The following is a 42,008-nucleotide window of genomic DNA, read 5'->3' on the forward strand; positions in this document are numbered from 1 at the left end:
CACCGACGCCACGTCGCGCAAGACCGTCTCCCGCGAATGATCTGAATCATGGCTTTCCTTGGCTTCGAGTTGAAACGCCACCGTGCCCGATCGTCGAAGTGACGTCAACCGACGGCCGGCACGAGGGATGAGGCAGCCATGTTTCCGCGGGCGGGAGCGGACGTGGGGGCTTGGATCAGAAGATCCCCGCGGGACGAGGCCCTCGTCCGCGCGGACCTCGCCTTCATCCGCTGCAGTAGCAGTCCAGATGGTGCAGCGGTTTGCCTAGATTGTTGGGGTCGGTGGCCTTCGGCGTGGCGTTGCACTCGGCGCTGAACTCGTAGTCTTGGGGGGCATAGGCAGCCACTGCGTATTCGCATTCGAGGCCATGCGCGCTGCACACGCTGTCGCACGTGGCGAGCTCGGTCGTGGTGATGATGGATTCACACGAACCACCCGAGCAGTGGTAGTCGCCCCAGACGACGCCTGGGCACTGCCGCCCGCACGTGCCGCAGTTCGAGGGGTCCGAGCCGAGGGATTTGCAGACGCCGTCACAGGACGTTTGCCCCTGCTTGCACGTCCCCTGGCCATCGACGCACACCGGCTCGGGGTTGTTGCAGGTTCCGCAATGATTGGGGCTCGTCAGGAGATCCACGCACGTCTTGCCGTCGCACCTCTCGGCGTTGGCCTGGCAAATCGCCCTGCCTTCGACACACGTCCCGGCCCCGGCGGGCACGTTGCAGGCGCCGCAGTGGTCCGGATCGGTCAGGAGATCATGGCATTGGCCATCGCAGATGCCGCACGTGCCGGTCTTCAGCGGTGCCTGGTATCGGTCTCCGCTCCCCTCGGCCGTGTAGGCGACGAGCGAGGTCGTTTCATTGGCGGGCGCGGTGAAGACGATCGTGCAGCGCGTGTTTCCCCCGGGGGCGAGGGACGCGGTCGATTTGCACCCCTGGGGATGGGCCTCGGTGACCGCGTCTCCCATGAATTCGAGACCATTGGGCGTCTGCACCGAGAAAAGCGGGGCCAGGATCCTGTGGCTCACGCTGGAGTTGTTCCGGAGCACGAGGTCGACGACGACGAACGCGTCGCCGGACGGGGCCGAGACCCCTCCGACCTCCGTGGTACGAACGGAGCCCACGGGCTCGAGAACGAAGTCGCTCCCGCTGCAAGCAAAGAGGTTCAACAGCGACAGGCATGCGAGTCCCGCCCAAAAATGATTTTTCCTTACCATCGATTGATTCCTTGCCGTATTCGATAGGGGGTTCGTGATCGGCGGATCATCGGACATCCTGTCCGATGGTCGAGCGCCGTCACATGGGTCCGTCAGGGACGCCACCCTCGTACATCAGTATTCTACCTTGCCCCACGTTCATCGGGGAAGGACAAGAACGCGCCGCAGACGGGAAGCCAGCCCGTGAGGAGCTTGCTCCACATCACCCAGCCGGCCGCGAAGGACCAGAGCGGGTGCTCTTCCAAGGTGACCTCCGCGCGTGGGGACCTGTCGTTGCGCCCCTTCCACGTTGACACGAATACACGACCGGACGAGACTCCCCGCCGCATGGGAAGCCAATTCCTCGACCTTCTCCTCGTGGACCCTGCGCTCCTCCAGGCGCGTCTTCGCGGCGATGCCCCCGATCTCGTCGATGCCGTCTACCGTGCGGCCGACGCGCCCGACGAGAGGTTGCGCCCTGCATTCGAGGTGATGGCGCGGGGCACGTTCGTCTTTTTGTCGAAGGGCGTGGAGCATCCCGAGGGGGCGATGTATGGGCGCGCGGTGGAGCATCTTCTCTCCACGCTCGCGCATCGGAAGTGGTGCCTCGAATATTATCCCGACGAGAGCGAGCACCCGCTCTGGGAGCTCTCGTATCGGAGATGCGACGCGGAATGGCTGGACTTGCCCGCGTCCGAATCTGGCATTCCGGCGATCGCTTGGCGTAGCCCCGAGACGTGCCGGAGCCTCTCCGGCTCGATTGCGCACGCGCTCTCCTCTCGGACGTTCAACGAGCGGTATAGCCCCGAGGCGACGCTCCGCGAGGCGAAGGACGCGCTCGCGGAGGCGTCCTCGTCGGGCCATGGGCTGTTCACGATTTTTCAGGGATAGAGGGGGACGCCATGACCTGGCTCGGCTCGTTGACGGTCGATCGCGTGCAAGCGCTGGCGTCGGACGCCCGTGCATTTTCGGATGGCAAGAAGCTCGCGAAGGCCTCGGCCTGGCGCAGGCTGGGCCGCGAGGGAGATGCCGTGTGGGGCGTGGCGCTCGGCTCGAAGGGCGACGCCTATGCGGTCTTCGCGCGCTCGGCGGACGATGCGCGGTGTAGCTGCCCGAGCCGCAAAAGGCCCTGCAAGCACGCGCTCGGGCTATTGCTCCTCGCGGCGAATGGGCATACGTTCGTGGAGGAGGCCTTGCCGGCGGGGCATCGGTATACTTGATGGCCCTCGCGTCCTTCTTGTCGACGACGACCTTTCCTCCACCAGGGCCACTTCCGCCGCACGACGACGCGGACCTGCCTCTCCTCGTGCGTACGGCCCAGGGGGCGCCGGGTGAGCCTGTCTGGCCCGGGCTCTTCCCGCGATCTCCCGCGAAGCTCGCTCGGCTCTTGTTATCGTCTCGCGGGTATTTCCCGGCGACCTCGGTGCTCGCCGCCGCGCAGCGCGCATATCCGACGGATCCGCATGGGGCTCCACGAGAGAAGCGCGTGTATGACGCGCACGACGCATTTGCTTGTGCGCTCGTCCATCCCGGCCTGGCACCGAACGTGCGCGCAAAGCTCGTGGAGGCGACGATAGGAGCAGAGGCCGCCGGACGAGGATGGCGCTCGCGGCGCAAGAGCTTCGCCATCTTCCGCTGGGCAGCCGAGCATGGTCATGTCGACCGCTCGCTCCTGTCGGCTCCTCTCGCGGAGCGTGTGGACATTCGACCGCCGCGCGGGCCGAAGAAGCCCGCGCTCGATCCTCATCCCCAGGGCGGCCGAGGCGCGCTCGCCTGCTTCGCGGCCGTCTGGCCACGCTTTCGCCAGAGGCTCGAATCGGAGCGCGAACACGAATCCTGGCTCGATTATCCAGGCATCGCCGACATGGGACGGAGGCACGCGCGCGCATTCACGAGCGGCTGCAAAGCGCCGTGGGTGCAAGACGTGTTCGAGGCGATGGAGCACGTGCTCGTCCACGGGGACGGTGAAGCGAAAAACCTCGTCGTCGTGGGCCTGATGGAGGCCGTCCAGGCATGGGCCTACCCGGCAGGGCGAGCGGGCGACCGATACGAAGCGATGCTCCCCCCGAATGCCGCGAAAGCATGGGCAGATCTCATCGAAGGGTGGACGGGGGAGGGGATTCGCACGCTCGATGCATGGCGGAAAAAGGGGACGACGGGCGCATAGCGTCGCCGTCGACGGTCGACGCCCCTTTTCGCTCGGCCGACCGCCTCCCGAAAACCCTCACCCTCGCATTCCAGGCGCCCGCTCCGGCACCTGCACCCGCACGCCCACCCGCAAGCGCACCCGCAAGCGCACGCGCGCGCGCGCCTCCGCCTTCGCGTTGCCCCCGCCCACCCGCAAACCTTCGCCGCCCCCCATCGCCAGGCCGATCACCCGCCGCGTGCTCTCGACGAAACGAAGTCGCATCCTCTCGACCCCCCGCCGACCCTCGACGGAAGCCAGTCCGGCTCCGACCGCCTCCCGTCGCCCCTCGACGGCAGCCAGTCCGGCGCCCATCGCCCCCGTCGCCCCTCGACGAGCGCCCGTCGGCCGCCCGGATCCACCTCGCGTCGCGCGCCTCGGCCCGACAGCCACCTGGAACCTCACGTCGAGGATCGACGCGGAGATCCATGTGGTTTGAGCACTGGTCTCATCGGGAGCCGTCGCGCCGGGGCTCTGCCCCGGACCCCGCGGGGGCTGTTCGCCCCTCGACCCGAACCAGGGCAAGCCCTGGACTCGGGGTGGAAGAACTGCGCTCCGCGCAGTTCTTCCAACGGGCCCGTGAGAGAGCCTTGCACGTCGAAAGGGCAGCGCGGCTGTCTTGATGGGCAGGGTCGTCGCCGGTCTTGACTCGGCCTGCTCGATGAACTGCGCATCGCGCAGTTCATCGACCCCGGGTCCAGCGCTTGCGCTGGTCCGGGTCCAGGGGCGGATAGCCCCGGTGGGGTCTGGGGCGAAGCCCCAGCGCAGCGTCCCCAGGCTCAGTTCACCCCGTTCGTGCCCGCCTGATAGTGCGTGTAGCCGGCCGTGGTTTCTTCCTCGGCGTGGCCCTGGCCGTTGCTGTTCGCCGCCATCACGCGTTCGACCTCGGCGTCCATCGTGCCCTCGAGCATCTTGCTCCACATCACCCAGTCGGCCGCGAAGGACCAGAGCGGGTACTTGAAGCTCGCGGGTTTGTTCTTCTCGATGAAGAAGTGCGAGACCCACGCGGGCCCGTAGCCGGCCACGAGCGCGACCGGGATCAGGGCCGGACGACGGAGCGCGATCGCCGCGAGGGCCGTGAGCCCCGCCGCGGTCGTCCCCACGAAGTGGAAGACGCGCGTCGCCTTCTTGCTGTGCTCGCGCACGTAAAACGGCCAGAATTCTTCGAAGCTCTGGATGTCCTTCGTCGACATGCGTGAAAGGCTACCACGCCGCGCCGAAGTTCACTTGCCCTGGAACGACGCCTTGCGTTTCTCCACGTAGGCCGCGATGCCCTCGCGGGCGTCGTCCGAGGCGAAGAGCTCGGCCTGGAGCTCTCGCTCGAAGGCGAGGCCCTGCTCGAGGCCCATCTCCAGGCCCGTCTGCACCGCGCGCTTGATGCGCCCGACGGCCAGGGACGCGCGGCCCGGGGTCGTGAAGCCCTGGGCATACGCGATCGCCCGATCGAGGAACGCGGCGTGGGTCTCGGTCTCCCAGACCTCGTCGACGAGGCCGTAGGCGAGGGCCGTGTCGAAGTCGAAGGTCGTGCCCTCGCACATGAGCTTGATGGCGCGGGGCTTGCCGACGAGGCGCGCGAGGCGCTGCGTGCCGCCCGTGCCGGGCAGGACGCCGAGCGCGACCTCGGGCAGGCCGACCTTCCCGGCGCCACGACGCGCGACGCGCAGATCGCAAGCGAGCGCGATCTCCAGGCCTCCGCCGACGGTGTGGCCGTTCAGCGCGGCGATGACGAGCTTCGGGGTGTGCTCGAGGCGCAGGAGGGTCTCGTTCGCGTGGAGGCAGAACTGGTACTTGAAGCTCGGCGACGCGGCCTCGAGCATGTTGATGTTGGCGCCGGCGCAGAAGAACTTCTCGCCGTGACCGGTCACGACGAGGGCCTGCACCGCGTCATCGAAGCGCGCCGCGAGGATCGCCGCGTCGAGCTCCTTCATCATCTCGTGCGTGTAGCCGTTCACCGGCGGGTCGTTCAGCGTGAGGACCGCGACGCGGGATTTTGTTTCGCACTCGACAAGAGCCATGGCGCGCCCCATTTACCGTGACGGCGCGACCGGATCCACCGTCGCCGCTACAGCGGGCCCGCTCGCGCGGCCCGCGTGTTTTCCTTGCTCGTCGCGACGCCGGCCTCGGGCGCGGCGGGCGATCCACCTTCAAACGGGGCACGGTTTCGTGCTACCTGGGACGCGTTGATACCCATGGATCCTGCGGACGTGCGGCAGAAGCTCAAGGAACTCATGGTCACCGAGCTCAACCTCGAGGGGAAGGAGCCGACGGACATCGACGACGCGGCGCCGCTCTTCGGCTCCGGGCTCGGGCTCGATTCGCTCGATGCGCTGCAGCTCGCCATGTCCGTGGAAGAGAAGTTCGGCGTGCGTATCCCGGAGGGAGACGACGCCAGGAGCATCTTCGCCTCGGTCAACGCGCTCGCCGACCACATCGTGAGCGCGAAGGCCGCGGCCTGACGAGGATCTTTGTCGCCCGGCCGAACGCGCCGGGGACTCCGTGACGAGGCCGAGGGGCGCATGCGCATCTGGGTGACCGGCATTGGCGTCGTCTCGCCGCTCGGGCGCGGGGCAGGCGTCACGATGGACAGGCTGCTCGCGGGCGATCGCGCCTTCGGCGAGCTTTCGCTCTTCAACCTGCCCGAGATGCGCACGCGGCTCGCCGCGGAGGTCCGGGGGCTCTCGGCGGCCGAGGTCGCGCCCGAGGGCGACGCCGAGGCGTGGTCGCGCACGGACGCGATGAGCGTGCTCGCGGTGCGCGAGGCGCTCGCGCAGGCCGGCGTCGCGCCAACGCGCGGGCCGATCGATCTGATCGTCGGCGGCACGACGGCCGGGATGTACGAGACCGAAGATCTGCTCGCGGAGCTGTCGCGGGACGCGGACGCGATCAAGCCGCTGCGGGCGATGCTCACGCATCCGCTCTCGTCGACGGCCGATCACGTGCGCGCGGCGGTGGGTCCGTTCCGCCGCGTGCGCAGCGTGTGCAGCGCGTGTTCGAGCGGAGCGAACGCGCTCCTGCTCGCGGCGGCCTGGATCCGCGCGGGCGTCTCGCGCTGCGTGGTCGCGGGCGGGGCCGACGGGCTCTGCCGGCTCACGTACACGGGGTTCGGCGCGCTCTCGGCGGTCGACCCGAACCCGTGTCGCCCCTTCGACAAGCGCCGCGCGGGCCTGAACCTCGGCGAGGGCGCGGCGTTCCTGGTGCTCGAACCCGAGGAGGCGAGCCGCGCGCGCGGCGTGACGCGGCCGATCGCGGAGCTCGTCGGCTGGGGCGTGGGCGCCGAGGCGCACCACATCACGAACCCCGAGCGCGAGGGGCGCACGGCGGCGCGCGTGATGCAGGCGGCGCTCGCGAAGGCGCGCCTGTCGCCCGCGGACATCGACCACGTGAACGCGCACGGGACGGCGACGCCGCTGAACGACTCGATGGAGGCGGCGGCGATCCGCGCTTGTTTCGGGCCGGAAGCGGAGCGCGTCCTGGTCTCGTCCGTGAAGGGCCAGATCGGGCACACGCTCGGAGCGGCGGGCGCGATCGAGGCGGCCGTGTCGGTCATGACGATCGCGCGCGGCGAGGTCCCGCCGACGATGGGGCTCGAAGAGGTCGATCCCGCCTGCCCGCTCGCGCACACGACGCGCGCGACGAAGGCGAACGTTCGTGCCGTGATGTCGAATTCGTTCGGCTTCGGAGGAACGGACACGTCGCTCGTGTTCGCCGCGCCGGACGTGTTCGCCGCGCCGGAGGTGCCGGCGCGACGATCGGTGGTGGTGGTCTCCGCGGCGACCATCGGTCCGCTCGGCGTGCTCGGCGCGCGGGAGAACGATGCGTATCTGGAGCCCGGTCCCGCGCCCGCGCCGGGTCCGATCCACTTCCAGGCGTCCGAGCACCTCGACGTGGGCCGCGCGCGAAGGCTCGATCGTGCGGGCCGTCTGTCGGCGGTGGCGATCCAGCGGGCGCTCGGGGATGCGAACCTGGATCCGCTCGATCCCTCGATCGGCGCGGAGGTGGGCGCGATCCTCGGCGCGGCGTTCGGCAGCGTGGACGGCTCGACCGCGTTCATGCGGCGCATCTACGAGAAGGGCGTGAAGTTCGCGAGCCCGGCGGATTTCCCGAACCTCGTGCCCTCGTCGCCCGTGGGGCACGCGTCGATCTACCTGGGGCTGCGCGGTCCGGTGTTCGCCGTGGCCGACCTCGGCGTGACGGCCGAGTGCGCGGTGGTGACGGCGGCGGATCTGATCGCGGTGGGCGAGGGGGAGGTGCTCGCGGCCGGCAGCGTGGAGGAGGCGAGCCCGATGATCGAGCGGTGCCTCGGGCCCGTCTGTTCGGGCGAGGCGCGCGGCGTCCGCAGCGAGGGCGCGAGCGCGATCCTGCTCGAAGCCGAGGAGCACGCGAAGGCGCGCGGGATCCGGCCGCTCGCGCATCTGCCCTGGTGGACGTCGTGGCGCGGCGCGGGCGAAGGTGCGCTCGACGGCGCGCCGGAGCCGCCCAAGCGCGCCGCGATTCTCACCGGACAGGAGGATCTCCCGCCTGGCCTGTGTTTGCCCGAGGCCTGGGCGGCTGTCCCGCACCGCGCCGTGGCGCCGCGGTCGGGCGTGCACGAGGGCGCGGGCGGGTTCGCCATGGCCGCGGCCCTCGCCGCGATCGCGCGGGGCGAGCTCGACGCGGCGCTCGTCGTGGGGCACGCGCCCGAGCGGGGGTACGCGCTGCTGCTCACGGCCGAGCGATCTCCGGACGAACCTGGTTCGTCGTGATGCGCCGCGCGGGCTTGCTCGGGGCCTGCGTGTTCTGCCTCGGCACGACCTCGTGCGCGGCGCCGGACGCGCTCGCCCCGCGCGCGGCGGAGGCGCCGACGCTCGCGAGCTGGCGTGAGGCGCGGCGGAAGCTCGCGGCGCTTTCGAAGGAAGCAGAAGGGCAGGGCGCGCGGACGCTGAAGCTCGCGCTCGCGCTGCGGGAGCCTTTGACGGGCCGCACGCTGGAGGCGCGCGGCGCCGTGGCGATCGCGCCGCCGGACTCGCTGCGCATGATCCTGCTCGGGCCGGGCGGCACCACGGCGCTCGACCTCTGGGTGCGCGGGGAGCGCTTTCGTTTCGCGGTCCCCGCGATCGATCTGCTGAAGCGCGGCGACGCCTCGACGCCCCGCGCCGCGATGCGCGGCCTGCCCGTGGATTTCCTCCGCTGGTGGCTGCTCCGGCCCGCGTCGGGGAGGCTGCTCTGGCACGAGGTCGAGCCCGCGGGGGATCGTTTCATGCTGCGCGACGGCGCGGCGGTGATCGACCTCTACGCGGCGGACTCGGGGGCGCTCTCGGCGCGGCGAACGACGTGGTCGGGTGAGGGGACAGGCGCGAAAAAACTCGACGAGGAGGTCGTGGAGGCCGATCGGATCGGGTGCGGCACGGTGCGGTATCGCCAGGCTTCGACGGGGCTCACGGTGACGGTGACGTGTGAGGGCGAGGAGACGGGGCGCGCGCCGAACCCGCGCGCCTTCGCGGATCCGGACGCGCCCGCGGAGGTCGATGCGGCGGGAGGAGGGGCGTCGTGAGTGATGCATGCGTGATCGCGGTGGGCGCGGTCTCGGGGCTCGGCGTGGGCCCGAGCGCCTATCACGCGGGCGAGGTCGGCGAGCCGGCGCGGGTGGTCCTCGCGCGCGACGAGGAGCTCGCCCGCGCCGGCCTCGCGCGTCCCTTCGCGGCACGCGCGGCGCTGCCCCGCGAGGATTCGCCCTTCGAGGATCACGCGGCAACGCTGCTCGCCTGCGCGCTCGGGCAGATCGTGCGTTCCCTCGACGAGGCGCGCCCCGGCTTTCGCGGCGAACGCCTCGGGATCGCCGTCGGCACGTCGAGCGGCGGCATGCTCGGGGCGACGCGGTTTTTCGCGGCCCGCGAAGCGTGGGCCCGCGGCGAGCAGGTGCGCGAGGACGAGCGCGCCGCGCTCGCGAGGCGCGCCACCTACTTCGCGCCGTTCGACGAGGCCTTCGCCGCGGCAGGTCTTTCGAGCTCGTACGTTCGCCGTCGGGTGCACCTCGTCGCCGCGTGCGCCGCCTCGACCCTGGCGATCGGCCTCGGCCTGCGGTGGCTCGAGCGAGGCGCCTGTGACCTCGTGATCGCGGGCGGCTACGACGCGGTGTCGGGCTTCGTCGCCACCGGCTTCGAGGCCCTGCGCGCGACGACGGCTTCGCGGCCTCGGCCTTTTCGCGTCGGCCGCGACGGCATGAGCCTCGGCGAGGGCGCCGGTCTCGTCGCGCTCGTGCGCGAGGAGAACACGCGCGGCGCCTCGGTGTTCGTCCGCGTCGCGGGCTTCGGCGCCTCGACGGACGCCGTGCACATCACGGCGCCCGATCGCACCGGCGACGGTCTCGCGCGCGCGGGCGCCGCGGCGATCGCCGACAGCGGACTCGCGCCCGCGGCGATCGGGCTCGTCAGCGCGCACGCGACGGCGACGCCCTTCAACGACGCGATGGAGTCCCGCGCGATCGCCCGGGTCTTCGAAGGCGTCGCCGCGCCGATCGTGCATCCCTTCAAGGCGCAGATCGGCCACACGCTCGGCGCGGCCGGCGTGCTCGAATCCCTCGCCGCGGGGGACGCGTTGCGACGCGGGGTCGCGCCCGCCGCGGCAGGGGAAGGGGAGCTCGATCCGGACGCCGCGGTCTCTCGGCTCGACCGCGCCGAAGCACGCCCGCTCGATGCCGCGCTCAAGCTCTCGGCGGCATTCGGCGGCGCGAACGCCGCACTCGTGCTCACGCGCGCGCCGAGCGGACGCACGCGAAGGCAAGCGCGCCCCGTGTACCTGCACGCGCACGCCGCGATCACGAGCGTCGATCTCGTCGAGCTCGCCGAGCTCACCGGTGTCCCGCGGGATCGTCTCGCGCGGCTCGATCCGCTCTGTCGCCTCGGCATGCGCGCCGTCGCCGAGCTCGCTCGCAACGTCGGTCGCGAGTCCCTCGCAGGCGCCGGCATCGTCGCGGGACACGCGCTCGCCACGCTCGACACGAACGATCGTTTCGACGCACGTCGCCGCGCGCGTGGCCCCGCCGCCGTGGATCCACGCCTCTTCCCGGCCACGTCGCCGAACGCGGTCGCAGGCGAGTGCGCGATCGTCTACCAGCTTCGCGGTCCGAGCTTCGCCGTGAACGCAGGCCTCGACGGCGGCACCGAGGCGCTCAGCGTGGGCGCCGAGCTCGTCGCGATGGGCGACGCGGATCGGATCGTCGTGCTCGCGGTCGACGACGCCGGCCCCGCGGGGCGTGATCTTCTGTCATGCACGTCCGCGTCGGGCCGCGCCTACGCCGAGGGCGCGGTGGCCGTTTTGCTCGGTGTTTCAGCCGAAAACGCGCTTGCTTCGATCGACCCTGACATCACGAGCGACCACCACGAAGGCCCGATCGGGCACCTTGCCTTGCAGGCAAAAGTGCTCGATTTCGTGACAAATTGGCGGTCGGCTTGCCGGAGGTAGGGGTCGTCTGGCAAGTTGCGCGTAGACCTCGACGCGCGCTCGCGCGCCCCCGTCGTCGACCCTCGATTCCCCGGAATCCCGCCCCCTCGAGGGGGGTTCGAGCCCAGCGATGCCTTCGACCCGAATCCTTGCCGCCTTCGCGCTCGCCCTCTCCACGCTCACGGGATGCGCCACGCGCTACATCCCCAACACGGACGTGGAGGACACCGACGAAAACCGCAAGATCATCGCATTTTGCGAGAAGTACCGGCACGCCGTCGAAGACAAGGACGTCGCCGTCCTCTACGGCTTCGCATCACCCGACTATTACGAGGACGGCGGGAACGTCGATCCCGGCGACGACATCGATTACGCCGGCCTGAAAGCCTACCTGACCGGCGCGTTCCAAGACGCACGCGCGATCCGCTACGAGATCCGCTACCGCCGCATCGTCCACGAAGACGACCTGATCTTCGTCGACTACACCTACAGCGCGAGCTACCGCATCCCCGGCACGAAGGGCGAGGAGTGGCGCCGCAAGGTCGAAGACAACCGCCTGGAGCTCGTGCCCTACAACGGCGACTTCCGCATCGTCGCCGGGATGTGACCGCCGCGCTGGGGCTTCGCCCCAGGCCCCACCAGGGGTTGTCCACCCCTGGACCCGGACCAGCGCAAGCGCTGGACCCGGGGTCGATGAACTGCGCGATGCGCAGTTCATCGAACAGGTCGAGGCAAGACCAGGAACGACGCCGCCAACCAAGACCGCCGCGACCGGCAACGCTGTCGCTGGTCTTGCCACGGGCCCGTCGGAAGAACTGCGCATCGCGCAGTTCTTCCGCCCCGAGTCCAGGGCTTGCCCTGGTCCGGGTCGAGGGGCGGATAGCCCCCGCGGGGTCCGGGGCAGCGCCCCGGCGCGGCGCCCCCAACGAGGCTCAGTTCAACGGACGCGCGAGCTTGCTCGACCGGTCGAACAGGCCCTTCTCCTTCGCATCGGCCAGTACGCGCAGCGCTTGCCGATATCCCCGCAGCACGAGGGAGCGCACTGCGAAGCGGTTCAGGTAGCTGAAGGGACCGAGCTCCGGCGCGATGTCGAGGAACGTGACGTGGGGGTGGAGTTTTCCGTAGAGCTCCACGCCTTGCCGCTCCTTTTCCGTGAGCAGCACGCTGAGGGACTGCCGCAGGACGGGGAAGGGGCCGCGCCGGGCCAGGCTGCGCCGCCCTTCGCGCACGCGCTCCGGCTTGTACACGTTCGAGATGATCACCACGTCTGCACCCGCCGCGATCGCGATGTCCGCCGAGAGCGTGCGTGCGACCTCGCCGTTCACGAAGTACCGCTCGCCGATGCGGAAGGGGCGGAAGAACCCGGGCACGCAGCAGCTCGCTGCGACGGCTCGACTGATGGGCGTCGTCTCGTCGTAGCCGGGCCCGAACACCACGCGCTCGCCCGTGTCGATGTCCACCGCGGTCACGAACACGGGGTTCGGGAGCTTGCGGAAATCATTGATGGGCAAGAACCTCGAGAGGTACGTCTCCAGCCGGTCGGCCGAGAAGATCCCCGAGACGAGATGGCCCGGGTCGAGCAGCTCCTGGGGCCTCGGCAGGCCGAGGAACGTCGACGGGAACAACCGAGGTCCGCGATGACGGCGGCGCCATGGGAGGCGGTACGCGTCGAGCAGGACATCGAGCGGGATGTCCTGGCCATAGGTCGCGGAGACGAGCGCGCCTGAGCTCGTGCCCACGTAGATCTCCGGCAAGACCCCGAGCTCCTCGCAGGCCTTGAGGACCCCGAGGTGGGCGAGACCTCGTACGGCCCCGCCCGACCCCACGAACGCGACCTTGAGGCGACTCATGGTCGGCATTGTGGCCACCCGAGCGAGGTCGGGCAAACCGGGTGCCAGGTTCTCAAGGCATCTGAAAATCTTCGACAATCCGGTAGATCCGGTATCGCTCACCCTCGCGGCGCAGCCAGAGCACGACCTCGTCGCCGAGCAGCCGATCCGAACCCACGCGCGACGTTGCGATCGGCACGCGCACCACGACGTCCCCCGCCGAGAGCGCCTCGACGCGGATCGCCGGGTGCGGCGAGGACGTGAGCGCATCCTCGGCGCGGTACACCTCGAGCTCGGCCTCGCGGAAGACGACTTCGCCCGCGAGCTTCGTGTAGTCGAGCCGGCGCATGCGCTGCGTCCAGAAGAGCGGCGCCGAGGGCGCGTTGCTCGGGCCGTAGGTCGTGCTGATCGACAGCGCGTCTCGCGTGAAGAGCGCTTCGAGCGCCTCCATGTCCTCGCTCACGATCCCCCGGAAAAACCCGTTCACCGTCGTAAGAACGGCCTCCGTCCCGAGCGGCGTGCGCAGCGTGACGAGCCCCGCTCCCGCGTTCGCGACGTCCCTGGCTCGCGGCGGCGCGCTCGCCGGATCCACGGCCACGCCGTCCGGCCTGCGAGATCCCTCGGGCAGCTCCGAGGTCGTGGCGAACTGGGGTGCCCCCGCGCCCCCACAGCCGAGGAGGCCCACGAGAAGGAGCGCGCATGCCGCCGCGGCGGCGCGCGTGTTTTTTGGCAAGTCAGATCGGCTCGACGAGAGGCTCATCCGTGCGGGTGAGCGTGACGATCGCACGGTCCTGGACGGCCGTCCATCCGGGCGGCGTCCGGTCGTCGTCGAAGTCGGAGGCGAGGATCGAGAGGCGGCACGAAGCGAAGTCGGGCAGGCGCATGCGCCCGAGGCCGCCGTCGCCGAGAATCCGCTCGAGGTCCGAGGCGCCCTGGAAAACGCGGCAAACCATGCGGCCGCCTCCATGCATGGCGATGACGTAGTCGGGGGCCGCGACGAGCAGGTTCATGCGGCTCGGGCCCTTGCCCTCCTCGGCCGAGAGCCCGTCGACGAGCGCGATGCTCGAACGAAGCGCGCTGCGCGCGGCCTCCGGCGGTACGTCCTGACGTTCGAGGACGCCGGCGTCGTGGAGGAACGAGAGGAACAGGTGAAAGAGCAGCTCGCTGTCCGTCTCGCCCCGAACGTCGCGCTGCAGGAACTGCGGCAGCGAGTCCGAGAGGCGGCCGCGCAGCGTGGAGAACGCCTCGATCGTGCCGGTGTGCGCGAAGAGCCACTGCCGGTAGCGGAACGGATGCGTGTTCTCCGTGCGCGAGCCGCCGACGGTCCCGAGCCGCACGTGCGCGATCAACGTGTCGGCGCGCAGGCCCTGGGTCATCTCGGCGATGTTGATCTGGGGACGATCGTCGATGGGGCGGCGTTTCAAGAGGATCTCGCCACCCTGGTAGAAGCCGACACCCCAGCCCGGGATGCGATCGGGCTGCTTGTGCACCACGAGGTGACGCGCTTCGAGCTCGAGGACTCGTGCCCCGAGGTCCGGACGGTTGCCGACGAAGCCGACGAGACGAGCCATGGTGTTCCCTTCCCTCTCCGAGGCGCGGTGAGAACGTGGGGATGGACGGAGCCTGCTCCCCTTTTTGTGATGAAACGGAGGCGTCCGGGCAAGTCACAGCTTCGCTTGCCGGCCGGCATTCGGGCCGCGAGCCCGAACGCCGTGGGGAGAGGCAGGGCACCGCCGTCGGGGGCTCCCGCAGCGCCCTTCGATCTCTGATAGACAGGAGCGTCGTCCTTGGCCAGGGTGCCTGGGACGCTTCCGCGACGCCGCCTCGAACTTCCTCTCCGCGATGAACACGAAAAGACTCGCCTCCGCGCTCGTGCTCGCGAGCGCCCTCGCCGCCGCGACGCTCCAGGCCGGATGCGTCGCGCTGTATCCCGAGATCGGGACCAACATCCGCAAGATCACCGCCGAGCAGGCGCTCGATCCGCCGCCGCCCGACGATCTGCGCTGGATCCGCCTCGTCTCCGGGACGATCAAGGACTCGATGCGCGACGGCAGGACGTGGAAGCAGGCCATCGGCAAGCTGCCGGATCCCTACGCCAAGCTCTACATCAACGATCAAGAGGTCCTGCGGACGAACCCGAAGAACGAGACGCTCGAGCCGAGCTGGGACGATTCGCCCCGCGGCAACTTCCAGGTCTCGTCCGCAGACAAGATGCGCGTGGAGATCTGGGACGCGAACACCGTCACGGACAAGCCGATCGGCGTGAAGGACTTCCGCCCGACCGAGGACCTCGTGCTCGGCGATCGCATCCGGCTCGACGTGCCAGGCGCCGGCGAGATCGTCCTCGCCTACGAGCGCGCGCACGCGATGTTCGGGCTCGGGCTCTGGTTCGAGCTGCGCACGGACACGTGCTTCCTCACGCGCCTGATCGGCGGCAGCCCGGCCGAGCGCGCGGGCGCGCAGCCGGGCGACGAGGTCGTGCAAATCAACGGCAAAGACGTGAAGACGATGAGCAGCAACGCGGTGCGGAGCGCGTTCAACTCGATCCCCTCGGACGGCCTGCCCGTGGTGCTGCGGCACCCGGACGGGGCGACGGCGAGCGTGACCTTGCGCGAGGGGCCCATCTACCCGACGTTCGCCGAGTTCGGGCAAGTCGACTGATCCGTGAAGGTCCCTGCATTCCACCTGTCGACCGAGGAGATCCGCGAGGAGCTCGCGCCGATCCGGCACCCGTTCTCGATCGCCGTCTGCCGCGCGAAAAACCCGTTCAACATCGGAGCGATCATCCGCACGGCGCACTCGTTCCTGGTCAGCGAGATCTTTCTCGTGGGCACGGAGCCCTGGTACGAGCGCGCCGCGATGGGGATGGCGAAGTACGAGACGATCGTCGAGTGCCCCGACGAGCAGGCCTTCCTCGAAGCCGTGCGTGGTCGCCCGCTGATCGGCGTCGAGCGAGATCACGCGCGCACGACGCTGTGGGAAGCGGAGATGCCGGACGGCCTCGTGTTCCTGTTCGGCAGCGAGAACGACGGGCTCTCGGACACGCTGCTCAGCGCGTGCAGCGAGGTCCTCGCGATTCCGATGTACGGGATCAACCACTCGTATCCCGTGGCGATCGCCGCAGGCATGGTGATGTGCGAGTGGGCGCGGCGGAAAGATCCGCGGGGAAAACGGTCTCCCTAGCTTGGGACGTCGCGCCGGGGCGCTGCCCCGGACCCCGCGGGGGCTATCCGCCCCTCGACCCGGACCAGTGCAAGCCCTGGACTCGGGGTGGAAGAACTGCGCTCCGCGCAGTTCTTCCAACGGGCCCGTTGGACCGCGTCGCCCATCGAAAGGGCAGCGCGGCTGTCTTGGTTGGCAGCGTCGCCTGCCGGTCTTGCTTCGGCCTGTTCGATGAACTGCGCATCGCGCAGTTCATCGACCCCGGGTCCAGCGCTTGCGCTGGTCCGGGTCCAGGGGTGGACAACCCCTGGTGGGGCCTGGGGCGAAGCCCCAGCGCGGCGGCCCCTACTTGGCCTCGGCGGCTTTCCCGCGGCGCTTCTCCAGCCGCTCCAGCACTGCGCGCACGATGAGCGGCCATGCGACTGTCGCGTCTGCGTAGACCTCGGCGTAGCGGCCGCCCTCGTTCGGCGGGACGAACTTGCCCCAGCTCACGCCCTCCGAGTAGGTGCAGCCCGAGAGCCCGCCCCAGTGCACGGGCTCGGGGCAGATGCGCACGCCGTACTGGAAGCGCGGGTGCTCGACTTCCACGCCGAGCCGGTGGCCCACGATGTCGTAGAACGGCCCGACTTGCTGCGCCCAGTTGCGCGGCACGCCGCCGCCGATCGTGAAGATGCCGAGCTTCTTCTTCGTCCCGATGAGCTTCGCGTAGCTCAGCAGATCGAGGAACGGGTTGTAGGCCGGCGGGGCCGCGTGCTTGAACGGATCGAAGTTCGGGTCGTTGCCGTGCTGGGCGTGGATCTGCCGGAGCTTCCACACCGCCACGTCGAGACCCATCTCGCTGTCCGTGAAGGCTGGGACGTAGACGGGCACGTTGTGCAGGTAGGCGCTGCGCAGGATGCCCGGCGAGTCGCCCATCTCCGCGAGCGCCTTGCCGAGCTGGCGGCAGATCATCTCGCTCGACCACGGCACGTTCGGGTCGAGCTTGTCGAGCTGTGCCCGGACGAACTCGTCGATCGTGTTGAGGTTCTTCTCCATCTCGAGCGTGTCGTAGACGCGGTTGTAGCCCTTCTGGAAGAGCGCCTCGTCCGGCACGTTCGGGTTCGCCTTGTAGTGCGTGAGCCCCACGGCCTCGCTGAGACCGTGCGCCATGAGCGCGCCCGTCGAGATGATCGCGTGGATCATCCCTGCCTCGATCATGCGGACGATGACGAGGCCCATCTTCGCGACCGTCATCGCGCCGGAGAACGTCGCGACGATCAGGCACTCCGGATCGAGCGTCATCTCCGTCAGCACGTCACATGCCTCGCCGAGCGAGCGGCCGCTGAAGGCCGTGCGACCCATGGCCGTGACGAGATCGTCGAAGCTATTGATCTGCAGGGGATCCAGCGCCGTGAGCGGCACGAGCTGGTCCTCGACGCCGTCGCTCAGGTCCCGGACGGCGCGCGGTGGCTCGTGGTGATGGTGAGGATGGCGATCGGACATGACGAACACCTCCTTTGGAGGACGGGCCTTCCGTACCACGGAGACCCGTGACCGGCCGGCCTTTCCTTACTTCCGCTCTTCGAGCGCGCAGGAGAGCTTGAAGACCTGGTCCTTCGCGGGCAGACCGCGATCGCCGCCCTCGGCCTTCTTGCCCAGGAAATCTGCCCGGACGAACGTGATCGGGCCCTTCTTCGCGGGCACCGCGCCCTTGCCGGTCGTCGGCGGCGGGGGCGTCGGGCGCGCCGACGCTCGATCCGGCGCGTAGAGCGTGGACACCTGCGCGATGCAGGCGTCGTTGCCCGAGAGACGCACGTCATAAAGCGCCGAGGCGAGCGAGCCGTTCGCTCCGTCCACGGCAGCCCGGGCATACCCGCGCGTCACGAAGAACCGCACGCCTGCCTTGGGCTTGGCCGCGCACGGCGCGAGCTTGCCGATCTGGTTGCGGATGTTCGGCACGGTCGACCAGCCCTCGAGCGTCGGGACGAGCGGCAGCGGCGCGGGCGCGCCCTTCTTCTCGGGCGGCGGGATCGGGAAGACCCGCATCGCGCTCCAGTCGTACGAGCTCAAAAGGATCGGCACGCCATCTTTCGTCGGCTCGCCGAGCGTGCGCGTGCTCCGCGCCGCCACGTGACCGATGATCCGCGGCGCCTCGCCCGAGATCCACACGACGAGCGCCGTGTCGCGCATCCACGCGATCGGCTCGCCCTTGTCCGCGCCGAACACGACCTCGTTCGACGGCAAGAGATCGTAGCCGACCTCGGCCGTCTCCACGCCGCCGCCGGCCTTCGTGCGGACGAGCACGTTCTTCGAGCTGCCCACGCGCAACGTGAAGAGCGCCCGCGCGCCCGAGCCCGCCGCCGCGCGGAGCTCCGTGCCCCAGCCCGTGCCCTTCGGCGGCGGGCCGCTCCACGAGCGCACCTTGCCGCCGAGCTCGCCCGCGTCGTGCCACGAGAGCGTCCACTTCGCCGGCTCCGATCCGGGTTTGTCCGGTCCCTCTTCTTCCAGGAGCGCGATCACATCCATGAGCCCGTTGCGCGCCGTGGGCGCCGTCCTCTGCGCCCTGCGCGTGCCTTTGGGGGCCGCGCCCTTCTTGCCGAGGAGCTGCACGATGAAGCTCGAGCTCGTGAGCGGCGCCGTGGCCTGGATCGGGCCCTCGGTGTTGCACGCGAGCACGCGCTCCGCGCCCGCGCCGTAGTTCGTCTCGGCGCGCGGGATCGTCACGTCGAACGGAGGCTCGGCGCGATCTTCGCGCGGCTCCTCGGCGCCCCAGCCGATGCGCACGTGCCGGTCGAGCATCATGCCGACCTCGGACGTGCTGAACACCGTGGGATCGTCGAGCAAGCCGGTCACGTCGGGGAGCGACGAGCGTACGCTCTCGGGCAACGGCACGCCCTGCCACGTCCTGCCGCCGTCGCTCGACGCGCTGATCCCGTCGTCGCCGACCGCGATGCCGCGCCCGCCGCGGATGCGCGCGCTCGACGCGCCCTGGATCCGATGCGGCTTGCGCGCCTCCTTGCCCGAGCCCGTCGGCTGCGACACCGCGTAGACCCCTTCGTCGTCCGCGATCACGAAGGAGAGCGTGTGCTCGTCGTCCTCCTCGATCGCGCTGATCACGCGGAGCTCGCCGATCGGCTGGAAATGGAGCGTGGCGATGCGCTCCTCCTTGCCGCCCTCGCCGAGCGCGGCGACGTAGACGCGCTTGTGCTCGGGGATGGGTTTGTCCTCGCGATCGACCTCGTCCTCGCGCGACCCCTCGCTCTCTTCCTCCTCCTCCTCGCGCGCCGCTTCTTCGTCGTCGCGGCGCTCGGACTCGGGCACGTCGCCCTCCCAGAGGTTGCGCACGAACGCGATGCGGCCGTCGGAGAGTGGGCCGGCGCCGCGCGGAAACAGGTCGATCTCGCCGCGCATCGTGAGCCAGCGGCCGTCCGGCTGGCGCGCGCAGACCTCGCCCTCGTCGTCCGCGCTGCAGGGGCCGAGCAAAAGGACGCCGCCGCTCGGCGAGGTGCGGAGCTCGGCCTCGCCGCTGCGGATGAGCGCGGGGCGCTCCGGCTTCAAGGAGCCGCCTTCGAGCGAGACGCGCATCACGCCGTACGGATCGTACCGATCGCCGCCCATCTCCTCGCTGAGCGAGCAGGCCATCCACGCGCTCTTGCCGGCGCGGCTCATGCCACACGCGCCGAGCCCGTCGCCGCGCGCGAACTCCGCGGCCGCCGTGACCATGCCCGTCTTCGTGTCGACGCGCGCGAGCATGCCGTGGCTCGCCACGATCGCCCCGCCGTCGGGCAACAGCACGCCCGACGCAGCCGCGGCGGCCAAAGGATCGCGGTGCGTCGCGCGGATCCACTTCACGAGCGCCGGATCGTCGTCCTTGGGCGTGTGATCCGCGAGCCGCCCGAGGCGCGCCTGCGCCACGTCGATCGGCGCGTCGCGACCCTCGTCGTACACGAACGCGCGGATCATGCCGTCCCGCACCGCGAGCTCGAACACGCGGAGCGCGTCGCCCTTCACGTCCTCGGTCACGCGCTTCCACGTCGCGCCCCCGTCGGCCGTGACCGCGACCCCCACGCCGTCGAAGAGGCCCGCGCCTTCCTTGGCGTCGCGGAACGCGACCGAGCGCAGAGGCAAGGGCGGCAGCGTGGTCACGGGCTTGAGGCGCCCCGTCTCCACGTCGACGAAGCGAGGCATGTCGGCGCCGAAGGTCCACACCGCGACGAGGCCCATGTACGCGCCGATCCCGCGGATGTCCTGCTCCGATTGGGCGAGGGGCTTCGGGGCGCCGAGCGGATCGTCGAGCCGGTAGATCCCGCGATGACCCCGGGCCACGAGGCGGCGACCGCCGTTCGGCATCGGGATCTCGACCACCTCTTCGAGCGGTTCGGGCGAGGGCGCGGTCTCGGCCTTCACGGAGCCGTCCTTGCCCACGATCGCGCGGCGCCCGCCGACGAGGACGAGCGTGCCCGCGTCGAGCTTCGGGCCCACCTCGGTCGCGCCGCCCGCGGACACCCAGCGCGACGGCGGCAGGGGCGCGGGCGCGGCCACCATCGGGGGCGGCGGCGTGGGCTTGGCGATGGGCTTGGGCGGCGGCGGCGTGGACGAGCAGGCGGCGGCCACGGCGGACGCGAGCGCGGCGAGCGCGACGAGCGAGGAACCGGCGCTCGTCCGGCGGAGCAGGGACCTCTTCATGAGGCGCGCACTCTATCGACTCGTGATCTCGAAATGAAGCGCTCTTTCGTTCGGCTCAAGCCCGCGCGATCCAGAGGACGAGCGCCCCGAGAACGATGCGGTAGAGGCCGAACGGCGCGAGGCCGAAGCGCGTGAGGTACCGCAGGAATGCAGCGATCACGAGCCACGCGACGACGAACGAGGCCGCGAGGCCCACGGCGAGCGAGAGCGGGCCGGAGGGGGACGCGAGGAGCGCCGCGCCGCCCTTGGCGAGGTCGTACACGGTCGCCGCGCCGAGCGTGGGGATGGCGAGCAGGAACGAGAAGTCGGCCGCGGCCTTGGTGCGGAGCCCGGCGAGCTGGCCGCCGACGATCGTGGTCATGGAGCGCGACGCGCCGGGCCAGAGCGCGAAGCACTGAAAGAGGCCGATCACCGCGGCGCGGCCGAGCGTGATGGATCCGAGCTCCGCGTCGTCGTCCGCGCTCGCGTCCGCGCCGCTCCTCTGCCGCCAGGTGTCGACGCCGGTCATCACGATGCCGCCGACGATGAGCGCGAGCCCCACGGGCCCGGGGCCGAAGAGGCGTTCCTTGATGAAGCCGTGCAGCAGAAAGCCCACGAGCGCGGCCGGGAGGAACGCGACGGCGAGCGCCGCGAGCAAGCGCAGGCTCGCGGGGTCTTTGCGCAGGCAGCCGCGGGCGAGCGTTGCGAGGCGGGCGCGGTAATACGCGACGACCGCGACCACGGCGCCGAGCTGGATCACCACGTCGAGCGTCTTCGCGACCTCGTCGTGCTTGCCGAGAAGGGCGCCGAGCAGGATGAGGTGTCCGGTCGACGAGACGGGCAGGAACTCGGTGAGGCCCTCGAGCGCGCCGAGGAGCAGGGCGTCGAGCCAGGTCATTCGTGGGTCAAGCCGCGGCGCCGCGTCGGGCTTCGAGGCTGGCCTGATCGGCGGCGGTCTGGGTGGACGCGTAGCGGGCGAAGCGCTTCGTGCCGCCCATGAAGATGCGCCCCTGATCCTTCAGCGCCTTCAGCGCGGAGCCGACGGCGGAGCGGGTGAAGCCGGATTGCCGCTCGATCTCGCCGACGCTGAGGCCGCTGCCGTTGCCCACGATGCGGGCGATGCGCTCGATGGCCGCGGCGCGCTCCTCGGTCGTCGGCCGGGAGGCGTGCCTGCGCTCGGAGACGGGGGCGCGGACCGTGGCGGGGGCGCGGCTCGGCGCGCGCTTCGTGCGGGAGGATGCGGGCGCGGCGGGCGCCGAGGCTGGCGCGGACCTCACCGACGTCGCCCGAGGGGCGGGGCGCGTCTGGGGCGCGCGCTCGATCCCCAGCCGACGGAGGATGAGCGCGCGGATCTGGTCGGCCAAATCGCGGGAGAACTTGCTGACGAGCTCTTCGAGCTCCGCGTCGAAGGGTTGCGCCATGGGACCCGACCGTAGCATGTTCGTGGTGATTTTCCGCGTGTTTCCCCGCGGGCGAGACGCGGCCTGGGTCGGTCAGGGCCGCGCGCGCTCCCGTCCGAGCCACGCGTACACGACGGGCAGCACGAGGAGCGTGAGCAACGTCGCCGTCAAGAGCCCGCCGATCACCACCGTCGCGAGGGGCCGCTGCACCTCGCTGCCGGGCGCCGTCGAGAGCGCCATCGGCACGAACCCGAGCGACGCGACGAGGGCCGTCATGAGCACGGGACGCAGGCGCATCTCCGCGGCCTTCTCGATGGCCTCCGCGTGATTCATGCCTCCCTCTTCCAGGTGCCGCGCGAACGACACGAGGACGAGGCCGTTCAGCACGGCCACGCCGAACAGCGCGATGAACCCCACGCCGGCCGAGATCGAGAACGGGATCCCGCGGAGCCACAGGGCGAAGACGCCGCCGACGATCGCGAACGGCACGCCGAGGAAGATCAAGAGCGCGGCCCGCGTGGAGCGGAACGCGAACCACAAGAGGAACAGGATGAGCGCGAGCGCGAGCGGCACGACGATCGAGAGCCGCGCCTTCGCCTCCTCGTAATGCTCAAACTGTCCGCCCCAGACGGCGCGATACCCTGTCGGCAGCCGCGCGCCTCGCTCCACCGCCGCCTGCGCTTCCGCGACGACGGAGAGCAGATCCCGACCTCGCACGTTGAACTCCACGGTCAGGCGCCGTGATTGGCTCTCGCGGCTCACCTGCGCCGGCCCCGTGAGGAATTTCAGCTCGGCGACGTCTCCGAGCGGCACGATCTGCCCGCTGACCGATCGCAATGGCAGCGCGCGCAGCGCGTCGAGCTCACCGGTGAAGCCGTGGCCCGTCTTCACCACGATCCCGAAGCGACGCTCTCCCTCCATCACTTCGCCCGTCGAGTGGCCGACGGCCATCGTCTCGACGATCTGGTTCACGTCGGCCACCGTCAGGCCATACCGCGCGAGTTTTCCGCGATCGGGAATGACACGCAGGTACGAGAGGCCTGCAACCTGCTCCACCCGCACGTCCTCCGCGCCCGGGATTTTACGGACGATCTCGGCCACGCGATCGCCCTGGGTGCGGAGCACTTCGAGATCGGGCCCATAAAGCAGGACCGCCACGTCCGATCGCACGCCTGCCACGAGCTCGTTCGTGCGCATTTGAATGGGCTGCGAGACGCCGCCCGCCACCTCGGGCACCTTGTGCTCGACGGCTTCCGCGATCTCCTTGGCGATGTCCTCCTTGGCAATGCCAGGCCTCCATGCGTCCCGCGGCTTGAGGCCGACATAGACGTCGGATTGTTCGACGCCCATCGGATCGACGGCGAGCTCCGGCGCCCCTGTGCGGCTGACGACGTAATCGACCTCCGGGACCTCTTTGACCGCCTTCTGCAAGCGAAGGTCCGTCGCGACGGACTCACTGAGCGCAATCCCGGGCAAACGCCTCGCCTCGACGAGGAGATCCCCCTCGTCGAGCTGCGGCACGAACTCGGCGCCGACCCGCGTGAACACCGCGGCCGCCGCCGCGAGCGCGAGCACGCCGGCCGTGAGCGGGATCCATCGCCGCCGCATCGCTCGCCGCAGCAGCGGGACATAAAGCGTGTGCGCTTTCCGCAAGAGCCACGTCTCGTGCTCGCCCTTCGTGGGGCGGATCAAGAAACTCGCGAGGACGGGGACGAACGTCAGCGAGAGGATGAACGCCCCGAGCAAGGCGAGCAGCACGGTAAGCGCCATGGGGTGGAAGAGTTTTCCCTCGATCCCCGTGAGCGCCAGGATCGGCAGGTACACGATGGCGATGATCGCTTCCCCGAAGACGCTGGCCGATCGCACTTCGAGCGTGGCCTCGCGGACGGTATCCACGCGCTCCTCGGCGGAGAGCACGCGCCCGATTTCCAGTTGCCGATCCGACAGGCGCCGGACGGCGTTTTCGACGATGATCACGGCGCCATCCACGATGAGCCCAAAATCGATCGCGCCGAGGCTCATCAGGTTCCCGGACAAACGTGCCGCGTTCATGACGGTGATCGCGAACAGCATCGACAAGGGGATGACGAGGGCGACGACGAGGCCCGCGCGGAGATCCCCGAGGAGGAGAAACAGGATCCCGATGACCAGGAGCGCGCCCTCGACGAGGTTCGTCGCGACGGTCTCGATCGTGCGACTCACGAGCACGGAGCGGTCGTAAAACGGCTCGATCCGCGTGCCTTCGGGGAGCGACGGCTGGATCGCCGCGATCCGCTCCTTGACGGCCTGCGTGACGGTGCGGGAGTTCTCCCCGAGCAGCATCATCGTCACGCCGACGACCACCTCGCCCTCGCCATTCTTCGACGCCGCGCCCCTGCGCAGGCGCGGGCCGAATTGCACGTCGGCCACGGTATCCATCGTGACGGGCACGCCGTCCGACGTCGCGCCGATGACGACGCGGCGAAGATCATCGAGGTTCTTCACGAGCCCATCCGAGCCGATGACGAACTGCTCGCGGTTGTGCTCGATGTATCCGCCGCCCGCGTTGGCGTTCGACTTTTCGAGCGCCTCGATCACCTGCGCGACCGAGATCCCGGCCGCCTGGAGCCGCTTCGGGTCGAGGACGATCTGGTATTGTTTGTCCTCGCCGCCGAAGCTGTTCACCTCGACGATCCCGGGCACCGTGCGGAGCGCGGGAGCGATCTGCCAGTCGAGCAGCTCTTCGAGTTGCATCAACGTGAGTTTGTCGTGGCGAACGGTGAACTGGTAGATCTCGCCGAGGCCGCTGCTGATGGGCCCCATTTCGGGCATGCCGTATTGCGCGGGGACGGCCTCCTGCGCCTCGCGCATGCGCTCGTTCACGAGCTGCCGCGCGAAGTAGATGTCCGTGCCGTCGCGGAAGACGACCGTCACCACGGACAAACCATACTTGGAGATCGAACGGATCTCGGTCGTGTTCGGGATGCCCGCCATGGCCCGCTCGACCGGGACCGAGACGTATTGCTCGACCTCGACCGGCGAGAGCGCAGGCGCCGTCGTGATCACCTGCACCTGCACGTTGGTGACGTCGGGAACGGCGTCGATCGGCAATTGCGTGGCCGAGCGAATGCCGAACAGGGCAAAGAGGAGCGTGGCGGCGACGACGACCGCGCGGTTCTCGAGCGACCACGCGACGATCGCAGAGAGGAAGGCCATCAATGGTGCCCCTCCTCGTCGATCGTGCCCTTGAGGACCGCGCTCTTCAGCGTGAACACGCCCTCGACGACGACCTCTTCGCCCTCGCCGAGGCCCGAGAGCACTTCGACCGTCCCGAGCGCGGAATCCCCGAGCACGACGTCGTGCATCTCGAACGCCCCTTCCTCGGGGAGTTTTACGAAGACCACGGCTTTCTGGCCGATCTCGGTGACGGCCGAGCGCGGCACGAGCAGGCGCGGCTCGCGGGCCTGGTCGCCGCCGGTCGCCACGTAGGCCATGCCGAAGAGCCCGATCCGCAGCATGTCGTCGCGGTTCTGGAGATGAATGCGCGCCGTCACGGTCCGGGCGACGGGATCGATCTGCTGGCCGATGTATTCGAGCGAGCCCGAAAAACGCGTGGTCGGGTAGGCATTGAGCTCCACCTCGGCCCCGGCCCCGACGCGCAGCCGCCCGAGGTCTTTTTCGAAGACGCGGCCCAGAAACCACACTTCGCGCAGATCCGCGATGCTGCCGAGGACGTGCTCGGCGGTCACCGGCTGGCCGACGACGGCGTCGCGCGTGAGGACCGTGCCGTCGATCGGCGCTCGAAGCGTGAGCAAAAACGGCGCGCCTCGTTGTGCACCCGCGCCCATGGCGACGAGCTGTTCGCCGAGCGCCGCGGCTTCGACCGAGAGCGCGCGGGCCTCGGCTTCCGCGTCGAGGACCGCTTGCTCCGAGGTGAGCCGTTTGTCCAGGAGCGCCTTCAGCCGCGCCGCGTTCTCGCGCGCCGCTTTGGCCTTGGCCTGGGCCGCCGCCTGCGCGCCGCGCACCTTGCCGAGCTCGGGGACCCGCACCACCGCGAGGACGTCGCCTTTTTTGACGGCCGCGCCCTCCTTGAAATGCACTTCCTCGAGTTTTCCCTCCGCCGGCGAGGAGATGCGCGCCGAGCGATCCGGATCCGCGGCAATCGCGCCGGGCAGCGCGATCGTGATGGCCAGGGTCCCCGTGCGGACGGGCGCCGTGCGAATGCGGGCGTCCGTGATCACCGCAGGCGACAACGTCACGCGTCGCGGGAGCTCCTCGTGCTCGCCGTGCTCGCCGTGCTCGCCTGCTTTCGCCGTGGGTGCCTCCTTCGCGTGCCCGTTCTTTTCGTGGTCCTCTTCCGCCCTGTGTTTTTCGCAGCCCGAAGCGCCGAGCAGCAGCGAGAGCCCCAGCAAACCAAGGATACCCTTTTTCATGGCGTCCCTCGCTCGAGCGGATAACCGGAGGCCAGCGCGAGGTCGACGGAGCCGAGCGCGAGGTTTTTCCGGGTCTCGAAGCCGGCGCGCAGTATCTCCAGGAGGGCTTGCTGCGAGGTCATCGCGTCGCGAGGCCCGAGTCGACCGGCCTCGATTTCCTGCGCGATCGCGCGGAGGCTCTGCTCGGCGCGGCCCAGCCGCTCGGCGGTGTAGAGCTCGTTTTGTGCGCGCAGGGCCGCGTAGGCCGAGAGTGCATTCGCGAGGTCGAGCCGGAGCGCGAGACGTGTTCGCTCGGCTTCGGTCTGGGCGCGTCGGGACAGCGCCTCGGATTCGGCGATCTCGCCGGCATACGTGCGGCCCACGGGCTGCGGCAGCGGGATTGGCACGGACAAACCCACGCCGAAGACGCGCTCGTTGAAGCCGTCGTTCTGCGCGAACACCGAGAGCGTCGGATTCGGGATCCGGGCGCGCCGATACATCGACGCCCGCGCCTCGTGGGCGCGCCCCGAGGCTTCGAGGGCCTTTACCTCGGGCCGCTCGTCGGCGGCGCGCGCGTCTTGCTTCGCCGCGAACGCCTCGACCCCGGCGATCGGCGCGAGCTCGCCCTCGATGGCCAGCTCGCCGCGCGGATCGAGGCCCATCGCATGGCGGAGCGTCGCTCTGGCCTGCTCGGCGTGCCGCGCCGCGCCGATTCGATCCTGAACGACACGCGCATGCGCCCCCTCGGCCACGTCCGCGTCGATGCCGGAGACGAGGCCCTTGTCCGCCGCGGCGCGCGTCGCCGTCGCGACCTTCGTCGTGAGAGATTCGAGCAGCGAAAAGAGGCGCACCTCGTCGCGGGCCGCGAGCGTCTCGAAATAAGCTCGCCACGCCGCGGCGGCGACCTCGCGATCCGTCACGGCGACGGCCTTCTCCTGCGCTTCCCTCTCGGCCTCGGCCGCGCGTCGTCTCGCCCCGCGCTGCCCTGCAATCTCGATCTCCTGCGAGATCGTGGCGTACCAGTTGAGGACGGGACCCTGGCCGGCGGCTTCTCGCCGCGCGCCCGACAGGGCCAGCACGGGATTCGAGGGAAAGACGGGGCTTGCGGCCTCTTGCCGGCCCTTCGTGGCTTCGAGGCCCTGGCGCTCCGCCTTCGCGGTGAGGCTCCCTTCGAGCGCGCACGGAATCAGGTTGGTGCGGGTGATCGTCGTCGCGCACGCAGGCGCCCCTGCGTGTGCTTCCATGGCATGACACAAATGAGCGGCCGCCACGGCGGCGACCGCGATGAAGCGCGTCCGTTTCACGAGCCAAACTCCTCCATCACGCGCGCAAAACGACGCGCGCGACGGTTTCCCAGGAGAGGGCGGACAGGCGGCGCGCCTCGAAAGGCGAACACAACGCCTCCGCCCCCGCGTTTACGGGTTCAGGGAATCAGGCGCGGGGCTGTCTGGGAGGTCGGTAGACGGCCGCGGGGTCGGGCCTCGGGGGCGCGAACGCTTCGTACGGCGCGAGTGCGATCTCCGCGCCGCTCGGGAGCTCGAGCAGGAAGGGTGACGGGAGCACCGGGAGCGCGCCCATCGGGTGCGTGCAGTGGCAGTCGGGGCAGCCTGGCGGGCACTCGCGCCCGTCTTTCTCGTTCGGGCAGTCGTCGTCCCGGTGGTCGCTCGCCTCGGCGCCCTGGATGGCGGCCACGGCGTCCACGGCGAAATGCGGCAGCCCCGTCATCTGGAAGGCGGTGAGGGCCACGAACAAACGGACGGCCACGAAGAGGATCCGCAGGGCGCGGGATCCTCGGGGGGACCGTCTACGTCGGAGGGTGGCCGTTTTCACTCGCCTGCCTGACACTACTCCCTCGCGGGCGCGGTTGCAACGGGGAGCACGCTCGGTCGCGTCCTCACTTCGGCCCGTCGGACGCGCAGAACCCGCCAATACATTTCGCGTCCGGGTCGCAGCAATTCGCGGCCGTCATGCAGGCCTCGCCGAGCTTCGAGCAGCCCTGCGCCTGGTCGGAGCAGACGAGCGCGCCGCTCTGCGCGTCGGGCTTGCAGAAGCCGTCGCAGCAATCGAATCCGGCGTTGCAACCCTCGCCGAGCTGCTTGCAGGGTGACTTCGCCCATTCGCCGCGCATGTTCTGGTTGTCGAGGCCCTGGCCGGGCAGCCAGAACGCCGGGTGGCTCGGATCCTGGCCGGCCACCGGGTTCGCGTCGATCGCCGTCACCCAGAGCTGCTTGCGCCGCGTGTTCGGGTTCGTGTCGGTGAGGGTGTTGCCGTACTTGCGCTCGGACACGATGACGAGCCAGAAATAACCGCCCAGCGAGAACGGATTGAACGTCGGCTCGTAGTTCGCCGTCGTCTGCTCGGCCTCGATGTGGCCCATGCCGTTCGTGTTGTCGAGCGGGATGACCACCGAGCCGTCCGTGTTCGTCAGCCAGATCTCGGCCAGCGCGCCGCGCGAGCGTGCCATCGTCGAGCGCTCGAATGCGATCCATTTCGAGTCGGGGCTGAAGGTCGGGAACGTGACCGTGGGCCTTCCGGCGTCGTTCGTCACGATCTGCTTCGTGTTCGAGAAGGACGGGACCGCGAGGTTCACGTCCGTCACCCAGAGCGTCGACTGGGTGAAATCGAGCCCATTGCCGTCCGTGCGCATGCTGAAGGCGATTTTCTGGCCGTCGCCCGACCAGGCCGGATGCGAGGGCGCGCCGCCGCCCGGATTGAGCTGGGCGAGCTCGACGTCGCTGTCGTACGTGCTGAGCGAGAGGAAGCCCGTCGAATTGAAGGCGCCGTCGTTCCAGTGCCGCCAGAGCACGTGCGAGCCGTTCGGCGAGATGGCCTGGAAGCCGGACGAGGCATTCGTGTTGAAGAGCGACGTGCCCGTGGCCGTATCGAACGTGCCCCAGGGGCTATAGCCGCCGTGGAACGAGGCCACGAGCCGCGTGCCGTCCTTCGAGACGCTGTGGCAGGCCACGCAGCCGACGCCCGGAGGCGGCGTGAGGAACGCCTCGGGCCCGAGATCGCCCGGCTTGATGCGCACGACGCTGCCCGTGTTGACCTCCCAGTAATAAATGGTGCCAGCGAGGTTCGCCGGGGCGATCTTCCAGCTCTGCGTCTTCGCGAGGTAGGCCTTCGTCCCGTCGAAGCGCGCGATGTCGACCTGCACGTCGCCGCTCGTGGAGTCGGTGAGCTTGCGCCAGATGTCGTCGGGCAGCTTGGGGAAATCGAAGCGCGAGGGCGGCGGCACCGCGCGCCAGGTCTCGTATTCGAAGGCGGGGCTCTTGACGTGAATGTGATAAACGTCGCCCGCGTTTCCGCCATTCCACTGGATCGTGGGCCCGAGCAGGCCGCGGGGGAAGACCGTCTTGTCGTACGGATAAAGGAGCGTGAGCGCCGGATCCGCCTCGACGGCCGTGGGGAACTGGGCCTTGACGTTCGGATCGATCATCTGCGAATCGTCGAGGTAGCGTAGTTTTACGGTGGCCGTGGTCGAGCCTTTCACGCCGTCCGCCTCGAACGTCACGTTGCCCGTGCCGCCGAGCAAGCCGCTCGCGGTGAACGCGCCGTTCGCCGGGACGATGCTGCCGATGTCGCCGCGATCGTACGTCCACGAACCAACCACGTCGACCACGCTGCCCGTGCTCGTGATGCCGGTCGCCTTGTAGGTGATGGGCGGCGGGATTTGCCCATTGACGACCTCGATCACGAGGTCCTTGGGCGTGATGTCGATCGATACGAGTTGACCCACGCCGCCGTCGCCGAAGATGTCGCCGCCGAGGCCCTCGCCGCCGCTGCCCGCGCCGCCGGTGCCGCCCGATCCGCCGCTGCTCGCGGCGCCGGCGCCCTGGGTGGTTTCGTTGCCCGATCCGCCGCCGCAGGCAGCGAAGAAGGCGGCGACGAGGGGGATCGCGATGGCGGCGAGGGTGAGAGGACGACGCATGCGGCAAGCTCCAGGCTCGAGGTAGAGGGGGAGATCCTACCCGAGGTGTGGGGCTCGCCGCATCTGGAAAGGTGGGGCGTCGGGCTCAGCTCTTCACGCGCTGCGCGCGGCTTCGGCGCCGGCCCGCGGCGAACAGCGCGCCCATCGCGAGGACCACGAGGGAGCCGCCATTCTCCGTCGGAGCGCTGGAGGCGTGGCAGCCGCCGGGGTCGCCCCCGCCGCCGCTGCCGCCATTGCCGCCTGCTGCACCGCTGCCGCCAGCACCGCCGGCTCCGCCATTGCCGCCTGCTGCACCGTTGCCACCAGCTCCACCGCTGCCGCCATTGCCGCCTGCCGCACCGCTGCCACCAGCGCCGCCGGCTCCACCATTGCCACCGGCTGCACCATTGCCGCCAGCGCCGCCTGCTCCACCGCTGCCGCCTTCGCCGCCGCCGCCGCCTTCGCCGCCGGCCCCGCCGACGCCGGCGTTCGGCATCACGCAGGTGCCCGCGTCGCATGCGCCCGAGTCACAATCCTCGTCCACGTCGCACGCGTCGCCCAGCGCTTGCGGGACACGCACGAGCCGCGCGTGCACGCGGCTCGCCGCGTAGGGGATTTCCGGGACGAACCGCTCGTAACTGACCAGCGTCTTGCCATTGCCTCGCGCGACGAGCGCGGGCGGGCCCTCGAACGAGGGATCGGACGAGACCGGGAACGTCTCCAAGATGGCCCCGTCCGTCCCGACCCGCGCCCCGAAGAGATCCACGCTGGGGGTCACCTCGTCGGGCGGCGACCGCCAGACGACCACGAAGCTCTTGCCGTCGTAGGCCACGGCAGGGCAGGGCCCGTAATACTGGGTGACGAAGTAGGACGTGCAGGGCGAGTCGTATTGCAGGCCCGGCACCTTGTCGACGAGCACGAAGCCGCCGGGATCCAGCACCGTTCCATTCGCGTCCACGCGCGCCGCGCGCAGGGTGGAGCCGGCGTTGTTCGGGGCCGGCTCGGCCCAGACGAGGAGGTGCATCGTGTCGTTCGACGCCATCGCAGGCCGCCCGATCTTGGCGGTGGGCGCCGAGATCTGCAGGAAGCTCGGATCGAGGAGGTTGCCCGTCGCGTCGAGCCGCGATGCCACGAGGCCCTTGCCGGTCAGTTTGTCCCGGAATGCCAGAAGGTAGCCGGCGCCGCCGTGCGAGAGCGCGGTCCGGAGGCCGAACCAGCTACCTGGTATGTCGAGGGCCATCGTCGGCGGTGCGGCGAGCGCCCCCGCCGAGGTCACGCGCGCGACCTGGATGCCGTCGAAATTGTCGTTCACGAGGAGCGTCTCCGTGCCATTCGAAGCGATCGCGATGGGCTCGTTTTCGAATGACTCCGTCTGCACCAGGAGGGGGACGGCGTCCAGCACCGCGCCCGCGGGGCTCACCCGCACGACCTCCGGGTACCAGCTCGGATCGCCCTCGTTCGCCAGGCTGCTGACCCGAAACGCGGCGACCACGTGGTTCGTCCCGTCGAAGACGACCCGCGGGGCGGAATTCCAGCCCGCCCCAGTCTGGATCGGGATCCCGCTCGGGTCGAGGAGGACGCCGGCGGGGCTCAGGCGCGCCCCCCAGAGATCCATGAATCTGTTCCCGGTATCGTAATTGCGGTGATCGGCCCAGACCACGAGGAAGTTCGTCCCATCGAACGAGACGGACGGGACGATCTGCGCATTGGCGCTCTTCGACAGCAGAATGCCCGGCACGTCCAGCGCGCCGCCGCCCGGCGCGAGGCGCGTCCCGGCCAGGAACGTATCCTGCGCGGCCTCGTCCGACGTCTTGTCGTCCGAGTACACCGCGAGGGAAGGCGCGGGGGCCACGGTGATCGCGTGGCCCTGGCTATCCGGGGCGAGCGCCGCCGGCGTCGCGTCGAGGACCGCGCCCTGCGCATCGATACGCACACGATACGTGCCCCAGCTCTCCTCGTGAATGCCCTGCGTGAAGAGCACCACCGCGTCCTGCCCGTCGGAGCCCACGGCGGTGTCCTCGAAGTAGGTATCCGAATCGTTGGTCTGCGTGACGACGATGCCCGCTGGGTCGTGCACCACGCCCATCGGGTCCACGCGCGTCGCGACCACCGTTTGCCCATAATAGGTGTCGCCGCGCGTCCAGGCCACCATGTAGTTCCCGTTGACGAAAGCGAGCGCAGCGGCCTCGTCGCGGTCATTGGCCCCGGCGGGCGGCGGGCTCACGGGGAAGGGCGTGGCGTCGAGCACGTTGCCCTGCGCGTCGATACGCGCGCCGAGGATCCTGCCGTCATCCCAGACGAGGAGCGAGCCCTGGCCATTCGAAGCGATGGCGGGTTCGTGCCCGCTTCCCGTCGACGTATTCCCCAGGTCGGTGGCGGTGAGCACGCCGTTCGGGTCGAGCAGCACGCCCGCCGGGGTCAAGCGCGCACGGTAGACGTCGGAGCGGCCGTTGTTCGAATAATTGCGCGAGTCGTCCCAGACGAGCACGTAATTCGTCCCGTCGAAGGCGACGTCGGGATTCGACTCTGCCTTCGGCCCCGCGCTGATTGTGATCTGGCCCCCAGCCACCTGGCCGGCGCTGGTCACGCGCGCGGCGTGGACGTTCCACGAGTATTCGTATGTGACCAGGAAGTCCTGCCCGTCGGAGGCCAGGGCCGGGTTCCTGCCCAGCCCGAGATCGATGCCATACTCGTCGAGCACCGTGCCGTCGGCCTGCACGCGCGTGGCATAGATGTGGTCCACGTACGCGCGTCGATCCCGCCAGGCCACGAGGTATTGCCCGCCGCCGTACGCGATCGCCGGGTCGTCTTGCTGGCTCGCCGGCTGGACGAGCAGCGGCGCATCCATCCCCACCTCGGGCGAGATGATCGGGTCGAGCACCGCGGGGTACGCCGACGCGTCGATCGCGCCCGCCGGCACGGTGAGCTCGATGAAGCCGCTCGCGACCCGCGCCGGCACGTCGGTCTTCACCCCCCGCGCGTCGATCCAGGTGGCCTTGCCAAACCTCACGCCGAGGCTCCCCTCCGGATCCACGAAATGGTGGCCCGAGGCGGTCTCGCCCGAGGGCGCCATGCCCGAGACCTCGATCCGGACGACGAGATCCCCCGCGCCGGTCGGCCGCTCGGCGAAGGAGTACGAAAGCTCGACGCCGCCTTCCGCATTGCGCAGGTGCTCCTCCACCGCGCCCCGCGCGATGGAGAGGTGGCCGTCCGCGGCGACGCGCGGGCTCGGCGCGCCATCGAGGTGCGCGCCGCCACGCGCGATATCCACCGTGCGGAAGCGCGCCGCGGCTGCCGTGCTGCGATCGTCGGGCCGGGGCGCGACGTCGAACGCGCCCGCGTGATACGCGACCTCATAGGCCTGGCCGCCTCCGACGAAGCGGTCGCCGGAGGCTCGATAGGCGAGGCGCACGGCGCGCACGACGGACTCGAGGTCCACGGGGGCGGAGGCGCGCGCGGGCGCGGGGGGCGGCGATGCGGACGCGGGCGCGCCGGAGCTACAAGCCGGGAGCGCGCCGAGGAGGCTTCCGAGCGCGAGGGCGCCGAGGACGCGGGCGACGCCGGATTTGATATCGATGGTCGATCGTGTCTGGCATGCGGCAAGATACCGTTGCATACGTTCCTCCGATGTGCCTCGCCGATTCGGCGGGGCGGAAAGAGCGAGCACTCAGCATCGCCGCGAATTCTTTGGGTGCCAAACTTTTGGCGAGCTGCGCACGAAAACGACCGACAACGCCTGACGCGTGGAGTCGGTACGTGCGCGGAGGTGGATGTGTGTGCGCAGGTGGATGCAGAGCTCGTCGAGCCGCTCGGGCGCGACGCCGGTGGGTGCTAGCATGTTCGCAGTGCGCGCTTGGGCTTCCACGGCCTGGGCCTCCCTCTCGCGGCCCTGCGAAGCGCGTCTCAATGTGAAACCGGGTCCATCTCGCACTCCGACACGTTGTCCACGCATATCCCAGCGCAACATTTCCCCGCGCGAACATCGGTCACGGGCGCGATCGGAAAGCAGTCGTTGATCTGCTCGTCCGGCGTCGTCCGATCGAAGTGCACGCAGACGGCGCGCCCGAGCGTGGCCACATCCCGGCACCATTCGGGGATCCAGGCGTCCCAATCGTCCGGATCGCACCACGCGTCCCACGTGCACGGGTTGCAATCGTCGCAACCGTTCCAGGAATGCTCGCCCGAGCAGTCCTTGTCCCACGATTCATCGGGATCGGGCATTTCCCTGCGCCAGCCCTGGCCTTCCAGAGACTCCTGCGAAGCGCAGCCGAAAACGAAAAGGATCGCGAAAAGGAACCTCACACAGCCACTCTCTCCCCGCTGTTTCATTGGATTTCCTGGTGCTCATACCGCCACCGCCCGGGTCGATGCCCGGGGGCATGCCGGTGACGCGAACGTGGAGGACGAGGCCGCGTGCGGCAAGGTGCACATTGCATCAAAGTTCGTTATATTTGGTGCAATATGCACCAGCGTGATGACATGCCGGACGCGTGGCCGTGGCCGCGCCCGTCGAAGCGTGTACGCGAGTTGATCCGGCGCGGCGCCGAGACGGCTCTGAATACGCCCCAGGAGTGGCTCGAGGAGCTCGAAAGGGCGACGCTCTCCATCGAGAAGATGAAGGTCATCGCCGATGACCCGGTGCTCGCGGCGGCCACGCGCAGAACGTACCGCGCGTACTTCTTCCACTGGGCGGCGGCAAACCTCCGTGACCCGGGAGCGCCGGTCGCGCCCCACCTCGGCGCCGAGTCGCTCGGCATGGCACGTGATCTGGTGCGCCGCGGGGTGACCGAGTCCGCCCTGCACGCCTATCGCACCGGGCAGAACGCGGCCTGGCTCAGGTGGATGTCGATCGCATTCGAGCTGACGTCCGATCCCGACGAGCTGCGCGAGCTGCTCGACATTTCGGCCCGCTCCATTTCTTTCTTCCTCGACGCGACGATCGCGGGCATCTCCGCCCAGATGAACGCGGAGCGCGACGAGCTGACCCGCGGCACCCACGCCGAGCGCCGCGAAGTCGTCGCGCTCCTCCTGGACGGCGCGCCGATCAGCGCCCAAAACGCTTCCCGGCGACTCGGCTACGAGCTCGACCAGACCCACCGAGCCGCCGTCGTCTGGAGCGAAGAAAGCGAGTCCGATCTCGGCTCCCTCGAAAGCGCGGCCGACGCCCTTGCCCGCGCCGCCGGCGCGCAACGCCCCCTCATCGTCGTGGCCAGCGCGGCGACCCTGTGGGTCTGGGTGCCAGGAGAAGCCGAACCAGACATCGAGCGATTGCGCACAGCGATACGACCGCTGCAAGGCGTCCGCATCGCGATCGGCTCGAAGAGCCGCAAAATCGAGGGCTTTCGTCGGAGCCACCTCGACGCCCTCACCACCCAGCGCATGATTGCCCGCCTGGGCTCCGAGCAGCGCGTCGTCAGCTTCGAAAGGGTCCGGCTCGTCTCCCTGGTCACGCAGGATCCCGAGGGCGCAGATCAGTTCGTCAAGCACACGCTCGGTGACCTCGAATCGGCGAGCCCCGAGGTCACGAGCGCATTGCTGACTTTCCTCGACGAAGGGTGCAACGCCTCCCGCACGGCGACCCGCCTCCACACCCACCGCAATACCCTGCTCCGCCGGCTCGCCCGCGCCGAGGAGCTCCTCCCGCGACCGCTCGAGCACAACCGCGTGGAAGTCGCCGTCGCGCTCGAGGTGCTCCGCTGGCAGTCAGGCGCCGCGTGAAATGGCCGCATCTCGACCATCGATCACAAATGCAGGTCGCGATGCGGTGTTCAATGGGCTATCCTTGGACCCGACATGACCATCGCGCGACGAGGCAGCCACCGACTGAGCATCGACGGCCACGAGCTGCGCTGGTGGGTGCGGCGCTCGGGGTTGCGTGGCTGCCCCGACTGCGATTCGCTTTCCGTCGTGATCGCAGCGGCCTCCCGAAAAGGATGCGCCGTGCAGGTCCACATCCCCGAGCCCTACGGGCCTGATCGGCCGATCACGCCCGCGTTCGTCGCCAGGATCGCGCGTCGGGCCCTGGCCTCCGGCTGGGAGCCCGGCGTGGGGAGCGGGCCTTTCACCATGCCCTGGGGCAGCCTGGGGGACATCCTCGCCGACCATGCGCAATCCAGCGCGTCCTCCGGGAAGGCAGACAGGGCGGTGTAATCGCTTCGCCGGGACAGCCTGGCGCGTTTTTCTGCGGTGAATGACACGTTGTCATCCGTTCGACGGTTCTGCGCGGGTTTTTCCCTGTGATCGCGCAGGACATCGGCTGGCATCCGCCGTGCATCTGCGCTGGCCATGCGCTTTGCGAAGTGGTTCTTGGTTGGTTTGGCGGTGTTGACCTTTGGTTGCGAGGGCGAGCCGGCTGGCGAGGGGCTCGAGGCTTGTCCCGGCCCGGACGGGCTGGATTCGTCGCTCGTCCAATCGACGTTCCTGCTGCCCGACGAAGCGACACCGAACAACAATCACTCTATCGGTCCATTTTGTTGCACGGGAGTCACGGCGACCATCGAGGCCATCGAAGGCCATCCGGTTGGATATGCCTACTTCTTCTCCTGGAAAGGGCAGGCGTACAATGGGGCGGATGGTGATTCGTACGCGCCGGGCGTGGAGATCCTGGTCGCGGGGCTCGAGGACGTGCGCGATCCTCAGTCGGCGCTCGTGGAGAGTGTGATCGCGTTCGACGCGAGCGAAATGGATAGATGCGCCGAGCGTTCGGTGAAGGCCGGTCAGCTCCGGTTCACGGTGACGCTCCTCAACGTCACGAAAAACCACAAGCCAGACTACTTCGACATGGGATCGCTCGAAGCGAGGCTCGACGTCTCCGTGGAGCCTTGATCGGCTCGGCTCGCGGTGAGAAAGGTCTCGGATCCGTCGGAAGAACCGCGCATCGCGCGGTTCTTCCGCCCTCGGTCCAGGCCGTGCCTGGCCCGGGGTGAAGGGGGCGGGGAGCCCCCTTCTGGGGTGCGGGGCAACGCCCCGCCTCCGCTGCTCAGACCTTCTTGAGCTGCACGCCGAGCTCGTCGAGTTGCTCGGGCGCGACGCCGGTGGGCGCGTCCGTCATGAGGTCGGTGCCCTTCTGCGTCTTCGGGAAGGTGATGACGTCGCGCAGGCTCGACGCGTTGCAGAGGAGCATGGCCAGGCGGTCGAGGCCGAAGGCGATGCCGCCGTGCGGGGGCGGGCCGTAGCGGAATGCGTCGAGGAGGAAGCCGAACTTCGCGCGGAAATCGTCCTCGGAGAGGCCGAGCGCGGCGAAGACCTTGGCCTGCACGTCGCGCTGGTGGATACGGATCGAGCCGCCTGCGATTTCGTTGCCGTTCAGCACGAGGTCGTAGGCGCGCGCCTCGACGCGACCGTTGTCGGTGCCGAGGTGTTGCACGTGCTCCGGCTTCGGCGACGTGAACGGGTGATGCGCGGCGACCCATTGCCCGCCCTCGTTTTGCTCGAACATCGGGAAATCGGTGACCCAGAGGAAACGCCACTGTCCTTCGGGCACGAGCCCGAGCTTGTGCCCGAGGTGCAGGCGCAGGCCGCCGAGCACCGCGTTCACGAGCTTGAACGAGCCGAACTGGAAGAACAGGAGATCGCCAGTGCCGGCGCCGAGCGCCGCGTTCATCGCGGCCCGCGCCTCGGGGGTCACGGTCTTGCTGAGCGGCGACTGCGTCCACTCGCCGCCTTCGCCTACCCGCGCGCGCGCGAGGCCCCGCGCGCCGAATCCCTTCACGAACTCCTCGAGCTTGTCGGCCTCCGTGCGCGATAACGACGCGGCCTCCTTTGCCGGGATCCGGAGCGCCTTGATGATTCCCTTCTGCTCGAGCGCGGTCTTGAAGAGCGGCACGCCGCCGCCTTCGAGCGGACGGAGCACGTCCGTCAGATCGGCGAGCTCGAGGCCGAAGCGCAGGTCGGGCTTGTCGGAGCCGTATTTGAGCATCGCCTCGCGGTAGCTCATCCGGCGGAACGGGCGCGGCAGGTCCACGTCGAGCACGTCCTTCCAGACGCGGGCGATGAGGCCTTCCATCGTCGTGTAAATGTCCTCCTCGGTGATGAAGGACATCTCCACGTCGACCTGCGTGAACTCGGGCTGGCGGTCGAGCCGGAGATCCTCGTCGCGGAAACAACGCACGATCTGGAAATATCGCTCGAAGCCCGCGACCATGAAGAGCTGCTTGAAGATCTGCGGCGACTCGGCGAGCGCATAAAAGCTCCCGGGATTCAGGCGCGAAGGGACGAGGAAGTTCCGCGCGCCGCCGGGGGTGTACTTCACCATGAAAGGCGTCTCGAGCTCGGTGAAGCCCTCGCCGTGGAAGTAATCACGCGCGGCGCGGTAGAGCTTCGAGCGCACCAGGAAGTTTCGCTGCAGCGCGGGCCTGCGCAGATCCAGGTAGCGGTGCTTCAGCCGGATTTCTTCGCGTGTGTCGATGTCGTCTTCGATGAGGAACGGCGGCGTCTCCGACCGCGAGAAGATGTGAAGCTCTTCGGCATTCACCTCGATCTCGCCGGACGCGAGCTTCGGATTGGGCTGCCCGCCCGACGAGACGCGCGTTACCACCTTGCCGACGATGCCGATGCAGTACTCCGAGCGCAGCTCGCTGGCGAGCCCGTGCGCTTCCTTCCCGATCTCCGGGCCGAAGACCACCTGCGTCAGGCCCTCGCGATCTCGCAGATCGATGAACACCCGGCCGCCATGGTCCCGGCGATGCGCCACCCAGCCCATCAGCACGACGTCCTTGCCGACGTCGCTCGTGCGCAGCGCGTTGCAAGAGTGCGTGCGCTTCTTGTCCACCAAAAATTCCGACATGGCGGCGCAGCATAGTCGCTCACGCCGCTACATCAACGGGCCAGGCAGCTCGCATGGTCGCTTTTTGGTGACCTTCCCAACGCGGTCACGGCCCGCGCGCGGAGGCGAAGCGGGCGCGGTCGCGCCGTAAGGCGTCGCTCTGCACGGACGGCTTTGGTAACATGGCCGCTCGTCCAGAGTGTAGCTTTTTCCCTTCACGATACGGGGTGAAGAATGTTGGCAGCGAAGCGATGGTGGTTTGCTCTTCCGGTCTCGCTCGCGGCAGCGTGCGGGGCGGACGACAGGGGTCCGCAATCGGGGGATGCTTCCCTTTCGGCGCAGGCGAAAGCGCCCCCGGCAGGGGAAGCGGTGGATCACACGGGGCTGCGCGCGGCCTACGTGGCGGCGGTGCAAAAGGACGCCTCGCCGGCGTATCGCCTGGAGCGCGGCGACAAGGGCACGATTTCCGCCAGGAATCCGGCGCAGGGCCTCTCTGCGGAGCTCTCCCCGGCGGGCGTGCGTGTCGCCGTCGATGAACGCGCCGATCGCCCGTTCGAGCTTTCGCTCGACGCCGTGGGCTGCGACGGCGACCTCGAGCCCGCCGCCGAGGCTTCGCCCGAGGCGAGCGGCAATCGCGCCGAATATCGCCGCGGCGACGTCGTGGAGTGGTATTTGAATGGCCCGCTCGGCCTGGAGCAGGGCTTCGATCTCGCGAAGCGGCCCGCGTGCCGCGAGGCGGGCGGCGGCACGGTGACGCTTTCGATGCGCGCCGAGGGGCTCCTGCCCGAGCTCACGGCCGAGGCGGACGCGGCGCTCCTGCGTGACGAGGCGGGTGAGGTGATCCTCCGCTACACCGACCTGCACGTCACGGACGCGAACGGCCGCGTGCTGCCGTCGTTCCTCTCGGCCGAAGAGGGCCGGATCGCCATTCACGTCGACGACACGGGCGCGATCTATCCGATCGTGGTCGATCCCATCGTATGGGCCGAGGCGCAGAAGCTCCTGGCGAACGACGCGGCGGCGGACGACGCGTTCGGTTATGCCGTGGCGATCGACGGGGACACGGCCGTCGTGGGCGCGCCGGACGACGACGACGCCGCCAAGGGCCTGGACGCGGGCTCGGCATACGTGTTCCTCCGGAACGCGGGGAACAACACCTGGACGCAGTCGCAAAGGCTCCTCTCGGGCGACGCCTCGACCACGGCCGGCGACCGGTTCGGCCGCGCGGTGGCCATCTCCGGCAACATCATCGCGGTCGGCGCCCCGATCGACAACGCCAGCCGCGGCGCGGTCTTCGTCTTCCAGCGGACGGCCTTCGGCTCGAATTTCACGCAGCTCCAGAAGATCACGGCGAACGACGCAGCCGCGCAGGATCGCTTCGGCGCGTCGATCGCCCTCTCGGGCACGACGCTCGTGGTCGGCGCGCCGTTCGACGACAACGGCGCCAACGTCGACGCCGGATCGGCCTACGTCTACGTGAAGGGCGCGAGCACGTTCACGCTGCAGGGCGCCAAGCTGACGGCGGGCGCGGCGGCCGCGGGGCAGGACGAGTTCGGCACGGCCGTCGCGGTCTCGGGCGATACCATCGTCGTCGGCGCGTATGGCGATGACGACAATGGCTCGGTGTCGGGCTCGGCGTTCGTGTTCTTCCGGACCGCGGGCGTCTGGGCGCAACAAGCGAAGCTCGCCCCGCCCGACGGCAAGGCGAACGATTGGTTCGGCTACTCCGTGGCGGTCGCAGGCGACACCGCGCTCATCGCCGCGCCGCTCGCCGTCGCTTCGCAAGGCAAGGTGTACGCGTACACGCGCACGGGGGGCGTCTGGGCGCAGCAGGCGCAGATCCTCGCGGCGGACGGCGACGGCGGGGATCAGTTCGGCCATTCCGTGTCGATCGTCGGAGACACGGCGGTCATCGGCGCGCGTTACGACGAACCGCAGTCGACCGGCTCGGCCTACGTGTTCCTGCGGAACGCGGGCGTGTGGGCCCAGGAGAAGAAGCTCACGGGCGCGGACGCCGGGCTCGGCGCTCAGTTCGGTCACTCGGTCGGCGTGAGCGGCTCGTGGGCGATCGCCGGCGCCGAGGCGCACTCCGGCGCGGCCGCGAACAGCGGCGCGGCGTACCTGTTCACGCCGCAGAACAAGCTCGACAACGGGCAGGCGTGCCAGGTCGGAAAGGACTGCGCGAGCGGCTTCTGCGCCGACGGCGTCTGCTGCAACACGGCCTGCGGCGGCGGCGCGGCAGACGATTGCCAGGCCTGCAACACCGCGGGCGCCGTGGGCACCTGCACGCCGTCCGCGGCCGGCACCGAGTGCCGCATGACGGGCGGCGCGTGCGACGTGGCCGAGGCGTGCGACGGGACGAACACCGCTTGCCCGGCGGATGTGAAGGTCGCGGCGGGCACCGAGTGCCGCGCCTCGATCGGCGGGTGCGATCCGGCCGAGACCTGTGACGGCGCGAGCAACGCTTGCCCTGCGGATGCGGTCGCCCCGGGCGGCTTCGTTTGCCGCGCGGCCGTGGGCACGTGCGACGTCGACGAGATCTGCGACGGGTTCACGCCGCTCTGCCCCGGCGACAACCTCGTCCCGGCGGGCACCGCGTGCCGTGCCGCGGCGGGCGCTTGCGACGCGGCGGAGAGCTGCGACGGCGTGAACGGCGCTTGCCCGGCCGACGCGAAGGTCGCGGCGGGCACCGAGTGCCGCGGCATGGCGGGCGCCTGCGACGCGGCGGAGGCGTGCGACGGCGCGTCGAACGATTGCCCGGCCGACGTGGTATCGAGCGCCGGCACCGTGTGCCGCGCGGCGATCGGCCTCTGCGACGTGGCGGAGAGCTGCGATGGCGCGGCCGTGGATTGCCCAGCCGACGCGCTCGCCGTGGCGGGCACGGAATGCCGGGCTGCGGCCGGGGAATGCGACCTGGCGGAGCTCTGCGACGGCGCGACGAACGATTGCCCGGCCGACGGGACGCTGCCTGACGGCACGGCCTGCACCGACGGCAGGTGCGAGGCCGGCGTCTGCGAGACGGGCGAGGGCGGCGCAGGCGGCGGCGGTGGCGCCGGTGGTGACGGCGGCGCGGGTGGTGCCGGCGGCGCGGGCGGCGCCGGCGCGGGTGGCT

General features: G+C 69.8%; 33 protein-coding genes and 1 pseudogene (1 of these 34 only partly in view). 15 read left to right on the top strand and 19 right to left on the bottom strand.

All coding sequences use genetic code 11. The annotated features are described in order from the left end of the window. Positions 1-40, top strand: the final stretch of a protein-coding gene (locus QHF83_RS17900; RefSeq protein WP_282419068.1) for an aromatic ring-hydroxylating dioxygenase subunit alpha. 1,103 nt of this gene lie to the left of the window's left edge; 40 of the gene's 1,143 nt are visible here — the last part of the coding sequence; the start codon falls outside the window, past its left edge; it ends in the stop codon at positions 38-40. 183 nt (positions 41-223) lie between these two features. Here the strand turns inward: QHF83_RS17900 and QHF83_RS17905 are convergent, their stop codons facing one another. After that, positions 224-1,120, bottom strand: coding sequence for a DUF4352 domain-containing protein (locus QHF83_RS17905; protein WP_282419069.1), 897 nt, complete (start codon positions 1,118-1,120; stop codon positions 224-226). A 420-nt stretch (positions 1,121-1,540) separates the two neighbouring features. Here QHF83_RS17905 and QHF83_RS17910 point away from each other — a divergent pair, with 420 nt between their 5' ends. The 3 genes from QHF83_RS17910 to QHF83_RS17920 all read left to right on the top strand — a co-directional run bounded on the left by QHF83_RS17910 (position 1,541) and on the right by QHF83_RS17920 (position 3,359). Next, the gene (locus QHF83_RS17910; RefSeq protein WP_282419070.1) at positions 1,541-2,083 is read left to right on the top strand and encodes a hypothetical protein; all 543 of its coding nucleotides are present in this window, start codon (positions 1,541-1,543) and stop codon (positions 2,081-2,083) included. Positions 2,084-2,094: 11 nt separating this feature from the next. Beyond that, a complete protein-coding gene (locus tag QHF83_RS17915; RefSeq protein WP_282419071.1) occupies positions 2,095-2,412 on the top strand; it encodes an SWIM zinc finger family protein in 318 nt (105 codons plus the stop codon). Positions 2,413-2,579: 167 nt separating this feature from the next. Continuing rightward, complete coding sequence (locus tag QHF83_RS17920) at positions 2,580-3,359, top strand: hypothetical protein (RefSeq protein WP_282419072.1); 780 nt, start codon at positions 2,580-2,582, stop codon at positions 3,357-3,359. 57 nt (positions 3,360-3,416) lie between these two features. Here QHF83_RS17920 and QHF83_RS17925 read toward each other — a convergent pair whose 3' ends face one another. From QHF83_RS17925 to QHF83_RS17935, 3 genes are all read right to left on the bottom strand, one after another. Next, positions 3,417-3,602: a hypothetical protein gene (locus QHF83_RS17925; protein WP_282419073.1), complete on the bottom strand. Its 186-nt coding sequence runs from the start codon at positions 3,600-3,602 to the stop codon at positions 3,417-3,419. Positions 3,603-4,156: 554 nt separating this feature from the next. After that, positions 4,157-4,570 (bottom strand): DUF962 domain-containing protein, encoded by a 414-nt coding sequence (locus tag QHF83_RS17930; protein WP_282419074.1) that lies wholly within the window; start codon positions 4,568-4,570, stop codon positions 4,157-4,159. A gap of 30 nt (positions 4,571-4,600) precedes the next feature. Continuing rightward, on the bottom strand, positions 4,601-5,392 hold the full coding sequence (locus QHF83_RS17935; protein WP_282419075.1) for an enoyl-CoA hydratase/isomerase family protein: 792 nt from the start codon (positions 5,390-5,392) through the stop codon (positions 4,601-4,603). Positions 5,393-5,566: 174 nt separating this feature from the next. Between QHF83_RS17935 and QHF83_RS17940 the strand changes: the two genes are divergently transcribed. The 5 genes from QHF83_RS17940 to QHF83_RS17960 all read left to right on the top strand — a co-directional run bounded on the left by QHF83_RS17940 (position 5,567) and on the right by QHF83_RS17960 (position 11,403). Continuing rightward, positions 5,567-5,833, top strand: a complete 267-nt coding sequence (locus QHF83_RS17940; RefSeq protein ID WP_282419076.1) for a phosphopantetheine-binding protein — start codon at positions 5,567-5,569, stop codon at positions 5,831-5,833. A 60-nt stretch (positions 5,834-5,893) separates the two neighbouring features. Then, entirely contained in the window at positions 5,894-8,119 is a 2,226-nt protein-coding gene (locus QHF83_RS17945; RefSeq protein ID WP_282419077.1) for a beta-ketoacyl-[acyl-carrier-protein] synthase family protein, read from the top strand. Continuing rightward, the gene (locus QHF83_RS17950; protein WP_282419101.1) at positions 8,119-8,907 is read left to right on the top strand and encodes a hypothetical protein; all 789 of its coding nucleotides are present in this window, start codon (positions 8,119-8,121) and stop codon (positions 8,905-8,907) included. The genes QHF83_RS17945 and QHF83_RS17950 overlap by 1 nt, the downstream gene beginning before the upstream one ends. Next, positions 8,904-10,817 (top strand): beta-ketoacyl synthase N-terminal-like domain-containing protein, encoded by a 1,914-nt coding sequence (locus tag QHF83_RS17955; protein ID WP_282419078.1) that lies wholly within the window; start codon positions 8,904-8,906, stop codon positions 10,815-10,817. The genes QHF83_RS17950 and QHF83_RS17955 overlap by 4 nt, the downstream gene beginning before the upstream one ends. Before the next feature lie 109 nt (positions 10,818-10,926). Continuing rightward, positions 10,927-11,403 carry a hypothetical protein gene (locus QHF83_RS17960; RefSeq protein ID WP_282419079.1) on the top strand — a complete coding sequence of 159 codons (477 nt, stop codon included), beginning with the start codon at positions 10,927-10,929 and terminating at the stop codon, positions 11,401-11,403. Positions 11,404-11,728: 325 nt separating this feature from the next. Here QHF83_RS17960 and QHF83_RS17965 read toward each other — a convergent pair whose 3' ends face one another. The 3 genes from QHF83_RS17965 to QHF83_RS17975 are packed head-to-tail and all read right to left on the bottom strand — an operon-like array spanning position 11,729 to position 14,196. After that, positions 11,729-12,646 carry a patatin-like phospholipase family protein gene (locus QHF83_RS17965; RefSeq protein ID WP_282419080.1) on the bottom strand — a complete coding sequence of 306 codons (918 nt, stop codon included), beginning with the start codon at positions 12,644-12,646 and terminating at the stop codon, positions 11,729-11,731. Between the two features lie 52 nt (positions 12,647-12,698). Continuing rightward, entirely contained in the window at positions 12,699-13,358 is a 660-nt protein-coding gene (locus tag QHF83_RS17970) for a hypothetical protein (protein WP_282419081.1), read from the bottom strand. Between the two features lies 1 nt (position 13,359). After that, positions 13,360-14,196, bottom strand: a complete 837-nt coding sequence (locus QHF83_RS17975; RefSeq protein ID WP_282419082.1) for a class II glutamine amidotransferase — start codon at positions 14,194-14,196, stop codon at positions 13,360-13,362. Between the two features lie 271 nt (positions 14,197-14,467). Here QHF83_RS17975 and QHF83_RS17980 point away from each other — a divergent pair, with 271 nt between their 5' ends. Together QHF83_RS17980 and QHF83_RS17985 are read left to right on the top strand one after the other, a co-directional pair. Then, positions 14,468-15,286, top strand: coding sequence for a PDZ domain-containing protein (locus QHF83_RS17980; protein WP_282419083.1), 819 nt, complete (start codon positions 14,468-14,470; stop codon positions 15,284-15,286). Between the two features lie 3 nt (positions 15,287-15,289). Continuing rightward, positions 15,290-15,808 (top strand): TrmH family RNA methyltransferase, encoded by a 519-nt coding sequence (locus QHF83_RS17985; protein WP_282419084.1) that lies wholly within the window; start codon positions 15,290-15,292, stop codon positions 15,806-15,808. 324 nt (positions 15,809-16,132) lie between these two features. On the opposite strand, the gene QHF83_RS17990 is transcribed toward QHF83_RS17985, so the two are convergent. The 11 genes from QHF83_RS17990 to QHF83_RS18040 all read right to left on the bottom strand — a co-directional run bounded on the left by QHF83_RS17990 (position 16,133) and on the right by QHF83_RS18040 (position 34,434). After that, positions 16,133-17,269 (bottom strand): deoxyhypusine synthase family protein, encoded by a 1,137-nt coding sequence (locus tag QHF83_RS17990; RefSeq protein WP_282419085.1) that lies wholly within the window; start codon positions 17,267-17,269, stop codon positions 16,133-16,135. Positions 17,270-17,335: 66 nt separating this feature from the next. After that, positions 17,336-20,452 (bottom strand): hypothetical protein, encoded by a 3,117-nt coding sequence (locus QHF83_RS17995; protein WP_282419086.1) that lies wholly within the window; start codon positions 20,450-20,452, stop codon positions 17,336-17,338. A 55-nt stretch (positions 20,453-20,507) separates the two neighbouring features. Then, entirely contained in the window at positions 20,508-21,329 is an 822-nt protein-coding gene (locus tag QHF83_RS18000) for an undecaprenyl-diphosphate phosphatase (RefSeq protein ID WP_282419087.1), read from the bottom strand. A 7-nt stretch (positions 21,330-21,336) separates the two neighbouring features. Beyond that, the gene (locus tag QHF83_RS18005) at positions 21,337-21,852 is read right to left on the bottom strand and encodes a hypothetical protein (RefSeq protein ID WP_282419088.1); all 516 of its coding nucleotides are present in this window, start codon (positions 21,850-21,852) and stop codon (positions 21,337-21,339) included. A 72-nt stretch (positions 21,853-21,924) separates the two neighbouring features. After that, complete coding sequence (locus tag QHF83_RS18010; protein WP_282419089.1) at positions 21,925-25,026, bottom strand: CusA/CzcA family heavy metal efflux RND transporter; 3,102 nt, start codon at positions 25,024-25,026, stop codon at positions 21,925-21,927. Then, positions 25,026-26,243 (bottom strand): efflux RND transporter periplasmic adaptor subunit, encoded by a 1,218-nt coding sequence (locus tag QHF83_RS18015; RefSeq protein WP_282419090.1) that lies wholly within the window; start codon positions 26,241-26,243, stop codon positions 25,026-25,028. The genes QHF83_RS18010 and QHF83_RS18015 overlap by 1 nt, the downstream gene beginning before the upstream one ends. Beyond that, positions 26,240-27,526 carry a TolC family protein gene (locus QHF83_RS18020; protein WP_282419091.1) on the bottom strand — a complete coding sequence of 429 codons (1,287 nt, stop codon included), beginning with the start codon at positions 27,524-27,526 and terminating at the stop codon, positions 26,240-26,242. Before QHF83_RS18020 ends, QHF83_RS18015 begins: the two co-directional genes overlap by 4 nt. A 127-nt stretch (positions 27,527-27,653) precedes the next feature. After that, on the bottom strand, positions 27,654-27,986 hold the full coding sequence (locus tag QHF83_RS18025) for a hypothetical protein (RefSeq protein WP_282419092.1): 333 nt from the start codon (positions 27,984-27,986) through the stop codon (positions 27,654-27,656). A gap of 130 nt (positions 27,987-28,116) precedes the next feature. After that, a complete protein-coding gene (locus tag QHF83_RS18030) occupies positions 28,117-30,153 on the bottom strand; it encodes a hypothetical protein (RefSeq protein WP_282419093.1) in 2,037 nt (678 codons plus the stop codon). A gap of 85 nt (positions 30,154-30,238) precedes the next feature. Next, positions 30,239-33,748, bottom strand: a complete 3,510-nt coding sequence (locus tag QHF83_RS18035; RefSeq protein WP_282419094.1) for a hypothetical protein — start codon at positions 33,746-33,748, stop codon at positions 30,239-30,241. Positions 33,749-34,035: 287 nt separating this feature from the next. Then, complete coding sequence (locus tag QHF83_RS18040) at positions 34,036-34,434, bottom strand: hypothetical protein (RefSeq protein ID WP_282419095.1); 399 nt, start codon at positions 34,432-34,434, stop codon at positions 34,036-34,038. A gap of 159 nt (positions 34,435-34,593) precedes the next feature. Between QHF83_RS18040 and QHF83_RS18045 the strand changes: the two genes are divergently transcribed. The 3 genes from QHF83_RS18045 (at position 34,594) to QHF83_RS18055 (ending at position 36,957) form a co-directional block, all read left to right on the top strand. Further along, the gene (locus tag QHF83_RS18045) at positions 34,594-35,850 is read left to right on the top strand and encodes a PucR family transcriptional regulator (RefSeq protein WP_282419096.1); all 1,257 of its coding nucleotides are present in this window, start codon (positions 34,594-34,596) and stop codon (positions 35,848-35,850) included. A 75-nt stretch (positions 35,851-35,925) separates the two neighbouring features. Beyond that, on the top strand, positions 35,926-36,282 hold the full coding sequence (locus QHF83_RS18050; RefSeq protein ID WP_282419097.1) for a hypothetical protein: 357 nt from the start codon (positions 35,926-35,928) through the stop codon (positions 36,280-36,282). 135 nt (positions 36,283-36,417) lie between these two features. Further along, positions 36,418-36,957, top strand: a complete 540-nt coding sequence (locus tag QHF83_RS18055; protein ID WP_282419098.1) for a hypothetical protein — start codon at positions 36,418-36,420, stop codon at positions 36,955-36,957. A 154-nt stretch (positions 36,958-37,111) separates the two neighbouring features. On the opposite strand, the gene aspS is transcribed toward QHF83_RS18055, so the two are convergent. Beyond that, a complete protein-coding gene (gene aspS, locus QHF83_RS18060; RefSeq protein WP_282419099.1) occupies positions 37,112-38,917 on the bottom strand; it encodes an aspartate--tRNA ligase in 1,806 nt (601 codons plus the stop codon). Positions 38,918-39,265: 348 nt separating this feature from the next. Between aspS and QHF83_RS18065 the strand changes: the two are divergent. Next, positions 39,266-42,008 (top strand): annotated as a pseudogene (locus QHF83_RS18065) (hypothetical protein); the annotation flags it as partial.

The sequence above is a fragment of the Polyangium sp. 15x6 genome (genome assembly GCF_029960785.1).
In the GTDB taxonomy this organism is placed as follows: Bacteria; Myxococcota_A; Polyangia; order Polyangiales; family Polyangiaceae; genus Polyangium.

Bases quoted from the DNA above. Each gene is read 5' to 3' on its own strand.
- QHF83_RS17930 (WP_282419074.1), bottom strand. From the start codon at position 4,570: ATGTCGACGAAGGACATCCAGAGCTTCGAAGAATTCTGGCCGTTTTAC.
- QHF83_RS18005 (WP_282419088.1), bottom strand. From the start codon at position 21,852: ATGGCGCAACCCTTCGACGCGGAGCTCGAAGAGCTCGTCAGCAAGTTC.
- QHF83_RS17975 (WP_282419082.1), bottom strand. From the start codon at position 14,196: ATGGCTCGTCTCGTCGGCTTCGTCGGCAACCGTCCGGACCTCGGGGCA.
- QHF83_RS17950 (WP_282419101.1), top strand. From the start codon at position 8,119: ATGCGCCGCGCGGGCTTGCTCGGGGCCTGCGTGTTCTGCCTCGGCACG.
- QHF83_RS17915 (WP_282419071.1), top strand. From the start codon at position 2,095: ATGACCTGGCTCGGCTCGTTGACGGTCGATCGCGTGCAAGCGCTGGCG.
- QHF83_RS18050 (WP_282419097.1), top strand. From the start codon at position 35,926: ATGACCATCGCGCGACGAGGCAGCCACCGACTGAGCATCGACGGCCAC.
- QHF83_RS17960 (WP_282419079.1), top strand. From the start codon at position 10,927: ATGCCTTCGACCCGAATCCTTGCCGCCTTCGCGCTCGCCCTCTCCACG.
- QHF83_RS18055 (WP_282419098.1), top strand. From the start codon at position 36,418: ATGCGCTTTGCGAAGTGGTTCTTGGTTGGTTTGGCGGTGTTGACCTTT.
- QHF83_RS18035 (WP_282419094.1), bottom strand. From the start codon at position 33,748: ATGCAACGGTATCTTGCCGCATGCCAGACACGATCGACCATCGATATC.
- QHF83_RS18030 (WP_282419093.1), bottom strand. From the start codon at position 30,153: ATGCGTCGTCCTCTCACCCTCGCCGCCATCGCGATCCCCCTCGTCGCC.
- QHF83_RS17925 (WP_282419073.1), bottom strand. From the start codon at position 3,602: ATGCGACTTCGTTTCGTCGAGAGCACGCGGCGGGTGATCGGCCTGGCG.
- QHF83_RS17980 (WP_282419083.1), top strand. From the start codon at position 14,468: ATGAACACGAAAAGACTCGCCTCCGCGCTCGTGCTCGCGAGCGCCCTC.
- QHF83_RS17945 (WP_282419077.1), top strand. From the start codon at position 5,894: ATGCGCATCTGGGTGACCGGCATTGGCGTCGTCTCGCCGCTCGGGCGC.
- QHF83_RS18045 (WP_282419096.1), top strand. From the start codon at position 34,594: ATGCACCAGCGTGATGACATGCCGGACGCGTGGCCGTGGCCGCGCCCG.
- QHF83_RS17995 (WP_282419086.1), bottom strand. From the start codon at position 20,452: ATGAAGAGGTCCCTGCTCCGCCGGACGAGCGCCGGTTCCTCGCTCGTC.
- QHF83_RS18010 (WP_282419089.1), bottom strand. From the start codon at position 25,026: ATGGCCTTCCTCTCTGCGATCGTCGCGTGGTCGCTCGAGAACCGCGCG.
- QHF83_RS17940 (WP_282419076.1), top strand. From the start codon at position 5,567: ATGGATCCTGCGGACGTGCGGCAGAAGCTCAAGGAACTCATGGTCACC.
- QHF83_RS17990 (WP_282419085.1), bottom strand. From the start codon at position 17,269: ATGTCCGATCGCCATCCTCACCATCACCACGAGCCACCGCGCGCCGTC.
- QHF83_RS18000 (WP_282419087.1), bottom strand. From the start codon at position 21,329: ATGACCTGGCTCGACGCCCTGCTCCTCGGCGCGCTCGAGGGCCTCACC.
- QHF83_RS17965 (WP_282419080.1), bottom strand. From the start codon at position 12,646: ATGAGTCGCCTCAAGGTCGCGTTCGTGGGGTCGGGCGGGGCCGTACGA.
- QHF83_RS18015 (WP_282419090.1), bottom strand. From the start codon at position 26,243: ATGAAAAAGGGTATCCTTGGTTTGCTGGGGCTCTCGCTGCTGCTCGGC.
- QHF83_RS17935 (WP_282419075.1), bottom strand. From the start codon at position 5,392: ATGGCTCTTGTCGAGTGCGAAACAAAATCCCGCGTCGCGGTCCTCACG.
- QHF83_RS17910 (WP_282419070.1), top strand. From the start codon at position 1,541: ATGGGAAGCCAATTCCTCGACCTTCTCCTCGTGGACCCTGCGCTCCTC.
- aspS (WP_282419099.1), bottom strand. From the start codon at position 38,917: ATGTCGGAATTTTTGGTGGACAAGAAGCGCACGCACTCTTGCAACGCG.